The following is a 56954-nucleotide window of genomic DNA, read 5'->3' as shown; positions in this document are numbered from 1 at the left end:
GAGGATGTAGAAGGAGATGCCGCCAAACAGCAAGCTGGGCGCGATAGCCGCCAGAATCGGCGGTACCGCATAGACCAGACTGATGGGGCCAAACACCCGATCACTCACGTAGACGGCGAAGCCGGTCATGATCCCCATCAGCATCCGCGCCCCCATGCTCACCGAGCGTAGCGGGCCAAAGATGAAGGAGGAGGCCAGCAGGATCATCGCCACCACCGAGAGTGGTGACAGCAATTTGCGCCACATCTCCAGCTTGTAGCGACCGGCATCCTGCTTGTTGGCATCGAGATAGCCGATGTAGTCGAGCAGACCGGAGACCGAGAGGTTCTCGGGGTCGATACTCACCACCCCCAGCTGCTTGGGCGTCAGCTCCGAGCTCCACTCCATCTTGTCATGCTGCTCGCTGCGGATCTGCGCGGGATCGTCGAAGCGGGTAACCTGGGTCTGCTTGAGCAGCCAGTGGTGACGCTCAAACACCCCCTCCTGCGCCTGCACCACGTCGATCAGCTTGCGCTCGGGGGTGAAGCGATAGAGGGTGATGCCGGTGAGGGCGCCATCGTTACGCACCCCGTTGATATTGACGAAGTTGTTGCCATCGCGAGCCCACACCCCGTAGGCGGAAACCGTCAGACGACCTTCGGAGAGCGCGCCCGCCTTGATGTCATCTGCCATCCGCTTGGCGATGGGGGCCACATATTCCCCCATCAACCCCACCATGATCATCAGCGGGATCGCCGTCTTGAGCGCAGCCATCACGATACTGATCTTGGAGCGACCCGCCGCCTGCATCACCACCAGCTCGGAGCTGGTCGCCAGCTGACCCAGACCAATCAGGCCACCCAGCAACGCGGCCAGCGGGAAGAAGAGCACCGCCTCCTTGGGCATGGAGAGCAGCACATAGTAGAGGGCATTGATCATGTCGTAGTTGCCGTCACCGACCGACTTGAGCTGCTCCACATATTTGATGAGCGCCGCAAGGCCAACCAGCGTGATTTCACACAGCAGGATCGACATAAAGATGACCCTACCGATATATCTATCGAGAATGCCAAACATCAGCAGAAGTTCCTATGTTGCAGCATCATGCTGATTTTCTGTTGAAATAGCGCCCTTTCACCCCGTTCCACCAGCTGGTGCCCTGCAGATTGAGGGGCAGGCCGATAAACAGCAGGTAACCGAGCGGCACCAGGAACATCCCCGGCCAGTAGGGCAGCCGACCGCTGTCGATGGCCGAACGGGCGGCGCTGAGCAGCAGGAAGTAGGAGAGATAGAGCATGATGGCCGGTAACAGCTTGGCGTAGCGCCCCTGACGGGGATTGACCCGCGCCAGCGGAACTACCAACAGGGTGAGCACCGGAATGGAGAGGGGCAGCGAGATACGCCACTGCAATTCCGCCATCATGGCGTTGTCCTGGGTACCAAACAGTTCCATGGTCGGCTTGGCCGCCGCCTTGCGGTTGGAACGCTCCATCTCCTGCTGACGGATCACCAGACCATATTCGCGAAAATCGGAGATCTGGAACTGCTTGCCGGAGAAGTTCCCTTCGTAGCGGGAGCCATCCATCAGGGTCAGCCACTGCAGGCCGTTCTCATCGACCGTCACCACCCCTTCGGTCGCCACCACCACCGAGGGAGGATTGTTCCCCTCCGCCCGCTGCAGCACGAAGATCTTTTGCAGTTTTGAGCCGTTGTCGTTCAAATCCTGGATATAGGCAACCAGACGCCCTTTGTCGAGCTCCATAAAGCGGCCCGCCTGCAGGAAGGAGATACCTGGGTCCGACTTGAACTCGTCGATCACCTGATACTCGCGCTCCTTGGCTTGCGGGGCGATCCAGCCGGTGTTGAACGCCGCGACCACCGCCGTCAGCAAGGCCAGCAACATGGCGCTGCGCATCACGAAACGGTGGCTGAAGCCGACCGCATGCATCACCGTCATCTCGCTTTCGGCGTAGAGGCGACCATGGGCAAACAAAATGGCTAAAAAGAGACTGATAGGCAGCATCAACAGCGCCATATTGGGCAAGTTGAGCAGCAGCAGGGTGGAGACCAGACGTGTCGGCACCTCGCCATCGGCGGCGTCACCGATGATCTTGATAAATTGTTGGCTGACAAAGATAAGCAGCAATACGAATAACACTGCCAGCTGGGTTTTCAGGGTTTCCCTGAACAAATATCGGAAAACGATCACAGTCATTCCCAAGTAAACTTGTGTTTTTAGTCGAATGCCTGAAAAATAGGGCCGTATATTGGATTTTTACCAGTTTGAACTGCGGAGCCTGTGGCTGTTCGCTCCGCCTCTGATACCCCAACAAGCACCGCATTATTCAATAAAAGGTGCCTTTTGTCTTTAGGATGTAGGAGATTCCATGGAGTTCAGTGTAAAGAGTGGCAGTCCAGAGAAGCAACGGAGCGCCTGCGTCGTAGTCGGCGTATTTGAGCCTCGTCGCCTCTCTCCGGTTGCCGAACAACTGGACAAGATCAGCGATGGCTATATCAGTTCGCTGCTGCGCCGTGGCGACCTGGAAGGGAAACCAGGCCAGATGCTGCTGCTGCATCAAGTACCGGGCGTGCTCAGCGAGCGCGTACTGCTGGTCGGATGCGGCAAGGAGCGGGAACTCGACGAACGCCAGTACAAGCAGATCATCAACAAGACCATCACCACCCTGAACGAAACCGGCTCCATGGAAGCGGTCTGCTTCCTGACCGAGCTGCACGTCAAGGGTCGGGATACCTATTGGAAAGTGCGCCAGGCGGTAGAAACCACCAAGGCGGGCCTCTACAGCTTCGATCAGTTCAAGACCAACAAGGCCGAGCCACGTCGCCCGCTGCGCAAGCTGGTATTCAACGTGCCGACGCGTCGGGAACTGACCATTGGTGAAAAAGCCATCGCTCACGGTCTGGCCGTGGCCAAGGGTGTGCGGGTCTGCCGCGACGTGGCGAACATGCCGCCCAACGTCTGCAACCCGGCCTATCTGGCCTCCCAGGCCCGTCGTCTGGCAGATGCCTACGACAACATCACCACCAAGGTGGTGGGCGAGCAGGAGATGGCCGAACTCGGCATGAACTCCTATCTGGCGGTGGCTCGCGGCTCCGACAACGAAGCCATGATGGCTATCATCGAATACAAGGGTCATCCGGATGCCAAGCCCATCGTGCTGGTCGGCAAGGGTCTGACCTTTGACTCCGGCGGCATCTCCATCAAACCGGCCGACGGCATGGACGAGATGAAGTACGACATGGGTGGCGCCGCCTCCGTGCTCGGTACCATGCATGCGCTGGCCCAGCTGCAACTGCCGATCAACGTCATCGGCGTGCTGGCAGGCTGCGAGAACATGCCAGGTGGCAACGCCTATCGTCCGGGTGACATCCTCACCTCCATGTCCGGCCAGACCATCGAAGTGCTCAACACCGATGCGGAAGGTCGTCTGGTGCTGTGTGATGCGCTGACCTATGTGGACCGCTTCGATCCGGAAACCGTGATCGACGTGGCGACTCTGACCGGTGCCTGCGTCATCGCACTGGGCCACCACACCTCGGGTCTGCTGGCCAACCACAACCCGCTGGCCCACGAGCTGCTAAACGCCTCCGAGCAGGCGGGAGATCGCGCCTGGCGTCTGCCGTTGTTCGACGAGTATCAGGAGCAGATTGACAGCCCGTTCGCCGACATGGCCAACATCGGTGGTCGTCCGGCCGGCACAATCACCGCGGCCGCCTTCCTGTCACGCTTCACCAAGAAGTACAACTGGGCCCACCTGGATATCGCCGGGACCGCCTGGAAAAGTGGCAAGGACAAAGGCTCTACCGGTCGTCCGGTACCCCTGCTGACCCAGTTCCTGCTGAACCGGGCTGGCGTGGATATCGAAGAGAAAGAGTAACTCTCCGGCCCCTGCCGATGGCTGCATCGGAAGGGTTGGCGTTACCCTGAACCACAAGGAAGAGGCCCGCCTCTTCCTTGTTTCATTCTTGAATCAGTGAGCTGCGGACGGGAAACGCCCCGTCAGCCTCATGAGGCGGTCAACAGTCCGTCACCGCAAAACGGGATCAACCTGATGAGCCAAGTGACCTTTTATCTGATGAGCGAACAGGATGACGCGCAGGCCTCTGCGGTCGAGCGACTGGCCTGCACTCTTGCGGCCGAGTCGTGGGGCGCGGGCCATATCTACCTGTTCTGCAACGATGAGGCCCAGGCTCTGCGTCTGGACGAGCTGTTGTGGCAACTGCCGCCGGAGCGCTTCGTGCCGCACCAGTTGCAGGGCGAAAGCGGCATGGCCCCGGTGGAGATCGGCTATCAGCCACCGAAACGGCGCTACGCCCGCCTCATCAATCTGGCCACTGCGACACCTTTGTTTGCAGGACACTTCGCTCAAGTGGTAGATTTTGTCCCCACTGACGAAACACAAAAGCAGCAAGCCCGCGAGCGCTACAAGCACTATCGCCAGGCAGGCCATACCCTCGAAATGAGGGATCAGCCCGTCCTTGCCGCACCGGATCCGGCGCAGCCCTGACTGCAACCAATTGATCCATAAAGAATCAACACCAGACTCCATCCATCCAGATTACGGCGAGACCATGGAAAAGACTTTTAATCACAACGCCATCGAACAGGCGCTCTATCAGCACTGGGAAGCCCAGGGTTACTTCAAGCCCCACGGCGACACCAGCAAAGACTCCTTCTGCATCATGATCCCGCCGCCGAACGTCACCGGCAGCCTGCATATGGGTCACGCCTTCCAGCAAACCCTGATGGATACCCTGATCCGCTACAACCGCATGCAGGGCAAGAACACCCTGTGGCAGGCAGGTACCGACCACGCCGGTATCGCCACCCAGATGGTGGTTGAGCGCAAGATCGCTGCAGAAGAGGGCAAGACTCGCCACGATTACGGCCGTGATGCCTTCATCGACAAGATTTGGCAGTGGAAGGAAGAGTCCGGTGGCACCATCACCCGCCAGATGCGCCGTCTGGGCGACTCCGTGGATTGGGAGCGCGAGCGCTTCACCATGGATGAGGGTCTCTCCGCCGCCGTGCAGGAAGTATTTGTCCGTCTTTACGAAGATGGCCTGATGTACCGCGGCAAGCGTCTGGTGAACTGGGACCCGAAACTCAACACCGCCATCTCCGACCTGGAAGTGGAGAACCGCGAGATCAAGGGCCACATGTGGCACCTGCGCTACCCGCTGGCCAACGGCGCCAAGACCGCCGAAGGCAAGGATTACCTGATCGTCGCCACCACCCGTCCGGAGACCATGCTGGGCGATACCGCCGTGGCTGTGAACCCGGAAGACCCGCGCTACAAGGCGCTGATCGGCCAGCACATCCTGCTGCCGTTGGTGAACCGCCTGATCCCCATCGTCGCCGATGAACACGCCGACATGGAGAAGGGCACAGGTTGCGTGAAGATCACCCCGGCCCACGACTTCAACGATAACGAAGTGGGCAAGCGCCACAGCCTGCCGATGATCAACGTCTTCACTCTGGACGCTCATGTGCGTGCCGAGGCCGAAGTGGTCGACACCAACGGCAACCCGAGCACTGCCTATGACGCAGCCCTGCCGGCCGAGTTCGCCGGTCTGGAGCGCTTCGCCGCCCGTAAAGCGATTCTGGCCAAGCTGGAAGAGCTGGGTCTGCTGGACGAGATCAAGGATCACGTGCTGCAACAGCCTTACGGCGATCGCGGTGGCGTGCCCATCGAGCCAATGCTGACCGACCAGTGGTACGTGCGCGTCGCACCGATGGCCAAGACCGCCATCGAGGCGGTGGAAGATGGCCGCATCCAGTTCGTGCCGAAGCAGTACGAAAACATGTACTTCTCCTGGATGCGCGACATTCAGGACTGGTGCGTCTCCCGTCAGCTGTGGTGGGGTCACCGCATCCCGGCATGGTATGACGACGCCGGCAATGTCTACGTTGGCCGCAGCGAAGATGAAGTGCGCGCCAAACACAGCATCCCGGCCGTAACCGTACTGCGTCAGGACGAAGACGTGCTCGACACCTGGTTCAGCTCCGCCCTGTGGACCTTCTCCACTCTGGGCTGGCCGAACAACACCGAGGCACTCAAGACCTTCCACCCGACCGACGTACTGATGAGCGGCTTCGACATCATCTTCTTCTGGATTGCCCGGATGATCATGATGACCATGCACTTCATCAAGGACGAAAACGGCCAGCCGCAAGTCCCGTTCAAGACCGTCTACATCACCGGCCTCATCCGTGACGAAGAGGGCCAGAAGATGTCCAAGTCCAAGGGCAACGTGCTGGACCCGCTCGACATGATCGATGGCATCTCGCTGGAAGACCTGCTGGAGAAGCGCACAGGCAACATGATGCAGCCGCAGATGGCCGAGAAGATCGCCAAGCGTACTGCCAAGCAGTTCCCGGAAGGGATCGATGCCCACGGCACCGACGCCCTGCGCTTCACGCTGGCGGCGCTGGCCTCTACCGGTCGTGACATCAACTGGGACATGAAGCGCCTGGACGGCTACAACAACTTCTGCAACAAGCTGTGGAACGCCTCCCGCTATGTGCTGATGAACACCGAAGATCAGGACTGCGGTTTTGCCGGTGGCGAGATGCAGTTCAGTCTGGCGGATCGCTGGATCCAGTCCCAGCTGCAAGTGGCCATCCGTGACTTCCGTACCGCCCTCGATACCTACCGCTTCGACATCGCGGCTGGCGTGCTGTACGAATTTATCTGGAACCAGTTCTGTGACTGGTATCTGGAGCTGACCAAGCCGGTACTGACCAAGGGTTCCGAGGCCGAGCAGCGCGCTGCCCGCCACACCCTGGTGACAGTGCTGGAAACCCTGCTGCGTCTGGCACACCCGATCATCCCGTTCATCACCGAGACCATCTGGAAATCGGTCGCCCCGCTGGCTGGCGTACACGCCGACACCATCATGATTCAAGCCTTCCCGGAGTTCGACGCCGCCAAGGTGGACGAAGCCGCGATGGCGGATCAGGAGTGGGTGAAGGAGTTCATCGTCAGCATCCGCAACATCCGCGCCGAGATGAACGTGGCACCGAGCGTGCCCCTCAACGTGCTGCTCCAGTGCGATGCCAAGGATGCCCAGCGCGCCGCTGACAACGAGGCCTTCCTCAAGTCGCTGGCCCGTCTGGAATCCATCCACGTACTGGCGGACGGTGAAACCGCCCCACTGTCAGTGAAGAAGCTGATCGGTGCCACCGAGCTGATGATCCCGATGGCCGGTCTCATCGACAAGGATGCCGAACTGGCCCGTCTGGCCAAAGAGGTTGCCCGTCTGGTGGGCGAGTGCGGCCGTATCGAAGGCAAACTCGGCAACGAAGCCTTCGTCGCCAAGGCACCGGAAGCGGTCATCGCCAAAGAGCGCGAGAAGCTGGAAGATTACCGTCTCCAGCTGACCAAGCTGGAAGCCCAGCAGGCCGAGATCGCCGCCCTGTAAGCGCACCGTCCAACCGCTACAACAAAGCCCCCTGCCAAGGGGGCTTTTTCATATCCGCGCTTCCCGCTTCAGCTCACCAGCAACCAGCCGCAAAAACCGAGATAGAGCAGGCCGACCAGTGCCAACCGCCCGGCGGTCATGGTTCCCTTTCTGAACCCCCACCAGAGCAAGCCCACTGCCAGCAGCGTCACCAGCGAGGAGGCCATCATGGCACCATCCAGCAACCAGGGGGTGAAGATCAAGCAGAATGCCTTGGGGATAGTGCCCTGGATCATCATGGCCCCGGAGATATTGGCCAGCGCCAGCCGGTTCTTTCCCTGCCGCACCCAGATCAGCACGTTCATCAGCTCCGGCATCTCGGTCGCCACCGGACTCAGCAGCAGGGCCGCCAGCACCGGAGAGAGGCCAAACAGCTCGCCCATGCTCTCCAGCTGATGGACAAACAGCTGGGCCGCCAGCGCTACCACCACCAGCGCAGCCAACGTCTGCAGCAACACCTTGCCAAGGGGCGGGATCCCGGCATCGGGTGCCAATTTGAGGGGCTCCGGCAATTCGACTTCGTGGCTGTCACTCTGTTTCAGCTCGCGCCTTACATAGACGAGGTAGACCAGCAGGAAGAGCGGGGCCAACCAGCTCTTGCCGGTGAAGGCGACCAGCCCCAGTGCGGTCGCCACCAGAAAGATGCCGATAAACCAGCGCTGATCCCGGCCAATCTCGCGCTGCACCTCGCCATCGATGGCCCGTTCGGTACGCCCCATGCAAAGCAGCAGGGTGAGGCCGACTGCCGCATAGCCGATGGTCGCCAACACCAGCGGCCCGCCAAGGGCGGCGCCAATGCCGATCTCCTGCTGGGCGGTTGTGTTGCCCATCAGCAGAGCGGTCAGGGTCACGATACACTCGGGTAGCGCCGTACCCAGTGCCGCCAGCAGCGAACCGGTGGCGCTTTGGGAGAGTTTAAAGTGGTGGCCGGTCCACTCGATGCCGTTGACGAAGTATTCGCAGGCAAGGTAGATGGTGACCGCAGAGACGAGAAATAACAGCAGGGTAATCAACATAATAGATACCGCCAGGCGAGCAGAATAACCGATGGACCCGACATGGCTCGCCCGGCTGGCGTGCATATCGAGGCCAAAGGTCTTGCAGAGCGATAGTGCCTATCGCCGCCCATGCCATGGATGCGAGGATCCAAGAGTGTTGACATGGGCCCGGCCCGGAATGCGGGCGGGTTGCTACTCCCCAATGACTGAGGAGACGTTTTAGCAACTCGACCACCGCCTCACAAGGCAAATTAATGACAACTCATTCAATAAGTTGTAAGGGAATGTAACCTCGCCAGTCCCTCCTCCCCACCGCTATTGCGCTGTTGGCACACCGATTGCTGTAGGTAGTTCACTATCCACAACAGTTTGGGAAGGATGAACAATGAAACGGTGGATCCAACATTTCTATCAACTGAACCGCCTCAATTGGCTGATGGTCTGGTTGTTGCTCTGCTGCAGCATCATTCTGCTGTTTCCGGCCGGGCTGATGAAAGGGGCCGTCAGCCAGTGGGCTGCGGATCATGCGGCCTGGCTGGGGGTCGGCATGCTGATCGCCATCTCCTACTTCTGCAGTCAGGGCTTCCTGATCGCCTGGGAGTGGGCATGCGAAGAGTGGCAGGCGCGCCGTCAGCAGGACCAGCTGGCCCAGATGATCGGCTTCCTCGACTTCAACGAGAAGGCGGTGCTGCGCGAGTTCGTGCTGCAGCGTAAAAGCGTCATAAACTTGCCGATCACCGAGCCCGCCGTCAAAAACCTGATGGATGCCGGCGTCCTCACTTACGCCTACGGCAAACCGACGCGCGAGAAAGAGGACGAGAACCAGATCCGCGCCCTGATGATCGCCCTGCCCGCCCGACCGCTGCTCACCTACAAGGTGCTGGGACTGTCGCGCGGCAAGATGAGCGACGAGCAGGTGGAGCAGATCATGAACGCCCGTCCCAAGTTCGCCCAGAAGGGGTTCCAGCGCTAACCGCCGCCCAGCAGCCAGATGCACAAGAGCCGGACACTGTCCGGCTCTCTCGTTTCTGCGCAACATGATGTACCGCTCAGCTTTCCCTTCTGCGCCCTACCCCTTGAGGCTGGAGCAAAAGCTGACATCGTCCTGCACCGGATCATCGCTCATGCTGTGATAGAGCTCGAAGCAGGGACCATTGCCAAACTCCAGCCCGGCAGCAACGATGTCGCCGATATGTTCCTGCCAACGCGGGCCATACTGACTGCGGTCGGTAATAAGATAACGGGACTGGGCATAACGACCGGCGGGAATAATCTGGATCTCGACCGCACCCATCCCCACCGTCCCCGCAGGCACCGTCACCCCGATGTCAGTGCGACACTGGGCTGGCGGAGTCACCTCGGGGTTATCGTGATAGATGAAGATCCACTCCCCACCTTCCAGACCGCGGGCGCTGGCCCACTGATGCAGCTGACTACAAACGGGACCATACCCCTCGCCATAGGGGCCGGTGACACGCATATAGGCCAGAGTGCGGGCGTCCATCTCGATGGTTTTCATGGTATTGCTCCTTGCTGATGAGTGACCCTCAGCATAAGGATTCGGCTGCACAAGTGCGTGTCCATCCTTGCTCATCAAGTGTCCATTCTTGCTCTTGTCGCGGCGAAACTCTCCCGGCGTGCAACCATAGTAACGGCGAAATACCTTGGCAAACGCCTGGGAGCTGGCGAGCCCTGCCCCCAACGCAATGGCCGTGACACTGGCATCGGTATAGCAGAGCTGCCAAGCAGCCCGCTGGATGCGCAGACGACGACACATCTCCCCGGGCGTCTCCCCCGCCACAGCCGTAAACACCCGGTGAAAATGGTAGAAAGACAAGCAGGCACTGCTTGCCAGCGTTTCGATGGAGAGATCGGGATTCTGCTCCAGCGCCCGGATCACCGGGCGCAATCTGGCCTGATAATCGACCATACCGTTAGCGACTGGCGCCCCCCGCGACTCTGGCCATATAGAGCGCATCCACATAGCGCCCCTGGCGGAAGGCATAGTCACGGGCTCGCCCCTCCTCGGTAAAACTGAACTTGCGATAAAGCGCCTGTGCGGCCTCATTGTCGGTATAGACGGTCAGCTCAATCCGGTGCAGGTTGAGCCAGTTATCGGCCAGATCCAGCGCCGCGGCCATCAGGGCAGAGCCCACCCCTTTGCCAGCCCAGTCATCCCGTACCCCCATACCGATCCCGGCCACATGCTTGCGTCTGGGATTGGGTTCTACGTGCAAGGAGATCTGGCCCACCAGCAGCCCCTCTACCTCCGCCACCAAGGCGACCACATCACTGCTCTCCAACCGCTTCTGCCACTGGCTAAGGGGAGGTGTGGGCAGGTGCATAGTGCCCGCCTGAGCATTGGGCATGGAATAGAGATCCCGCAAGGCGGGGGCATCAGCGGGTTCGGCATGACGGATAGTAATCTGCATATGAGGCTCCTTCTCGAAGCCACCATCATGCAATATCCGGCGCAGTTACACACCCCCTACCCGCACCCATTTGTCTTGCCTATCAAAGGGCGAGGAAAGGCCCATTGGCCGAGCACGGTGCAGATCCGTAGGCTGACCCCATATCAACAAGGAGAGAAGCCATGACTGACAAGACCCTGCACAGCGCCAACGGCGCCCCCGTCGTCGACAACAACAACAGCCTCACCGCCGGCCCGCGCGGCCCCGTATTGATGCAAGACATCTGGTTGATGGAGAAACTCGCCCACTTCGACCGCGAGCGCATTCCCGAGCGGGTGGTTCACGCTAAGGGCTCGGGCGCCTACGGCACCTTTACCGTGACCCACGACATCAGCCAGTTCAGCAAGGCCGATCTGTTCAGCGCCATCGGCAAGCAAACACCGGTGTTCCTGCGTTTCTCCACCGTAGCTGGTGAGAAGGGCGCCGCCGATGCCGAACGCGATGTGCGCGGCTTCGCTCTCAAGTTCTATACCGAGCAGGGCAACTGGGATCTGGTGGGTAACAACACCCCGGTCTTTTTCATCCGCGATCCGCTGAAATTCCCTGACTTCATCCACACCCAGAAGCGGGATCCGCGCACCAACCTGCGCAGCGCCACCGCCGCCTGGGACTTCTGGTCACGCCATCCGGAATCCCTGCATCAGGTCACCATACTGTTCAGCGATCGCGGCATCCCCAAGAGCCTGCGGGAGATGAACGGCTACGGCAGCCACACCTTCAGCTTTATCAACGACGCCAACGAGCGCTTCTGGGTCAAGTTCCACTTCAAGACCGAGCAGGGCCACAGCTTCTACACCGATGAAGAGGCCGCCACCGCCGTCGGGCAGGATCGGGAGACCAGTCAGGCGGATCTGTTCAATGCCATCGAGCGGGGCGACTTCCCGCGCTGGAAGGTCTATGTGCAGGTGATGCCGGAGGCCGAAGCCCAGACTTACAACATCCACCCGTTCGACCTCACCAAGGTGTGGCCGCACAGCGACTACCCGCTGATCCCGGTGGGCGTGCTGGAGCTCAACCAGAACCCGGACAACTACTTCGCCCATGTGGAGCAGGCCGCCTTTACCCCGGCCAACGTGGTGCCCGGTATCGGCTTCTCGCCGGATCGCATGTTGCAAGGGCGGCTCTTCTCCTACGGCGACACCCAGCGCTATCGCCTTGGCGTCAACCACGGTCTGCTGCCGGTCAATGCCCCGCTCTGCCCGTTCCATCACGGTGCCCATCGTGACGGTGCCATGCGGGCAGACAGCAATGGCGGCGCCAGCCCCAACTACCAGCCGAACCGTTTCGGTACCCAGCAGCCGAGCGAACAGCACGAACCGGCGCTGAGCCTGGAAGGGGCCGCCCTGCACTACGACTTCCGTGACTACGACAGCGACTACTACAGCCAGCCGGGCAACCTGTTCCGCATCATGGACGAGGGACAGCGTTCGCGGCTCGCCGCCAACCTGGCCCGCTCCCTCATCAATGTGGAGGATGACGCCATCGTCGCAGCCCAGCTCAAACACTTCGAGCAGGCCGACCCCGAGTACGCCAAACGAGTCGAACTGGCACTGGCCGCCTTGCAGCGCTAAGCCGCAAGCAGGCAAGATCTGCAAAAACAAAACGGGGGCCTGATGGCCCCCGTTTTCTATGGCGAGCAAGCTCGCTCAGAGAGCAGGCACCTGCCCGGCCAGCCACCGCAACGCGTTCGCCTCATGCTCTTTGACAAAGGCATTCTTGCCCGCACAGTAGCGCTCGATATCGTGCTGACAGCTCGCGGCTACCGCCTGCTTTAACTCGGCGTATTCCCGGCATACCGCAGGATGGGCCCTTAGATAGTCACGAAAGGCCAGATGGCGATGCACATGGTCATCCCCTTGCAAGAAGGCGTGGATCTGGTGGGTTCTCTCATCACCCCCCTTGCGAAAATAGCGGCGGCGCGCAATCCCGCACTCACCCATCGCCTCATAGCCCAGCGCCTCCAGCTGACCGTTCTGCTCATCGAGTCGCTCCAGCGATGATACCTCCAGCATGATGTCGATGATGGGCTTGGCGGCCAAACCGACGACAGAGGTACTGCCGATATGGTGGACAGCTAGCAAGCAGTTATCCAGCGCACTGCGTAATTGAACATCTTCAGCTACAAAGCTGGCTGGCCATTGGGGGTTGTAGGAGACAACGTCGACTCTCACAGTTTCAGCTCTCTGGATAGTTGCCGATGGCATAGGGCAACAAGGTATGCGATGGGTGGACAAGATAACCAGACGGCAAATTACCAGCAACAAAAACGGAGCCCGAGGCTCCGTTTTTCAATGCAGTATCAATCCCGGACGGAACGCGCTTCGCGCTCTTCCCGCTCCCTTGCCAACAAGCGTTTGTACCACCAGCTACTGCGACGACGTTGTGCATTGGAAGAGCGACGAGCCATTTCTTAGGTTCCAGCCAAGAGAAGAAAGGAGCTGCATTATGCGACAGGGATCACGTCCATGTCTTTAGCTGGATCAAGAAAAGCCTCACTGACCCACGGAAATCGTCTTCTGATCTTTCGCACCACGGGTGGCAGGCAACACCACCGCAGGAGAGCGCCAGGCCAGCGGGCCATTGCTCTCGAGGTCGTTCTGCGGGCCGCACTCCAGCCAGATATCTCCCTGCAGAATGCGGGCCCCTTCGGAATATTTCTGATCCGCAAACCAGCAGACCCGCTCGGGCAATGAGCCCAGCGGCAACACCAGCTCGGGACTGGCAGACTCGCTCACCACAGTGGTTTTGGACGCGGCCAGAGCGGGGGCGAGCCAGAGGGAGGCCAGCAGGCAGAGCAGTACATTTTTCATGAGAGGGATCCTGTTTCGATAGGGGGCACTCTCGAAGAGTCGACCAGTCCCGGGGTTTACTTGACTGACAATCATACTGCCTGCTGGCATTGTGGAACCAATATGGTAGCCTGCCAGCGCCTGCGGGCAGTCTCTCGCTGCCACGCGCAAACTTCCGGTGAATTTGTCACATCCTGACAAAATATAACCTTATTTATCAAATCGTTATTTGGATATTATCCCAATGCGTATCATGCCGTTGCTTCAGGCGGCCTGCCTGAGCCTGATGTTGTCCGCCTGCGTTGCCCCATTGCTGATGATGAGCCCCACCAGCCAGCTGATGTGGGCCCTGCTCAAGCCGCTGGTCGGCTTTGACCCGAACGAGGTCAATCTGTTCGAACAACCCCTGATCAAGGATCGGATGACCGCCATCCTTGGCCCCAACTACGACAGCACCATGCAGTTGCTCAAGACTGCCGACAAGTTACAGCAGGAGGGGCCGCTTTTCTATGTGGTCTCCGAGTATGCGCCCGTGCCGGATATCGCCAAGCAGGCGGGGATGGTGTGGAACTCGCAAACCAACCAGATGTCGGTATTGCTGCAAAAAGGGGATGGCACCACCCTGACCTTCGGCGAAAATCTGGCGGGCACGGCACCGACCTGGCCAACCGCTATGCAGGGCTGGCAGACCCCCGCCAGCCAGCTCACCCCGGCGGCCAATGCCCTGACCGGTGCGGCAACCAGTCAGAGTGGCACCTCCCCCTTCTCCCTTGGCAGCGCGCTGGGCACAGTGACTCGCGGCGTCACCGGCTCGCTGACCAACAGCGCAAGTCAGGCTATCAGCGGCGCAGCCGCCAACGCCACAGGGCAGGCTACCCAAGCTGTGAGCCAAAGCGCGACCGATCTGACCCGTAGTGCAACCACCGCTGTCACTGCGCCAGCCAAGCAGGCGCTGAGCAGTGCCGCTGCGACTGCAACGCAAGAAGCGACCAAGGCTGTTGCCACTCCTGCCAAGCAAGCCGTCAGCAGCGCCGCAGCGACCGCGACGCAAGAAGCCACCAAAGCCGTTGCCACTCCGGCCAAACAGGCTGTCAGTAGTGCCGCCGCGACAGCGACCCAAGAAGCCACCAAGGCCGTTGCCGCTCCAGCCAAGCAAGCCGTCAGCAGCGCAGCTGCGACCGCGACGCAAGAGGCCACCAAGGCTGTGGCCGCTCCCGCCAAACAGGCCGTCAGCAGCACTGCCGCCACCGTGACGCAAGAAGCGACCAAGGCCGTAGCCGCTCCAGCCAAGCAAGTCGTCAGTAGCGCCGCTGCGACCGCGACGCAAGAGGCAACCAAGGCCGTTGCCGAACCAGCCCGGCAGGCCGTCAGTGCCGCATCCCATACGGCCGGAGAGAGCGTCGCCGATGCCGCCAGAGCGGCGGAGGCCAAGGCGCGCGCCAAGGCAGAGGCGGAGATGGAAGCCCTGCTCAAATAAACCGACAGGCCACCGCAAGGTGGCCTGTTTTTTATCCCGCTACCGGATCATGACGTTATGGAAAAGGCCACATAGACTCTTAGGTAACTACCCGCACAAGGAGTGCATCATGCGTCGTCTGCTCCCTGCTCTCGCTTCTCTCGCCCTGTTTATCGCGCTCCCGGCTCCGGCACTTATCTACTATTCGGAGCAGAACATGCCACTCAATGGCCAGGATAAAAATGGTCAGCCTGTGGGGTTGGCGGTCGAGTTGCTGCGCCTGATGTGGCGCGAAATGGGGGAGCCGGAGCAACCCATCCACTTTCTGCCCTGGGCCCGCGGCTGGTATCTGCTGACCCAACAGCAAGAGGCCGTGCTCTTTACCACGGCGCACACCAAGGAGCGGGATCCCCACTTCCTCTGGGTCTGCCCCATCAGCCACTCCAGGGTCGCGCTGGTCGGCCGCAAGCAGGATGCCCCCAAAGTGGCCAGCAAAGCGGATCTCGCCAAGCTGCAGATCGGTGTGATGCAGGCAGATGTCGGGGAGCAGTTGCTGCTCAACCGCGGGATCAGCCCGGGCAATATGATGTCGGTGGAGCGCATGGATCAGGTGGTGCGCCAGCTCATCATGGCGCGCACCGATCTGGTGGCGGGCAACGAGGTGATGTTGCGCCATCAGGCCAAGGAGCTGGGTTTTCCCAGCGAGGATTTTGTCACCGTCGCGATTATTGAAGAGCAGGATAACTGCTTCGCCTTCAACCTGAGGGCAGACAAGCAACAGGTTGCCCGCCTGCAACAGGCGCTGGACAAGGTCAAACAGGGGGATGAATACAAGCAGCTGATGAAGCGCTACCAGTTGCTCAGTATCCTGCCCGAAACCACTCCCACCATCCCGCGCCTAGAGTAACCCCGGCCCGCCCTATGGCGGGCTCTCTCTATCTCCCGCCGATGACGCCTGTGATGCCTCCACCGGCGCCGTAATGAGGTGGTTCAGAAAGAGATTGAACAGCTCGGCCCGCGAGCCGAGCCGCAGCTTGCCATAGAGATGCTTGCGGTGATTCTTCACCGTACCGCTGCCAATGCCGAGCTCGGCGGCGATCGCCTCGGTATCCAGCCCCTGCAGCAGCAACTCCGCCACCTGCCGCTCGCGCCGGGTGAGCAAATCCCCCCCGACACTCGCCATCGCCTGCTCCACCGCTCTCCGGAGGCTGGCGCTGTCTGGCAGCGCAGTGCTCTGGGCCAGAAGTGGCTGGCTCTGCCGCCACTGCTGACGACAGAACGAATGTACCAGCGGGAACAGCTGCTCCAGCCTTACCAGCTCGTCACGGCTGAGGGTGCTGCGCTTGTCGAGCCGCCCCAGAAACAGCATCAGCGTCAGTCCATCCCGCACCGGCAGGATCAGCCCCACCTCCTCCTGCCAGCCGGTGGCCTGATAGAAGTGGTGGCGATATTCGGGATCGAGCCGCCCTTGGGAGACCTGCGCCAGGGTCCAGACGCCGGCAGGCAAGCCCTGTTCCAGCGCCTGCATAAACGGATCCTGACTGAAGTGGCTGGTGAGGTAGCGGTCAAACAGCAGAGCCCGCTGATGATTGAGGTTGTCGTAGAGGTAGACGGGGCGCTGCCCCACCCCGAGCAGCAGGGCGCAATCAAACGCCACCTGTTGCTGGATCAGCCGCACCAGCGCCGCCGGAAAGGCGCTGCTGTGCAGGGCATCGACCACCTCGGTCATGCTGCGGGTCAAGGCATCTGTGGTGAATGGCTGGGTCATGGTGGCACGTTTCCGGTGACGGGGAGCGATTCCCCGCTATGGCTGAATGCTAGCACGAGAGTGGCAAAACCGTCCCTTAGGGGACATATCCACCACCAACCAGAACGGCGAGGATGACGGCTTTTCCCCCTGCTGTTGGAGAACCCATGATCAACCCCCACCTGCTCGATGAGCTGACCGAGCGCGGCCTTGTGGCCCAGAATTCCGACCCGGCGGCCCTGGCCGACCATCTTGCCACCCCGCGCACCGTCTATTGCGGGTTCGATCCCACCGCTGGCAGCCTGCATATCGGTCATCTGGTGCCGCTCTTGATGCTGCGCCGCTTCCAGCTGGCGGGCCACACCCCGGTGGCACTGGTGGGCGGGGCAACCGGCCTTATCGGCGATCCCAGCTTCAAGGCGACCGAGCGCAGCCTCAACAGTGCCGATACCGTGCAGGGTTGGGTCGCCAGCCTGTCGGCCCAAATCAGGGCGCTGCTGCCCGCCGATGATGGTCTGTCGGCCCCGCAACTGGTCAACAATGGCGACTGGATGGGGCAGATGTCCGCCCTCGATTTTCTGCGGGATATCGGCAAACACTTCTCGGTCAACGCCATGCTGGCGCGGGAATCGGTGCGTCAGCGGCTGGCTCGCCCGGATCAGGGCATCTCGTTCACCGAGTTCTCCTACGCTCTGCTGCAATCCTACGACTTTGCGGTGCTGCACCAGCGGCTCGGCTGCACCCTGCAGATTGGCGGCAACGACCAGTGGGGCAATATCACCAGCGGCATGGATCTGACCCGTCGCCTCCATCAGGCGCAGGTACACGGCATGACCCTGCCCCTTATCACCAAGGCAGACGGCACCAAGTTCGGCAAGACCGAGGGGGGGGCGGTCTGGCTCGATCCGGCGCTCACCTCCCCTTACGCCTTCTACCAGTTCTGGCTCGGCACGGCGGATGAGGATGTATACCGCTTCCTGCGCTACTACAGCTTTATGTCGCTGAGCGAGATTGATGCGCTGGAGGCGGAAGATGCGAAGCGGCAAGGGCGCAAACTGGCCCAGCAGGTACTGGCCGACGAGCTGACCGAGCTGGTGCACGGCAAGGGGGCGCTGGCAGCGGCGCAGCGCATCAGCGAATTGCTGTTCAGCGGCGAAGTGGCTCGCCTTGGCGAGAGCGATCTGGCCCAGCTGGCACAAGATGGCATGCCAAGCTGCCGTATCGAGCGGGAAACCGATCTGGTGACCCTGCTGGTAGAGAGCGGTCTGGCCAACTCGAAGCGGATCGCCCGCGAGCTGCTGGCGGCAGGCGCCATCAGCCTCAACGGCGAGATCCGCCGGGATGAGCTGCTCACCACCGACGATCGGCTGTTCGGCCGCTACCTGCTGCTGCGCCGGGGCAAGAAGCAGTACCGGCTGGTGACGTGGCACTGAGCCCCGTTTGGTTGGGGAGGCATCACAAGGGCACCTCCCCATCTCAACCGCTGGCCAGGGATGGCCACAACCTCTTTTGAATCCCAACTTGCGATCCCCCTCACAACCCGCTTCTCAAGCAGCCACCATACTGGCACCGGCGAACATGGAGTCCGCCCCACCTCACAACCCCTTACAAATCGACAAGGATGCTGATGATGAAGAGATGGCTTCTGGTGCTGCTCTGCACCCTGCCCATGCTGGCACACGCCAGCGGATACACCCAGACCCGCTACCCCATAGTGCTGGTGCACGGCCTGTTCGGCTTCGACAAGCTGCTCGGGGTCGATTACTTCTACGGCATTCCCCAGGCCCTGAGCCGGGATGGTGCCAAAGTCTACGTGGCCCAAGTGTCGGCCACCGCCAGTTCGGAACAACGGGGGGAGCAGCTGCTCGCCCAGGTTGAGCTGCTGCTGGCAGCTACCGGCGCCGAGAAGGTCAACCTGATCGGCCACTCCCACGGCGGCCCTACCATCCGCTATGTCGCCTCGGTCGCCCCCGAGCTGGTCGCCTCCGCCACCAGCGTCGGCGGGGTCAACTACGGCTCAGAGATTGCCGATCTGGTGCGGGCCAATGCCGCCCCCGGCAGCGCCGCCGAGAAACTGGCTGCCGCCGCGGCCCACGCCCTCTCCGGAATGATTTCACTGCTCTCGGGCGGGAGCCAGCTGCCGCAAGATCCGGTCGCCGCCCTCGATGCCCTCACCAGCAAGGGAGCCAGCCAGTTCAACCAGCGCTACCCGGAGGGGCTGCCCAGCCGCTATTGTGGCGAGGGGCCGATGCAGGCGACCAACGGCGTCTACTACTTCTCCTGGAGCGGGCGCGGCAACCTGACCAATCTGCTGGATCCGGTGGATCCGGCGCTGGCGCTGACCGGCGCCTTCTTCAAGGAGCCCAATGACGGACTGGTCGGGGTCTGCAGCAGCCACCTCGGCAAGGTGATCGGCACCGACTACCGGATGAACCATCTGGACGAAGTGAACCAGTCCTTCGGCATCCACCATCTGTTCGAGACCGATCCGGTCACCCTCTATCGCCAGCATGCCAACCGTCTCAAGGAGCTGGGACTATGAAGATAGCCACCCTGCTCGTCGTGCCCTGCGCCATCACCCTGCTGCTTGGCGGGGTGTTGCTCTGGCCCACTGCACCGACGGCAGACTCATCCCCCGCTCAAGCCAGCCAGCATGCACAGAGCCACCCGCACGATCCCGAGCAGGAGGCCGCCGATGCCCTGCAGGCGCGCTATCGCACCTTTGTCTCCGCCCAGAGCAGCCTGACGGTGCCCACCGAGATCTCCCTCGCCAGCCTGCAGATCCTGTTTGACGAGCGGGAGCAGCTGCGCCAGCAGAGCTTTACCCCGGCGGAGCAGGCCCAGCTGTTTGCCGAGGATCGACTGATGGAGCAGCTGACCCTGCGCCGCAGGGCGCTGGCGGAAGAAAGAGACAGCGACAAGTCGCAGCTGGCCAGCGAGCTGGATCTCTGGCTGGCAGAGCAACCGGACTGGTTTCGCGAGGCGGAGGCCAACAGCCGTCTGCTTGAGGAGTTGCAAGAGCTGGCACAGATGGACCCGGCCAAACGGGAGGCTCTGCTGCTGGAGACGGGGGGACCGGAAGCGGTGGATCGGATGCGCCAGCTGGAGCAGAACCGGCAAGGGTTCGAGGAGCAGCTCAGCGGCTTTCTGGCCGAGCTCAGACAACTGCCGAACGAGGCCCGGGCCGAACAGCAACAGGAGCTGCTGGCCCGCTGGTTCGAGCCCGGACAGTGGCGCCGGGTCGAGGCACTCACCCGGCTCAAGCTGGGGGAGCCACACACCGAATGAGAAGGGGGCCCGTGATGGGCCCCCTTGCTATTGCGCTTATTGCGGCTTGTTGGCCCCCGGCAGCGGCTGCCAGGTGAGGCGGGTTACCTGAGTGCCCTGCACCTCGCACTTGAGGCTCAGCTCCTGCCACCCCTTCTCCTGACGCAGGGAGACCTCCCCTTCGATCCCCTGCTCGCCAATCTTCAGCTTATCCTGCTCGAAGATCACCTTGTCGCCATGGGCGAGATCCATCAGTTTGCCGTTGCAGAGCCAGTGAGCGAGATCTGCCCCCTTCAGCTTGACGCCCCCCTTGGCCGCCTTCTGCTCGGCCGCGCTCACCACAAACAGCTTGCTCAGCTCGGCGGCCCGCTTGGTGAGCCACTCCTGACGCTGCTGCATGCTCATCTTGCTGACGAACTCGGCGGGCTGACCCTTCTCGTCCAGCCATTGGGTCAGCTTGCCGCTGGCGTCAAAGGCGAACTGGGCTGCGGGCTCTTTGACCCCGAACAGCTTGCCGCCCTTGAAGTAGTAGCGGCTCTCCCCTTCCAGCTTGCCCAGCTCGTTCATGATGGGCACGGCGATGATGACGGGGGCGCCATCGATCCAGGCCTTGATATCGACGCCGTCATGGCTGAATTGACGGGTATCGAGGGCGCTCTCGGCCCCCTTATCCATCAGGGTAAACTGCTCGGCGAGAGAAGCGGCCAGAGAAGGGAGGGAGCAGAATCCCAGGGTCAGCGCGATCGCTGTGTTGCGCATTGAGTTGTACATAACACTCCTGTGATGGGCCATCCGGCCCGTGGTTAACTCTCTGTCAGCCAGGCCCGCAGCCCTTCCCGGTGAGCATCGCTCAGGGGCAGGGATTGGCGGGCCCGGTAGTCAAAATGGATCAGGGTCGTTTCGGCAGTGACGGCCAGTTCGCCGCCCTGCCAGGCCTCCTGCCAGACCGTAAAGGAACTGGTGCCGATGCGGCGCACGCCGGTCTTGATGGTGACCGGCTGGCCGTAAAACAGCTCCCGTTTGAACTGCACCGTATAGCCTGCGATGATCAGATGCCAGTTATGCACATCCAGATCGGGGGAGAAGATCCGGAACAGGGGATCCCGCGCCGATTCGAACCAGACCGCCGGCACCGTATTGTTGATATGGCCGAGGGCATCCGTCTCCTGAAAGCGGGGTTGGATCTGCATTTCCAGCATGGGTTGACTCCTTGTCTCTTTGTTTCTGTCCTTGTCCGTTCATGGGACATCAGTGGCCAATGGGTGGCCGCCGGGCATCACCAGCGGATCAGCATGTTACATGATACTGCTGGCCCAAGCACAGGGATGCCAGCGCCCCTGCGCGACCGGCCTGCGGGTGTCGCAGCGCGGCGGATTGTGGTGCTCTGCAAAAAAGCAGACAGTAAAAAGCCCCGCACACCTTGGGTGTGCGGGGCTGATGCAGATAACCAAACGGCTCGAGGACTAGCCGAGCAGATCGAAGCGATCCGCATTCATCACCTTGTTCCAGGCGGTGATGAAGTCACAGACAAACTTCTCCTTGTTGTCATCCTGGGCATAGACCTCGGCATAAGCGCGCAGCACCGAGTTGGAGCCGAATACCAGATCCACCCGGGTGGCCGTCCACTTCAGGGCGCCGCTGCGGCGATCGCGGATCTCGTAGAGATTGCTCGCTTTCGGCAGCCACTGGTAGTCCATGTCGGTCAGGTTGACGAAGAAGTCGTTGCTGAGTACCCCGACCCGATCGGTAAAGACCCCGTGCCCGGTAGCGCCGTGGTTGGTGCCGAGCACCCGCATCCCGCCGACCAGCGCCGTCATCTCGCAGGCGGTGAGCCCCATCAGCTGGGCGCGATCCAGCAGCAGCTCCTCCGCCGTCACCACATAGTCCTGCTTCAGCCAGTTGCGGAAGCCATCGGCCAACGGCTCCAGCACCTCGAACGAGGCCACATCGGTCTGGGCCTGAGTGGCGTCCCCCCGGCCAGGCGCAAACGGCACGCTCACCGTCACCCCGGCGGCCTGGGCTGCCTGCTCGATGGCGAGGTTGCCCCCCAGCACGATGAGATCCGCGACGCTGACGCCACACTCGGCCGCCAGCTTGTCATAGACCGCCAGCACCTTCGCCAACTTCGCCGGTTCGTTGCCCGGCCAATCCTTCTGCGGCGCCAGCCGGATGCGGGCGCCGTTGGCTCCGCCCCGCTTGTCGGAGCCACGGAAGGTACGGGCGCTATCCCAGGCGGTAGTGGCCCGCTCGCTGATGGAGAGGCCGCTGGCGGCGATCCTGGCCTTGACCGCCGCCACGTCATAATCGGCGCGTCCGGCTGGCACCGGATCCTGCCAGATCAGATCTTCTGTCGGCACATAGGGGCCGACATAGCGGCTCTTCGGCCCCATATCCCTGTGGGTCAGCTTGAACCAGGCGCGGGCGAAGGCGTCGGAGAAGGCCGCCGGATCATCGCGGAAGCGCTCGGCAATCTTGCGATACTCGGGGTCGAATTTGAGCGCCATGTCGGCATCCGTCATCATGGGTTTGCAGCGGATCGACGGATCCTCCACATCCACCGGCATATCCTCTTCGGCGATATTGATCGGTTCCCACTGATGGGCCCCCGCCGGTGATTTTTGCAACCACCAGTCGTACTTGAACAGCAGCTCGAAGTAGCCGTTGTCCCATTGGGTCGGGTGGGTGGTCCAGGCACCTTCGATGCCGCTGGTCACAGTGTTGCGGCCGATGCCGCGGCTGTGGTGATTGATCCAGCCGAGCCCCTGCTCCTCGAGGCTGGCCCCTTCCGGCTCGGGCCCGAGCTGTTTGGCATCGCCGTTGCCGTGAGCCTTGCCGACAGTGTGGCCACCGGCGGTCAGCGCCACCGTCTCTTCATCATCCATCGCCATGCGGGCGAAGGTGACCCGCATATCCTGCGCGGTTTTCAGGGGATCGGGCTTGCCATCCACCCCTTCCGGGTTGACGTAGATAAGCCCCATCATCACCGCCGCCAGCGGGTTTTCCAGATCCCGTTCGCCGGAGTAACGACTACCCGGCTTGCCGCTGGGCGCCAGCCATTCCTTCTCCGATCCCCAGTAGATATCCTTCTCCGGATGCCAGATATCCTCGCGGCCAAAGGCGAAGCCGAAGGTCTTGAGCCCCATGGACTCATAGGCCACAGTGCCCGCCAGAATGATCAGGTCGGCCCAGCTGATCTTGTTGCCGTACTTCTTCTTGATGGGCCACAGCAGGCGACGGGCCTTGTCGAGGTTGGCGTTATCCGGCCAGGAGTTGAGGGGGGCGAAACGCTGGTTGCCACTGCCGCCACCGCCGCGACCATCGGCGATGCGGTAAGTCCCGGCCGAGTGCCAGGCCATGCGGATCATCAGGCCGCCGTAGTGGCCCCAGTCGGCGGGCCACCACTCCTGACTGTCGGTCATCAGGGCGGTCACATCCTGCTTGAGGGCCGCCATATCGAGCCCCTTCAAGGCTTCCCGATAGTTGAAACCGGCCCCCAGCGGATTGGTCTTGGTATCGTGTTGGTGAAGAATGTCGAGGTTGAGGCTCTTCGGCCACCACTCCATTCTGGACGTCTCGACGGAGGTGGTTCCCCCGTGCATGACCGGGCATTTTCCTGCGGAACTGTCTGAATTGTTGCTCATCGTTTTCCTCATTTGCTCTGCTGTCCATAACCTGAAACAGCATGGCACAGAGGCGTGACACAAACTGTGCAGCAGCGGCCGATTTACGGATCTTTCACGCAAGCGGCCACGGAACGCCCGTCAGCCGCGACAGAAATTGGACGAACTATGGCGCCTCTGCGGGTTGATGGGGCGGCTCGGGCCGCAGCCAGGCGCTGCGAAAATCGAACCAGCCGAGCGCCGTCATCCGCACCCCGTGCACGCCGACCCGGCTCTCCAGCTCCAGCCAGTGGTGAAACAGCGGCACAAACCAGCTCTGCTGCTGCACCCTTGCCAGTAGGGCGCGGGGGCTAGGCTCCTCACCGCTGGCGCGCCACTGCATCAAGCCCTGCCACAACTCATGCTGACTGCCCCACACCTTGCGCAGCAACGGGGTGCCCTGCAACCAGGCGTAGGGGGCAAAGGGACCGGCATGTTCGAGGTTGAGGGTGCCGAGCCAGAGATCCACGTCTTCATCCTCACCACTCACCCAGCGGCCGTAATCGAGGGTGCGCACCTCGAGCCGGATCCCCTGTTCGGCCAGCAGGCTGCCCATGGCGTTGGCGCACTCGTTGAACTCCAGATGCTGGTTGAAGCAGGCGAGCACCAAGGTCGTCGGCAACTGCGCCGGTGTGGGCAAGGGCGCGGGCAGTGCTTCGCGCCAGTGGGGCAGCAGGCCGAGGGCGCTGGTCCAGCCCCGTTGCAACTCGGGGGCGACCCGCCCCATCAGAGCCACCGGATTGAGCAGTTGGCCGAGCCATTGCCGCAGGGAGGGATCTTGCAAGGATCCGGAACGATCGTCCTGCAGCAGGAAGTAGCAGCCCGACTCCAGCTCCGATTCGCCGCGCATGGTACCGAGCTCGGGGCTGTCGCGCCCCAGCTGCAGGTGGGTCTCCAGTCGATCCGCCAGCTCCGGCAGCATCCAGATATCGATCTGGTCGAGCAGGGCGCGCAGGCCGAAGTAGTCGTCAAACGCCGCAAGGCAAAGATGCAGGGGATCGTTGGCAGCCACCCGGTAAGGGCCGGTGCCCACCGGTTGCAGGGCAAAGCCCGCCTCCCCCTTGAGCTCCCGCGGCAAAATGGTCGCCACAGGCTCCGCCAGCAGGTGGGGCAGCCAGGGATCCGGACTGTCGAGATAGAGATCCAGCGTGCGCGGCCAGGGGCTCTCCAGCCGATCCAGATGGGAAAACAGCGGGCGATCCCGCAAAGCCAGCAGACTCTCCATCACATCTTCCACCACCAGCTCGCGACCGTGGTGAAAGCGCACCGCCGGGCGCAGATAGAAGCGCCAGTGGCAGGGGCCCAGACACTCCCAGTGGTGGGCGAGATCCCCTTCGATTTCCCCATTTTCCTCATTTCGCCGGGTGAGGCCGTTGAAGATCTGGCGGCTCAGGTGAATTTCGGAGCGGCGCATCGGGCCGGTGGGCAGCAACTGCGGCAACGGGCGATAGTAGGGCACCCGCAGGATCTGGCGCCCCTCGCGGGTGGCCTGACCGAGCTGTTCGATCAGCAGCGGAGTGAGCAGATCGAGGCGATCCTCGGCCAGCCGCACCGCCTGCGCCAGCTGGCCCTGACTGAGCAGATCCCGCAAGCGGCGCCGGGTCAGGCTCTCCTGACTGTCGAGCAGGGAGAGCCGGGAGCGCCGCCCCCGCCCTGCTTCCGCCGACCAGCTGAGCCAGCCCTGATCCTGCATCCGCCGCAGCAGCAGGCGGGCGTTGCGCGGGGTGCAGCAGAGCAGATCCGCCACCTCGGCGAGGCTGATCTCCCGCTCGTCGCTGCCAAGCAGCTGGGCGAGTCGTTGAAATTGCTGGTAAAGGCGACCAGTCGGCATAAAAGAGGAAATCCTGTTGCTGTAAGTCATCAGTTTTTACTTCCGCATTTTAGCTCAATACTGCTGATGAACGTGAGAACCACAGTAGAGGAGCACCATCATGAGCCACGCCAACCCCCTCAAACCGAACCGGATCCAGCAGACCTTGCGCCGTTACTTCAAGCGGATCCTGCCACGCCCCTTGCCGCTCATCGAGGATCCCATGCAGCAGCTCAACCGCCTGATGCAGTGGGATATGAACCAGATCGATGACAAGGAGTATCGCCGTCGCCTCTGAGTGCGGGCCATGCCAGCCACTCGGGACACGCGTCCCCTGCGGGCGACACTGCTTTGCCGGATCTTGCTGTTTACATCGGCCACGGGCCTGATAGATTGGACGTCTATCCATCTATAAATGCCATAAGCAACATCCAACAAGGAGTGTGTGATGAAAGATGCGACCCTGGCCCTGCACCACGGCTTTTCCAACGACCCCACCACCAAGGCGGTCGCCGTGCCCATCTACCAGACGGTGGCCTACGAGTTCGAGAGCGCCCAGCACGGGGCGGATCTGTTCAATCTGGCGGTGCCGGGCAATATCTACACCCGCATCATGAACCCCACCAACGATGTGCTGGAGCAGCGGATGGCCGCGCTGGAAGGGGGGATTGCCGCGCTGGTGGTCTCGGCAGGTTCCGCCGCCATCACCTACGCCATTCAGGCGCTGACCGCCGCCGGTGACAACATTGTCTCCACACCCCAGCTCTATGGCGGCACCTATACCTTGTTCGCCCACATGCTGCCGAGCTTCGGGGTCGAGGTGCGCTTCGCCAAGGATGACAGCGCCGAAGCCATCGCCGCCCTTATCGACGACAAGACCAAGGCGGTCTACTGCGAGAGCATCGGCAACCCGGCGGGCAATATCGTCGATCTGGCCGCGCTGGCCAAGGCCGCCCACGCCCGCGGCGTGCCGCTTATCGTCGACAACACGGTCGCCACGCCGGTCTTGTGCAAGCCCATCGAACATGGCGCAGACATTGTCGTACACAGCCTGACCAAATATGTCGGCGGCCACGGCAACTCGCTGGGCGGCGTGGTGGTCGACTCGGGCAAGTTCCCCTGGGCGGATCACGCCGAGCGCTTCCCGCAGCTGACCAAACCCGAACCCTCCTACCACGGAGTAGTCTATACCGAGGCCTTTGGCCCGGCCGCCTTTATCGGGCGGGTACGCACCGTGCCGCTGCGCAATACCGGCGCGGCGCTGGCGCCGATGAACGCCTTCCTGCTGCTGCAAGGGCTGGAGACCCTGAGCCTGCGCATGGAGCGCCACGTCGACAACGCCCTGCGGGTCGCCAACCACCTCAAGCATCACCCCAAGGTGGCCTGGGTCAGCTACGCCGGTCTGCCGGGCCACCCGCACTATCTGCTGGCGGAGAAGTACATGGCCGGTCGCCCCTCGGCCATCCTCTCGTTCGGTCTGAAGGATGGTTATGAAGCGGGCGTGCGCTTTTACGATGCGCTCAAGATCTTCAAGCGGCTGGTCAACATCGGCGACGCCAAGTCGCTGGCCTGCCACCCGGCCTCCACCACCCATCGCCAGTTGAGCGAGGAGGAGCAGGCCAAAGCTGGCGTGAAACCGGAGATGATCCGGCTCTCGGTAGGGATCGAGGCGATCGAGGACATACTGGCGGATCTGGATCAGGCGCTGGAGGCCTGAGTCAGTCAGCAAGGGAGCGGGCATCAGCCCGCTCTTTTTTACTGCCGGTGAACCGTCCCCCTCGCCCGCTCGTACACCCGATCCTGCCACCGAATCGAGGTCGTTATGATAGTCCTGCATCACCTGAACAAATCCCGCTCCCAACGCATCATCTGGCTGCTCGAAGAGCTGGGCCAGCCCTATGAGATAAAGGCGTATCAGCGCGATGCCGCCACCTTTCTGGCGCCGCCCGAGCTCAAGGCCATCCACCCTCTCGGCAAGTCGCCAGTCATCGAGTTCGACGGCCGGGTGCTGGCGGAATCGGGCGCCATCACCGAGTACCTGATCGCCCGCTACGCCGCCGATCGGCTGGCACCGGCACCAGATAGCCCCGACTATCCCGAATATCTGCAGTGGCTCCACTTTGCCGAGAGCTCGGGCATTCTGCCGCTGCTGCTCGACATGTTCGTGCGCAAGGATGGCAGCCCGATGCGCTTCCTGCCGGACTACGCCAAGGCGGAGTCTGCCAAGGTGCTGGGCTACCTCAATGAGGTACTGGCGAATCGCCACTATCTGGTGGGGGATCGCCTCTCCGGCGCCGACATCATGAACTCCTTCCTGGTGGATCTGCTGGCGCAAAATGGTCAGCTGGCCCACTTCCCGCACCTGCAAGCCTACTGGCAGCGCCTCAATACCCATCCGGCCCGTCAGAAAGCCATGGAGCTGGAGCGCGAGCTGGATCAGCGCCCCTGATCCAAATCGCCATCATGCAAAACGCCCCGACTGTCGGGGCGTTTTGTTATGCAGCGAGCGCGGTTTACTTGGTCGCGGGCACCTTGTCCCGGCGCGACTTCCACCACCAGCGCAGCCGGATCTGGGAGATGAGCATCCCCGCCAGCATCAGGGCACAACCGGCAATGGCGCGCTCGTCCAGCGTTTCATCCAGCAACAATACGCCACCCACGGCGGCAAAGACAGTCTCCAGACTGAGGATGATGGCGGCGTGGGCCGGATGAGCACCCCGCTGCCCTACCACCTGCAGGGTATAACCCACCCCGACCGACACCAGCCCTGCATAGAGCAGCGCCTGCCAACCGGCCACTGCGCCGCTTAACGTCGGGGTTTCGATAACAAAGGCGGTGGCGAGGCTGAGCAGGCCGCAGACCACGAACTGCACTCCGGCGAGCTTGATGGGAGCAACCCGGTTGGAGTAGTGATCCACCAGCAGCAGGTGAACGGCCCAGAACAGGGCGCCGACCACCTGCAGCAGATCGCCAAAGCCGATGGTGAACTCGTCGGTAACGCTCAACACATAGAGACCGGCCAGCGCGATGATGGCGCCGATCCAGGTATTGAGCCCGCTCTTGTGGCGCAGCAGCAGCCCCAGTACCGGCACCAGAATGATGTAGAGCCCGGTGATGAAACCGGCCTTGGCGGCGGTGGTATAGAGCAGCCCCACCTGCTGCAGGGAGGCGGCGCAGAACAGCACCAGCCCGGCCAGCACACCACCGATCAGCAGTTGGCGATGGTCGCCCGCGACGGCAACAGGTTGTCGGGATTTGAGCCACCAGAGCAGCGGCAGCAGGGAGAGGGCGCCGAGCAGAAAGCGCAGGCCATTGAAGGTATAGGGCCCCATGTGATCCATCCCGAGGCGCTGGGCGACAAAGCCCATACCCCAGATGGTGGCAGCCATCAGCAACATCAGATTGGAGCGCATGGCGATTCTTCCTTAAATCGGCGCGTGACGGGTTATCCGATCCAAGATACCCGCCTCCCTATCCTCTTGTCTCCACTCTTTGTCTTCGCTCTTGCTCTCAACGCGCTGCATCACACTGCTTTTAAGCACCGCGAGTGCTAAAGCAGCGAAGGCTTGGTGAACACGGCCAACAGGGCAATCAGTAGCAGATTGCCCCGCAGGATCCACACCACCCGGAAGTGCTGCTGGATGGAGATCATCGGCGCCTTGCCCAGACGCAGGGCGCGACGCCAGCGGTAGAAGAGGCGGCTGGGATAAACGAGGGAGCCAACAATCAGCAGAAACAGCCCCATCTTGAGGCCGTGGGCAGGATGGGCAAAGATCTCTGCCACCGAGCTGGCATGCTCAAGGGCCAGCAGACACCCGGTGGCAAAGATGGAGAAGAGCGCCAGCGCTGCCACCCCATCTGCCAGCAGCAGGCGGCGCACTCGCAGCATGTTCAGGCCGCGCCGAAAGATCAGATACTCGACACAGAGGGCAAGGATTAGCACCGCTATGCTGCCATAATGAATCATTGAGAGCAGAGTGTGGTTCAGCATCGGAAACATCTCATTTGCTGCCTTTAGACGAGCCGCACCGCATCATATATGCTGGTGCCACCCGAGACGAAAAGGATCTGTTCATGTCCCCCGCCAAGCCCAAGAACACTTGGTCTTTGATCACCCGCATGCGGCTGGGCCTCCTCTTGCTCTTTATCCCTGTGTTGCTGCTCGGCAGCATCTACTACCTGCATATGGAGCGCACCCTGCGCCACGAGCAGCAACAGAACCTGATTGCTCGCAACACCCAGTATTTCCATACCCTGATCGAACCCTATCTGGCGACCCTCAAACGCCAGTTTACGCTCATTTATCAGCAGGTAAATTATCGGGATTTCAGCGGCCCGGAGATCCGCAACGGCGAGCGCTACCTGCAACAGTGGCAGGCCTATCACAAGGTGATGGAGCTCGATTACGTCTATGTAGGCACCGAGCATCGCAAGATGCTGATCCACCCATCCTGGCAGGCCGACGAGAAGTTCGATCCCAGAACCCGCCCCTGGTATCTGCTGGCATCCAGCCATCCCGGACAGATTGTCTGGACTGATCCTTATTACGACTACACCTTGGGCACTCTCACCATGGCGCTGGCCCGGGTGATTGAAGATCCTGACGGCAAGCGGGTTGGCGTACTCTCGTTGGATACCCAGCTCACCCCCCTCGCCAGCTGGCTAAACAGTCGGCATGATCAGAGTCACCATCTGGGCAATGGCTATCAGATCCTGCTCAACCATGACGGACTGGTGCTAGCCCATCCGGATCGTGAACGGGTATTCAAACCCCTCGCTCACCCCGACTGGCTGGCCCGGATGCAACAGCCGCAGGGCTTTTTCCTCGATGATGCCAGCGGCCTGATGGTCTCCTACTACCGCATCCCCGAGCAGCGCTGGATCCTGCTCAGCGTCGAGCCGACTGCCAGCATGCAGCAGGTGATCGACAGCGTCTCCATCAACGTGCAGTTGATGATTGCCGTCGCCTGCATTCTCTATCTGCTGCTGGCCCTGCTCTGGTCCCGTTACTTCCGCCGGATGCTGGGGGAGATCACCCTGCTGATCCGCGCCAGCCGCTCCGGCGGTATCGCCTACAATGGCCGCCGCATGCTGGAGCTGGCCAAGGTCTATGAAGAGATGGATGCCGCCAGCCAGGACTTTGCCCAGATCCGCCTGCAAGCCCATCAGGACAAGCTCACCGGGCTCTACAATCGTCGCTTCTTCGACGAGTGCCTGCAGAAGCAGCTCAACAGTGGCGCTCCCTTCGGGGTGGTGATGTTCGATCTGGATGATTTCAAGCGAGTCAACGATACCCACGGCCATCAGGCAGGGGATGTGGTGCTCAAGCGGGTGAGCAAGCTGGGCATGAATCTGTTCCACGAGTGGGGCTGGTTCTGCCGCTACGGCGGCGAGGAGCTGGTGCTCATCTTCCGTTACGGCGAAGAGCAGCCGATGCTCCCCTCCCTGCTGGAAGCGTTCCGGCTCGGGGTGGAGCAGCTGGAGTGGCGCGAACCCAATCTCACTATCACCATCAGCGGCGGGGTGGCTTTCAGCCGCTCCGGGCTCTCGGCCAAAGAGCTGGTGGAGCTGGCCGACAAGGGGGTCTATCAGGCCAAGCGGGAAGGGAAAAACCGTATCTGCTTCCCGCTGCGCCACCCCCCTCACCAGAGTACCGAGGAGGACATTCCCACCTTTGGCGAGCCCCGACAACAAACCAACGAAGGGTAGCCACAGCGGCCAACATCAACCACAACGCTGTCCGCAAAAACAAAGAGAGAGGCTCCAGCCCCTCTCTTTGTTTTTCGTGCTTCTGTCACACGTTAAGCCTGTGTGGCACGCGACTCAGCGCTGCCACTCCCACAGCGGCCAGCCCAGCTCCTCGGCCTGCTGGCGCAGCGCGGGGGCCGGATTGACCGCATGGGGATGGCTCACCGCCCGCAGCATCGGCAGATCGTTGTGGGAATCGCTGTAGCCAAAGCTACCCTGCCAGAGGTGGTCCCTGCCGGCAAACAGCTGGTTGATGCGGGCCACCTTGCCCTCGCGAAAGCTGAGGGTGCCGCGGGTCTGGCCGCTCAGCATCCCCTCCTCCTCATCGAGCAGGATGGCGACGCAGTGATCCATCCCCAGCATCTTCGCCATGGGGGCCACCAGATGCTCGCCGGAGGCGGAGATCAGCACCAGATCGTCGCCCCGCTCCCGATGCCATTCGATGCGCGCCAACCCCTCGGGGTAGAGGCGCTCGCGCAGCACCTGCTCGGCAAAGCGGGTAGAGAGCGAGTCGAGCCACTGGCGCGTCTTGCCCGCCAGCGGTTGCAGGGTGAAGGCCATGTACTGGTGCATATCCATCTTGCCCTGATGGTAAAGGGACATCATGGCCTGCTCCTCCGCGATCATGCTGGCAGGAGCCAGCTCCTCGGCCACCATGTACTCCAGCCAGAGGCTGGCGGAATCCCCCGCAATCAGGGTCTCGTCCAGATCAAACAGTGCCAGTGCCATGAGGGTTCCTTGCGGTAAGAACGAAAATGAAACGAGGCGTCATGCTACCTCACAGAGTTGATCCCGGGCCACCGCCAGGGTCACGGCACTGCCGGTGGCCAGCAGATCGCCAGCCGAGCGGTTGAGGCAGTCCACCGTCAACAGCCCTGCCTCGCACTCCACCTGATAACGGATCACGTTGCCAAGCAGCTGTTGCTGACGAATGATGCCGGGCAGGCTGGGTTCGCAGCTGGTCACCCCGGCGGGCAGCAGGGTAATGGACTCCGGCCGCAGCGCCAGCTTCCCCTGAAAACGGGGACCGAACAGCGACTTGCCCTGCTCTGCACCAAGCAGGTTGTAGTTGCCGATAAAGCCCGCCACAAACTCGCTGGCGGGACGGGTATAGATCTCCTCCGGCGTGCCGCTCTGGACGATGGATCCCTTGTTCATCAGGAAGATCCGATCCGACATGGTGAGCGCCTCCTCCTGATCGTGGGTCACGAAGATGGTGGTGAGCTCAAGGCGCTGCTGGATCTCGCGGATCTGCTGGCGCAGGCTGCGGCGGATGCGGGCATCCAGCGCCGAGAGCGGCTCGTCCAGCAGCAGGATCCGCGGCTGCACCACCAACGCCCGGGCCAGCGCCACCCGCTGGCGCTGACCGCCGGAGAGCTCGGCCGGATAGCGGCGCTCGAAACCGATCAGCTCCACCAGCTCAAGCGCCTCCTGCACGCTGGCGGCGAGATCCCGCCCCGGCTGGGGTTTCATTTTGAGGCCGAAGGCAACGTTGTCCCACACCGTCATGTTGGGGAAGAGCGCATAGCTCTGGAACACCATGCCGATGCCGCGCTTCTGGGGCTCCTGCCAGGTGATCTCCTCACCGGCCACCCGCACCTGACCGCCATCCACCGGGGTGAGCCCGGCCAGCGCCCGTAGCAGGGTCGATTTGCCGCAGCCGGAGGGGCCGAGCAGGGTAACCAGCTCCCCCTTGCGAATGCCGAATTCGATCCCCTCGAACACCGGCGTATCGCCGTAGGATTTGTGCAGTTGATTCACTTCTAAATGAAACATCTTGGATCACCGATGAAATCTGTTGGCCGCCCAGGTGAGCAGCAGGGTCAGCAGGAAGTAGCTCATCACCAGCGCACTGGTGAAGTGGCCAGAAGTGGCGCGCATGTTGTAGAGGTAGACCTGCAGGGTCTCGTAACGGGTGCCCACCAGCATGTTGGCAAACACGAACTCGCCGAGCAGGAAAGATAGAGAGAGAAACAGCGCCGCCAGCAATCCCTTGCGCAGGCAGGGGATCACCACCAGCAGGAAGGCGCGCCGACTACTTGCCCCCAGCAGGTGGGCGGCATCCATCAAATCCCTGAGCGGTACCCCTTGCAGGCTGTTGGCCAGCGCCCGGTACATAAAGGGGAGCACCACGGTGAACCAGGTGCCGATCAGGATCCACGGCGTGCCAATAATTGGCAGCGGGCCGTCGGCGTAGATCTGCAGCAGCCCGACTGAGGAGACCACAGGTGGCACCGCGAAGGGGAGCAGGATCAACAGGTTCATCCAGGGATCCAACTTTGGGAAGTAGTAGGCCACCACCAGCACGGTCGGCACCAGCACCAGCGTCCCCAGCAGCAGAGTGGCGAAGCAGACCAGCAGACTGCGTCCAAACGCCGCCAGAAAGCGCGGATCGCCCCACAGCTTGAGATACCAGTCGAGGGTGAAGCCATCCGGCAGCAGGGTCGCCCCCCAGCGGGTGGAGATGGAGTAGAGAAACGTGGCCAACAGCGGCAGCAGCAGGGTGGCGACCAGTCCACCCAGCACCCACTTTGGCCAGCGCGGCGTCAAATCATGCATGGGATTGCCCCTTGTTCACATAGCTCTTTTTCAGCAGCCACTGGTTGGCGGCCGTCACCACTCCCAGCAGCACCATCAGGATCACCGCCAGCGCCGCCGCCATATTGGGCTCGAGGAAGATGTCGCCGGAGACCAGACTGGCCACCCGGATGGTCACCAGATTGAAGTTGCCGGTGGTGAGGGCGTAGGCAGAGGCATAGGCCCCCACCGCGTTGGCAAACAGGATGATCAGGGTGCCGAGCAGCGCAGGCGTCAGCACCGGTAGTGCCACGTGCCACACATACTGCCCCTTGCTCGCCCCCAGCAGCGCGGCCGCTTGCGGCCACTCATCCTGCAGTGCATCGAAGGCCGGGTAGAGCAACAGCAGGGCGAGCGGGATCTGGAAGTAGGTGTAGATGAGAATAAGGCCCGACCCCGAGTAGAGGTTGAAGCCGTCGATCAATCCCCAGGATTTCAGCAGCAGGGTCACTGCACCGTTGATGCCGAGAATGATGATGAAGGCGAATGCCAGCGGCACACCGCTGAAGTTGCCGGTCATGGTGACAAAGGCCAGCAGCACCCGCTTGACCCGCTCGCCGCTGTGGCGCAGCGCCGCAGCCCCGAGGGTGCCGATGGCAAGCCCCGCCAGACTGGCGATACCGGCGATGCGCAATGAGTTGCCGAACGATTGCAGGTAGAAGGGGGAGCTCAAAATCTCCCGGTAGTAGTCGAGGCCCCAGCCATCCGGGGTCTGAAAGCTGCCCACCAGCACCCACACCATGGGGGCGAGCTGGAACAGGATCATCAAGAGGATAAAGGGCAGCAATACCAGTGCAGGCAGCCAGTGGCGGCGCACCTTGTGCTTGGTGGCCACGGGTTGATCCGCGAGGATCTCGGTGGTGGCAGGCATCATCAGTGCACCTCGCGCATAAAGGCGGCCTTGAGCAGCGGTGGCGCTGCCGGCTTGTCGTGGGGAATGCCCAACAGATCGGCCATCAGGGCGCAGAGCTGGGTCTGGGCGATCACTACCCCATCCGGCCAGCGTTCGATAAAGGCATCGCCAAACAGCCAGAGCGGCACGGTGCGCTCTTCGGGCAGGGTGCCGCCGTGGCTCAGATCGTTGTTCATGCCGTGATCCGAGGTGATCACCACCTGATACCCCTCCGCCAGCCACTGGGGCAGCAGGTCGGCCAGCAGGCTGTCCATCCGGCGCGCCTGATTGCGGTACTGGCGGGAGTCGAGGCCAAACTTGTGGCCTGCATCGTCCACCCCCATCGGGTGGATCAGCAGAAAATCGGGATCGTACTGGCTGCGCAGCCATTCCCCATCCATCAGCAGATGGCTGTCAGGATAGTTGTCATCCCAGTAGAAGCTGCCGTGCTGAATGGGCAACTGCTCGTCGTGAGTAAAGCGATCGCGGGCCGCCAGCCAGGGGCTGCTGTTGTAGAGTTCGCTCACCCAATGGTAGGCCGCCGCTGCGGTGCGTTTACCCGCAGCGCGGGCCAGATGGAAGATGGAGTCATGCAGACTGAGACGACTCACCCCGTTGTGGGTGATGCCGCTCACCACCGGCGGCACACCGGTCAGGATGCACTCGTAGAGAGGCCGGGAGAGAGACGGCAGAGCAGCATTCAGGGTCGTATGCAGGCCCCGCCCCGCCTCCACCATGCCACCGAGGTAGCCCATGGAGTGGGCTACCTCGGCTGCCAGACCATCCACAAGTACCACTATCACCTTGTGTTGCACTGGATTCCCTTACTGCATGTTGATCATGACGGTTTCTTGCCACTGGCGCGGCAGGGCTTTGGAGCTCTGCTCCCAGGCGGCGTGATCCTGCACCGGCTTGGCATTGGCGTACTGCTCGGCCGGCAGCAGCTTGGCCTTCACGTCATCCGGCAGAGTCACGTTGCTGCGGATCGGGCGGGCATAGCCGCGGGCCAGGTTGATTTGACCGGCATCGGAGAGGATGTATTCACGGGCCAGTTTGGCGGCGTTGGGGTTCTTGGCCCACTTGTTGATGATGGTGGTGTAACCGGCGATGACGGAGCCGTCGCTCGGGATCACCACATCAAACTTCTTGGGGTCGATCTGGTCGCGGTAGTTGAGGGCGTTGAAATCCCACAGCACACCCACTTCCACCTCACCCTTCTCGATGTTGGCGATGGTGGGATCGTTCAGGGAGAGACGACCCTGCTTGGCCAGCTTGCCGAACAGCTCCAGCGCGGGCTTGAGATTCTTCTCGCTGCCACCGGTGGCATAGGCCGCCGCCAGCACGCCGTTGTTGGCCTGAGAGGCAACGCCCACGTCACCCAAGGTCACCTTGTAGTCGCCACCCAGCAGGGATTGCCAGCTGGTGGGGGCTGCCTTGACCAGATCCTTGTTGATCAGGAAGGCGATGGTGCCGGTATAGGCCAGCATCCAGTGACCGTCGGCGTCCTTGGCCCAGTTGGGAATATCGGCCCAGGTGGAGGGCTTGTAGGGCTGGGTAACACCCTGCTTGACCGCAACCGGACCGAAGGCGCCGCCCACGTCACCGATATCGGCAGTGGCATTGGCCTTCTCGGCGGCGAACTTGGCGATCTCCTGCGCCGAGCTCATGTCGGTATCCTGATGCTTGATGCCGTAGATGCTGCCCAGCTGCTGCCAGGTATCCTTCCAGTTGGCCCAGCTGTCGGGCATACCGATGCTGTGGAGCTGGCCTTCGCCACGGGCGGCCTTTTCGAGATCCGCGATATTTTCGGCTGCATAGCTATTTGTGGCAAACAGCGGTTGGCTGATGGCCACCATGGCCAGTGCACTTGCGATCACGCTTTTCATCATCCCATCCCTCTGGACTAGGTCAGTTAAGGTTCGAGAGGGATGCTAGAGGGGAATTGTGACGGTGGCGGGGCGCTTTAATGGCAGTTTGATGACAATCACCCTGTCATGGCGCTGTCATCCACAGCGGTTACAACTCTGAACCCGAGTGAGGCTGGACTATTCCAGTAAGGGATTGGCCAGCCACCCGCCTTCTGAATAAGCAACAGGGACAAGAGTGTGACCGAGCCGAGATTGAGCGAGCAGAGAGTAAACGAACAGAGCATGGCCGATGGCCGCTTCTCCTCCAAGTGCGAACAGATTTGCCAGACCCTGCGCCGCTATATCGGCAGCGGCCAATTGGGGGCCGGGCAGCAGCTACCCGCCGAACGGGCCCTGAGCGAACGTTTCGCCACCACCCGCATCACCATCAAGGAGGCGCTCTCCAACCTCGAAGCAGACGGCCTTATCTACCGGGCCGAGCGGCGCGGCTGGTTCGTGGCGCCACCCCGCCTCACCTACGATCCCGCCATCCACACCCACTTTCACCAGTGGATCGGCGAGCAGCAGCGCACCGCCGAAACCCGGGTGCTGGCCCACGGCAGCGAGCTAGCCAGCAGTGAGCTGTGCCGCTGGATGGGGCTGGAACCCTTTACTCCACTTTATGAGATCCGCCGCCAGCGGCTGATCGATGGCCGCCCCGTGCTCCACGTCAGCCACCATCTGCTGGCGAGTCGCTTTCCCGATATCGCCAGCGCACCGCTGGCCAGCTCCCTCACCGAGCTCTATCAGCAGCGCTATGGCATAGGCCAGGGGGGCGCGAGTCTCGAGATCACCCCCTCGGCGGCGCGCGGCGCCATCGCCCGCGCCCTCAATCTGGCAGAGGGGAGCGCGGTGCTACGGCTGGTGCGGGTCAACTACGACGAGCGAGGCGGTCTGGTGGATTGTGATATCGAACACTGGCGGCCGGATGCGATCCGTATTTGTTTGGATACGCGAGCATTGCAGCCGATCGCAGGCAAGCTGCAACAAACCCGGGTCGCAGATTAGACTCCAGCCAACAGAGCGGATCCCGCAGGATCCGCCGGGATCAGTTGTCGATATTGGGGATCATGTCGTCGAAGCTCTGGTAGCCGCAGTCGGCCAGTTGCAGCGACATGGTGTAGGTCTTGGCGTGCTCCTGCTGGCCGATGGCGGGGCGGTTGAGCTTGATCTCCTGATGCCAATACTCCTTCATCCGGTCGATCAGCGCCATCGCCTCCCCTTCGTTGAGGTGCAGCTGGCAGAGCGCCATATAGTTGTTCGACTTGTGCATGTTCTCCACCAGATACTCCCCCAGCATCGACATCGCTTGGCGCGCTTGCTGGCGGGCGAAGCGGCTGTGCTGCTCGAAGCTGATCCGCTCGCTGATGAGGAAGTGGTAGCTGTTGTCGATGCCAAGCTGCAGGATGCCGAGCTTCTCCAGCTTGCGCAGATAGAGGTAGCAGGAGGCATCGGTCAGGCCGTACTCCCGCTTGAGATCGATCAACGTCTTGTCGCGCCAGAAGATATTGGCGAGAAAAGCGTAGAGCCCCGGCTCATTGTGAAACGCCTCGTCCTGCTCCTGGGTAAAGACGGCGCGGCGGCTCTGGGCGTCCTGAGTGCGATCCAGCAACTCCTCGAACGAGAGACCCACCAGATGGCAGATCTCCAGCAGAGTATCAAACGGCAGCGAGGGCTTGTTCATCATCCGTTTCACGGTCGCGATGGAGACACCCATGGCTTCTGCCAGGGTCTGATAGCGGATCCCCTTGTCGGTCAGGGTCTTCTTCAGGGTGTCGAGAATATTGTTGGCCAGGGTCTGGCTGTAGGTCATGCCACTCTTCCTTGTTATCGCACTTTCATTGCATGGTTATGCCGAGTCAGCTTCTGACCTGTTTTTACCTTCAAGGCTCAGATATTGACACCGAAAAAACAGCCTAGAGAAAAAATCGCCTACAACACCCATCAGGACAGACCAGTTGAACGATGAGGTCGCAAAATCTGACACCAGACAGTGCATATCTTTCAACCCGCAAACATTTTGCTAGTGCTGCATAGAACATCGCGCATAATCGAAACGTATCGAATTCAAGACCCTTCCTGGTTGAGAAATCGATTGTTTGCTTCCAAATTTTTATCTTTTAAACCGTAAGGTTTTTTCTCTTTCCTGGCATTGGGCGGCGCTGATAGCACCGCCCTTTTCTTTTCCCTGAATTCGCAAGTCAGGTCAAGGGCCCCGGTAAGGGGAAGTGTCACCGGCCACCCGCCGCCCACTGATGCGCCAGTCACCACGACCGTTCTGGCAAGGTATCCTAAACGGCCACCAATACCGTCTCATTGCCATTCAATATATTTAAATGGCCTGCTTGGAAAGCTTCGTAAAATATAGGAGCGAATATAATCAAGTTATTTAAAACGCCAAAAACCTATCTTTTAAATGGCTTGTATATATAAGCAAACAAAATTAATCAGACCGCACACCCCATATCTGCTTATCACACCTCATGCCCACCCCAACGAGTGCTGCCGGGAGAAATGAAAAGCCACCCACAAACGCCCATTCGCGTATCTGATGGGCAACATAGCCCACGCAAAAGCAGCCTCAAAAGACCACCAAAAGTCGCGATGGGAACAATCCCAAACCTCAAAAAGAGCAAAAAACAGGCAAAAAGATAGATTTTTTTCTCACGGTTTAACCTTGTGACGGGGTCAAAAAATCATCAAAAAGAACCTGATGCCAATCAGTGACATCTGAGATGCCAATTTTTAGACAACTCATCACGGCTACGCTCGAATGAAAATTTAATACCGATACCAATCAATCACATAGAATCAAAACCGAACTCGCAGCCTGTCATTTGCCTCACCAGTTAATTATTTAAACCTCAATAAAGCTAAAACTCTAATAACACCATTTATTAAACAAAATGACCCTGCTTGCAGCCAGTCATATTTAGAAGAATGGGGAAATCACTCTCTTGTTATTCAGAAGTGCGCTGACTATACTGCGGCCCCTCTGTGAAAGCAGAGCAATGACGGAAATATAAAAAGCTTCATGGATTGAGCAATATAAATCACACGCAGTTCACGCAACACAAGGTTATTTATCCATGAACAAGTTTAATAAAATTGCCGCTTTCTCCCTGCTTGCTCTGGCCATGAATGGCGGCGCCCATGCCGAAGGCTGGTATGCAGGTCTGGATCTGACCACCTCCAAGATGGATCTCGATGGTGCTGCCAAAGACGCCTATGACGCCAAAGTGATCGACGACCAGCTCGACGGCGGCAGCCTGATCGTAGGTTACAGCTTCAAACCCTGGCTGGCGGTTGAAGGTGGCCTGCACGCCCAACAGATGGATCAGCTGATTTGGGTGACCTCCCCGATTGCAAGCGGCTTTGCCGACACCACCATCGAAACCCGCAGCATCAGCCTGGCCGCCAAGCTGAGCCAGCCGCTGGCCTGGGGCTTCAGCGCCTATGCCAAACCGGGCATCGCCTACACCCGCACCGAAGTGGAAGTTGTCGGCAACGCCACCATCCTCGGTTTCAGCGGTCAGGGAAGCAAGAGCGCAACCAAGAGCAAGGTACACCCCAATCTGGAAGTAGGTCTGGACTACGCCTTCAACGACCACTTATCTGCCGGTATCGGTTACGAGCGCCAGTTCGACGCCCTGAGCCTGGGTGAAGAGCACTACTCTCTGGATACCTTCAAGCTGGGTCTGCGCTACCACTTCTAAGTCGCGCCGCGTCAGTAACAATGCAAAAGGGCCGCAGGTTTCAAACCTGCGGCCCTTTTTACTGCTCTCTTTCCATACCTTGCGCGTTAGCAGATCTGGTCTTTACCCAGCTGCTTGGCCTGATAGAGCGCCCGATCGGCGCGCACCATCAGGCTCTCCTTCTGCTCATCCTGCTGATACTCCGCCAGCCCGAAGCTCATGGTAGCGGGCGCATGGGGGCAGATGGGCTCGCTCGCCATCAATGCCTGAAACTTGCTCGCCACCACCAGCGCATCCTCGCGGCCGGTGTTGGGTAGCAGCACCATAAACTCGTCACCGCCCCAGCGGGCCAGCAGATCGATCTCGCGGATATGACGGCGTACCAGCGCCACTATGTTGATCAGGGTCTGATCCCCGGCGTTGTGGCCATAGCTATCGTTGATCTGCTTGAAGTTGTCCACATCCATGGCGATCACCGTAAACGGCTGATGGAAGCGGCGCGCCCGCTCGCACTCCAGCTGCAACGCCCGCTCCAGCCGATAGCGGCTGGCGGCGCCAGTCAGGGCATCGGTCTCTGCCAGCAGACGGTTCTCCTCGGCTTTCTGTTGCAGCGCCTCGTTGAGTCGCACCAGCTCGGCGGTGCGCTCGGCAACCTGCTGCTCCAGCGAGTGATTGCGCCGCTCCAGCTGTTCCAGCAACAACTTGCTGGCGTGGATATCGCGATGGGCACCGATCATCCGCGCCACAGACCCATCGGGATTGCGCTCAATGATGCGGCCGCAATCCTCAATCCAGAGGTAACTGCCATCCCGGCAGCGGCAACGGTACTCGGCGCGATATTCGTGGGCACTGCCGCTCAGACAGAGATCGAACTTCGCCATCACAGCCGCCAGATCGTCGGGGTGGATCACGTTCTCCCAGGTGAAGACGGTATTGCCGAGGGAGTGAGGCTCGTAACCCAGCATCCGGTACCAGCCCGGGTTGCGATAGACAAAACCGGTATTGGCATGCCAATCCCAAATGCCATCGCTGGTCACCTCCAGAATGCCATGCACCACGGCCTCGCTGACATCCGAGATCCTGATCGTGTCACTGTCCTGCACCATAGCAGTTATCCTTGTTCTTCCGCCCCGCGCCACCACGGGGAATCGCACTGTTGTCGTGAGGCGCTACCTTGGCATATTGCAACAGATCTGTCAGCCAGAACCCTACCGCACCACCGTTTCCCCGGTTATCGGCCACTCACGGCGCAGGCTGAGTCAGGGTGGCCATAAGTGTGGCTCAAGCGCGCCCCATTTACCGGATTTAACTCACGATTCAGTCATTTGGGGGATGGAATAATCGGGCGGCGCAAGAGGGGTGACCAAGTGCAGCATATTGTGCCAACCCGCTCCCCTCACCCTGACCCTCTCCCAGAGGGAGAGGGGATAAAGCGGCACCGGAAATATGATCGCCAGCCACACAGGTTCGATTAGCGAAGCGTAATCGGACAGCGGTAACGGCATTACTCCCTTCTCCCGTTTATTAGAAAAGGAGGAGAAGGGTCGGTGATGAGGGGAAGGAAAAAGAGATTTCGCGGTAAACGTTGGGCTTCACTACGCTCAGCACCAACCTACACAATCGGTAGGTTGGTGCTGAGCCTGCGAAGCCCAACATACGTAATATTGTTGATTTCACCTATTTATAAAGAGATGTAAGTTTTACAGAGTTACTTAATCCCATACCTTTCACTAACTTATCAATAACATTTACTCTTTCATCTGATAATGGTTGTAGTGTTTGGTCTATGTCTCTGATTAAATTCCTTGATTTTGACAACAACACTATTGGCGTTGCATAAATTGAACTATCTGCATCAAAGCAAAAAGCTAAATACTCATCTCCCAGATATGTATCTATAAGCTCATCAAAAAAAACAGGATCTTTTTTTAATTGAGGAATGACATCATATCCATAATCTGGCTCAATAAATGAGCTAACCCGATAGTTAACGAGCTCTCGATATTCCATTATCCACTCAAAAACATTTTTTCCATCTATATTATTTGTATTTAAGATATCTTTATCTTGATAGATTGTTTTATATGCTTTTATCGTACACTTATGATCACCTCGGACATTTCCAGAATTTACTTTCTTGGGGATAGAGCCCTCTTTAAGCTCCAACGTATAAATATTGCCCATCCCATCCTTGAAAAATATATGGTCAGAAAGAAATAAAACTGCTCGAAGAGAATAAAAAACTGAATAGTATAACTTGACAATTGACCATGATGAATGATTATTCAAAATAGCATATGTTGCCTCCATAAAGCTTAGTAAGGCCTTATAGAATAAGGAGCTAGCATCATATACTGATAGCTCCTTCAGTTTTTCTAAATGAGCCTGAGGCAGCTGGTATGACTTAATAGCCGCTTTAAGTTCAGCTGGGTCTGCATGCTCTATAGAGCTTTCGATAAACTCTTGGCACTTATACTTATCAAAATTCATATTCATCCTGAGATGGCAATGATGATAAGACGTTTTCCTCCAGTAGTTCTTTCACTTTTTTCCTAGCGGTTTTACCATCATGGTTTTTCAATTCATCCCATGTAATTAAACTGGATTCTTCAAGAGCGATTATATTTTTAATCGTATCTGGCGTAAAAGATTTTCTTTCAACGCACTTGGAAATTAAATGCTCGGTTAGAAAGTCTATCGCACCACCAAATCCAGCAGCTTTTACAAATGGATTTTTTGTTTTGCTGATCCATATGTTTTGTTCATCATAGTAATATTTAATACTATTAAAGTAATTATTAAGGAGGTTCTTTTGATTGTCGTACGTTTTAATTTTAAACTTTGAGAATGTACCACTAGGCTTAATATGCTCTTTCAGAGCTTGAATGAACGTTGATAACTCAATACTTCCTACACCTCTCGGATTACCAGGAAATTTTATTTGCTTATAGAATGGAGAGTTAGGATCATCATTCATATCACGAGCTATATCAGCGATACGATTAATTGCATGTGTATCATCATCTTCTATTTCACCAAAGAGGTCATACATCAAGCTTTTAGGAACCGGCTTTTGCTCCGTATTTATATTTAAGAAAATTTTAGCTGCGGACTTTGTTGTTAATCTAGAGCACAGAGTAACCAAAATCTCTTGCTCACCAACAGTTTCATCTTCTTCTAGTGCAGCTTCAAAACCGGCGAGACGATGCTGACCATCAATGACTTGGATTGAGTTTGCAATTACAGGTAACTTTATCTTTCCATTATGCTCTACTGGCTCATGATCTTGATTAGTCCAGTTCAATATGAATGAACTAAAAAATGTATTTCCATCGAGAATGTAAGTTTTAATACTTGAAATCCTGCGGCTATTAAGAACGCGCTGCACTGCACCTTCTTCTTGGTCTTTACCCCTTACTGCAACATAATACATTGGAATCAAGTCCTTTACCTTCATTGAAAAAGTAAAGGCTGGTATTTCACCAAATTCTGTTTTCAAACATTTATAACCTAATTCCTTCATATTCACTCCATTATCCTTTTCTTTATTTCTAATTTTTTGATTTTATTACTTTGTCAGGATTATTTCTACAAAGAAAAATCACCAATAAATCTCCCCCCCCAACCTCTCCGCCAGACCGGAATAACGCTCGGTCTTTTTCCGCACCGCCTGGGCCAGCAGGGCGCGATCGCCGTAGAGATCGAGCCGGGCCTTGGCGCGGGTGATGCCGGTATAGACCAGCTCGCGGGTCAGCAGCGGGCTGGGGCTGTCGGGCAGCACCAGCACGGTATGGGTAAATTCCGAGCCCTGGGATTTGTGGATGGTCATGGCGTAGACCGTCTCGTGGGGTGGCAAGCGGCTTGGCAAAAGCGCCCGCAGGGTGCCATCTGGTTGCTCAAACCAGACTTTAAGCCGCCCGGTTTCATCGGGCAGGCAGAGCCCCATATCACCGTTGTAGAGGCCAACACCGTGGTCGTTGCGCACCACCATCACCGGGCGGCCGGCATACCAGTCGCCATCGCGGGCGATCAGGCCAGCCCGTGACAGAGCCAGTTCGAGCCGCTCGTTAAGTCCCAGCACCCCGAACGGGCCATCGCGCAGGGCGCAGAGGATCTGGAAGCTGTTGAATGCCTTGAACACGGCGGCGGGCGCTTCCCCCGCGCGGGCCGCCTTCAGATAGCTGCCGTAACCGGCGACCCCCTGGGCAATCAGGGCGTCGTAGGCCTCCCCAGCCCAGGGGTGCAGGCTGATATCGCTAAAGCCCATACCCCAGACCGATTCCACCGCCGTGGCATCGCCGCTGTTGCAGGCGCGCGCCAGCTGGCCGATGCCAGAGTGCTGATCAAAGCGCCAGCTCTTGGCCAGCAAACAGAGGCTGTCGCGCACCGGCGCCCCTGCGGGCGCGCCCTGCAGGCGGTAGCCAGTCTGGCGGGAGAGCCAATCCGCCTGCGCTGGGCTGATGCCCTGTTCGATAAAGCTGCAGATATCGCCGAGCACGGCCCCCGCCTCCACCGAGGCGAGCTGATCCTTGTCGCCGAGCAGGATCAGGCGGGCGTGGCTTGGCAACGCATCGAGCAGGCGCGCCATCATCGGCAGGTCAACCATGGAGGCCTCATCCACCACCAGCAAGTCGAGGTGCAGCGGGTTGCCCGCATGGTGGCGGAACTGGCTGCGCCCCGGAATGACCCCGAGCAGCCGGTGCAGGGTGCCCGCTTCGGTGGGGATGGCTTCGACCCACTCGGGGGGCAGATCGAGGGCCTGCAGGGCAGAGCCGATACTCTCGGTCAGGCGCGCCGCCGCCTTGCCGGTGGGGGCCACCAGCCGGATCGCCGGGGCCTTGCCCGCTTGCAGGCCGGTCTCCACCAGAATGGCGAGCAGTTTGGCGACCGTGGTGGTCTTGCCGGTGCCGGGGCCGCCGGAGATCACCGCAAAGGGGCGCGCCGCCGCGGTGGCCGCCGCCAGCTTCTGGCCGTTGCAGCAGAGCGCCTCGGGCACCAGCGCATCCAGCTTGCTCAAGTCGCTCGCCGCCTGGGCGCTGGCCAGCAGCCCTTCGATGGCGGGCCAATCCACTTCATTGGGGAACACCAGATCGAGATACTTTTCGATAAAGTGGCGGGCCGAGAAGTCGGGGACAAGGCGGGCTTTGAGCAGCGCCCCGAACACCAGCCCGTAGTCGCGGGCAAACAGCCGCGACAGGGCCGGGGCAATCTCCGGCCGCTTATGCCCCTCTTCTGGCGCTCGCTCGCTCAAAGCGCGCAGATGGCGGGCCACCCCCAGTTCAAAATCGTGGTAGCGGGTGAGATAGAGCCGCCCGTGCCACAGCCGCAGCGGCCAGCGTGGGGCGTTGCCCTCATCCTGTTCGGTGCCAACCAGGGGACTCTCTGCAAACAGGGCGGGCCAGCGGGCAGGATCTGCCAGCTCCCCCAGCAGATCCCGGCTCTGCTGGGGATCCAGCCCGAACGGACGCAGGGATCCGGCGATAAGCATCTCAAGGGGCAGGCAGACATGGCCGCGCCCCAGCTCGAAGCAGGTGAGCGCCGCGCCCAGCACCAGCTCGGGGCTGCCACCCAGATCGGCTACCAGCCTGGCAAATTGCAGATCCAGCTGGCGGATGCGGCCAGCCAGCGCCAGTGTTTTGAGCCGTTCAACCATCATTGCGCTGGTCACGGTGCTGATCATGGTGCCGCTCATGCTTCTACCTCGTTCAATGCTTGAGATCCCGCAGCTGGCAGCTCACTGCCTTCGCTAAACAACTTATCCAGCCCCAGCACCAGTTCACGGCTCGGGCGGGTATGGAAAATGCCCCCCTGCGGCATGCCGCGCAGGAACAGATAGAAAACGCCGCCAAAGTGCTGCTCGAAGTCGTAGCCCGGCAGGCGCAGGGTGAGCAGCCGGTGCAGCGCCAGCGAGTAGAGCTGGTATTGCAGGTCGTAGCGATGCTCGACCATCGCCCGCTCCAGCGCCGGACGGCTGTAATCGGCGGGGCTCATGCCGAGGTGGTTCGATTTGTAGTCGAGCAGATACCAGCGCCCCTGCCACTCGAACACCAAGTCGATAAAGCCCTTGAGCATCCCCTGCACGGTGGCAAAGCTGAGCGGCTTGTTGCCCCGCGACAGCGGGTCATGCTGCTGGCAGAGGGCCGTCAGCGCTGGTGCCGTCACCCGCCCCATGGGCAGGAAGAACTCCAGCTCCACCTGTTTGCGCTCGGGCGCCAGATCCCGCAGCCGCACCGGCTCACCAAAGCCGGTATCGAGCGGGGTATCCAGCACAGCTTCGACCTGCTGTTGCAGCACAGGGGCCCAGCTCTCGTCAAAGCCATCCTGCGCCAGCAGGGTGGCGATATGCTCTACCAGCGAGTCGCCAGCTGCACTCTGAAAGTCGATGGTCTCGAACAGGCTGTGCAGCAAGGTGCCGGGGCGCGCCCCTTTCGGGAAGGTGAAGATGGAGGGCTGGGGCGCCTCCTCCGGTTGCTCAGCCGCCAACGCAGCCGCCTCGGTGACGACCTCGTCATCGAAGCCGGGGTTGGCGAGCACGCCCTTGCTGTGACCGTGACCCTGCGCCGCCAGCCCGGAGTAGGAGCTGATCCACCAGTCCCGCTCAAGGGAACCGCTAAAGTGGCGCACCTGCGGCTCGCCCAGCAGCTCCTCCTCTGGCGGCAGCGGGGCTGGACGGGTGAGCGAGGGCTCACCGACGGCCACCCCGGGCAGCGCCTGTGACAGCTCGGTCAGCGCGGTCGCCAGCGTCTGCGCATCCCCCTCCTCGCCCTTTTGCAGCAGGTAGCCGATGGCGGTGTGGTGCAGGTCGGTCTTCTCCGACTTGCCCGCCCCCGCCCGCACCGGCGCCAACCCCAGCCAGGTGGCGTAAACGCCCCGGGTCAGCGCCACGTAGAGCAGCCGCAAATCTTCGGCAAGGCGCTCCCTGTCCGCTTCGGCGAGCGACGAGTCGGCGCCGGTCAGATCGAGAATGGTGCGATTGCCCGCCTCATCCGCCTCGTGATAGAGCGGGGTCTCGGCGGTTCTGTGGCTGCAGATAAAGGGCAGGAATACCAGCGGGTACTCCAGCCCCTTGGATTTGTGGATGGTGACGATCTGCACCAATTTCCGCTCGGATTCGAGGCGCAGTACCTGCTCAGCATCCTGGCCGTTGGGGCGGCTCACCGCCTCCCCCAGCCAGCGCAACAGGGCATATTCGCCATCCAGCTCGCTGCTCACCTGTTGCAGCAGCTCGCCGAGATGGAGGAAGTTGGTCAGCCGCCGCTCGCCATAGGGGCTCGCCAGCAGGGAGGAAGCGAGATTGCGCCGGTGCAGCAGGGCCCGCAGCATGGCCAGCACGCCGCGGCGATGCCAGATCTTGCGGTACTCCATAAACTCCTGCACCGCGCTCTCCCACGCCCGCTCGTCGCTGGCCAGCCCATCGAGCGCTTTGGCATCCAGATCAAACAGCCCGGTGGCGAGCGCCGCCCGCAGGCTGCGCTCTTCGCTCGGGTTCTGGCAGGCGTGCAAAATCAGCAAAATCTCCCGCGCCTCCGTCTGTTCCAGCACGCTCTCGCGGTTCGACAGATAGACGGAGGCGATGGCGAGGCGCGCCAGCTCCTGCTGTACCAGCTTGCCCTCGGCGCCGGTGCGCACCAGCACGGCGATATCCCCGGCCTTCACCGCCTTGTCACCGATCTGCGCCTTGCCCTCGCGGGCCAGCGTCAACAGGCGGTGGATCTCGGCGGCGGTGGCGCGGGCCATCTTGCTCTGGTAATCCCCCCGATTGAAGGTGGGCTGGCCGGTCAGCTGCCAGCAGTGGAGCACGGGCGCGGTAACTCCATCGAGCAGCAGCGCCTTGCTCTTGCCCTGCGCCTCCACCGGCAGGAAGGGGATATCCGCCTCGTAGATAAAGGGATCCTTGGCCCGCTCGAACAGGCCGTTGACCGCCCCCACCAGCGCACTGCTGGAGCGCCAGTTGCGCCCGAGGGTGTAGTGGGCGCTCACATTTCGCCGCGCCTGAATGTAGGTAAAGATGTCGGCGCCGCGAAAGCCGTAGATGGCCTGCTTGGGGTCGCCGATCATCAGCAGCGCCGTGTCTGTGTGGCCGCCGTAAAGGCGATGGAAGATGCGGTACTGCTGGGGATCGGTATCCTGAAATTCGTCGATCATCGCCACCCGGTAGGTGGCGCGAATGCGCTCGCAGAGCCGCTCGCCAAGGCTGGAGCCGAGCGCCCCGTCGAGATCTTTGAGCAGGTCATCGAACGAGAGCTGATGGGCCTGCCGCTTGCTCGCCTGCATCCGGCTGCGCACTACTTTGGCTGCCCGTTGCAGGATCAGATCCCGGATGCCGGGGCGGCTGGCCAGAAGCTCGTCTATCTGGCTGAACAGCGGCAGGGTAGGCACGGCGCCCCCCTTCTTGAGGTTCTCCTCCAGCACTGTCTGGCCGAAGCGCTCCAGCTCCTTGGGAATGGCGTAGCCACTGCTCTCGTCCTGCGCCCAGTCGGCTATCTTGGCGAGCCACCCTTCGTAGTTCTTGCCGGTGTAGCGGCTTACTTGCCCGTCGGTCTGGCGGCGGATCTCGTCCGTCTGCACCAGCCACTCGCGCTTCACCGCCTCAATGCGGGCCATAGCCGCCTGATGACGGGCTGCGAGGGTCTCGTCCCCCAGCGCGGGGTGGATCTCCAGCTCGCTGTTGTCGAGCCAGCTGCCCATCTCCCGCAGCAGGGCGGCGGGGCTCGGCCAGAGCGCGCGCACCGCGCTGGCGAGGGTTTTATCCACCGGATAGAACTCGGCGCGCCAGTAGTCGCTCACCGCCTGCAGCCTGAGCTGGCTATCGTCGGTAAGAAATTCGGTTTCAAAGAGGGCGCCAGACTCGAAGGCGTTCTGCTTGAGCATCCGCTGGCAGAAGCCGTGGATGGTAAAGACCGCCGCCTCGTCCATCTGCCGCTCGGCGGCCAGCAGGCGGCGGGCCGCCAACTCGTGATCCACCACCTCGGCCAACAGTTGGGCCAGCAGGGTGTCACTGCTCTGGCCGCGCATAAAGGCGAGGCGCGCCTCGTGGATGCGACCGCGGATCCGCCCGCGCAGCTCGGCGGTGGCCACTTCGGTAAAGGTCACCACCAGAATTTCGGTCACTGACAACGGCCGTTCATGGGCGCTCGGCTGACCGGCATCGGCACCCTCTTCGATGAGCGGACCGTGGCCCAGCAGCAGGCGCAGGTAGAGACCGGCGATGGTATAGGTCTTGCCGGTACCGGCAGAGGCTTCGATCAGTCGTTCACCATGGAGGGGAAAACGCAGGGTATTGAGCGGGTTAGCCATTATTTCAGCTCCTCCAGGGTCTTGAGCAGCGGGGTCAGGTGTTCGCGGGCCAGCGCCTGCAACTGCCCCAGCACCTCGTCATCGAGTTCGGGGAAGCAGCGGGCGACGTAAACGTCTTGCCCCTCCCCATTGATCATCCAGCCGCCGTTGAAACGGGTGAGAGCCGCCTTGTCGGCCGCCTCCGGTTTGTCCGGATCCTTCTCGATCGCCTTGAGCCAATCCCAGGCGGTGTTGGGGAAGAACGGCAGCGGCCGCTTCATCCCCTGCGCCCAGCACGCCACCAGCGCCGCCAGCTTGGGGCGCGCCTCGTCGGCAGCAAGAGCAGGCAGACGCAGACTCTGTTTGGCGTCGAACAACAGGGTGTCGCCGGGGGCGCCGCTCAATGAGAGGCAGAGGTGCTGGATCCAGCCCAGCAGCAGATCCTTGCCGTTGAAGCTGCCGGGTTTGACCACCAGCAAACGCCCCTTCTGGGTGTCGATCCACCCTTGCAGCTGGCCCTGAGTCAGGGAAATATCGATCTCCACCGCCTGTTTTTCTGACTCATTGGCCGCAACCCATGGCCGCAGCCGATCCGCCAGCTTGCCCATCTCGGCGTCCAGATCGTCCAGCAGCAGGCTGCCGAACCACCCTTGCGGCAGCAGGCCGGTGAGCTGCAACCGCTCTCGCCGTATGCTCACGCTATCGCTCCGCTCTGGGCTATCCCCCTCTGCCAGATGGGCATCGAGCAGCAGATCTTTCAGCTGATAATGTTGCAGGCCATCCAGCTCGAACGGCTCGCTGTCCTCGATGTTGGCTTCGTTCAACTCAAACCACACCTTGAGGCGGCGGTTGAGGAAATATTTGGTGGGCTGGCGATAGAAGCGCAGCAGCTCCGCCAGCTCCAGCCCCTGCTCCTTGCCCCATTCGGGAGGTAAAGGCAGCTCGCCGCTTTGGAAGTTGGCCGCACCGCGCACCGGATTGAGGGCGGGCAACCAGTCGGCGGCATAGGTAAAGAGGCGTGAACCCGGCTCCGGATAGAAGTAGTTGCGGCTGTAGGGGGTGAGCGGGTGCGCCACCATCAGGTGGTTGAGCAGCCGCTTGCCGGAGGTTTCATCATCGAGATCCTCATCCCCCGCCAGCACAAAGCCCTGCCGCACATAGTCGAGCAGCTCCGCCAGCAGCACCGAGGGCACCTTGTCGCTGTTGTCCTGCGCGCTGAAACCCTGATAACTGATATAGAGCCCCTGCTGGGCGCTGAGCAGCGCCTCGAGGAAAAGGTAGCGGTCATCATCACGACGGGAGCGATCCCCGCGCCGCGACGCCACCGCCATCAAGTCGAACCCCATGGGGGCCAGGGTACGCGGGTAGACGCCGTCGTTCATGCCGAGCAGGCAGACCTGCTTGAAGGGGATGGAGCGCATCGGCATCAGGGTGCAGAAGTTGACCTGACCGGCAAGGAAGCGCTGGCTGGAGCGGGACTCCCCCAGCACGCTGCCGAGATAATCCTGCAACAGATCGGCGGTGATGGACTGCTCGAAGCGGGCTTCGCCAAGCCGGGTCTGCCACTCGGCCAGCTGGCTGCGAATGAGCTGGAGCTGACGCTCTTCATCCTCGTCGGCCAGATAGAAGCGCTCCAGCAGCGCCAGCAGGCAGGCGTTCCAATCGGCCAGCGGCTGCGCCTGTTGCAGGCGGGGCAAAAACTCGGCCAGCGAGTCGACAAACCAGGCAAGCTTGCCAAGTGCCAGCCCCTGCTGACCCTCGATATCGGCGTAGGGCAGGATGCCCGCCACCGGTTCACCGTCGCCCATGGCAAAACCGAGCAGCATGCGGCGCAGGCCGAACAGCCAGCTGTTGCCGGACATGGGCGGCAGATCGAAGCGGACGGGGTAGCCGTCATCCAGCCCCCAGCGGATGCCGGTCTCCTGCACCCAGACCCGCAGCTGGTTGAACTCGTCGTCATCCAGCTCGAAGCGGCGCAGCACGGCGGGCACCTCGAGAATGGCGAGCAGCTCCCCCGCCCCGAAGCGAGCGTTGGGCAGCCTGAGCAGGGCGAGGAAGCTTTGCAGCAGCGGGCTCTCCTGACTCGCCGCCCGATCCGAGACCGCAAACGGGATCTGGCCCCGAGCACCAAACACCGCCTGAATATAGGGGCCGTAGCTGTTCACATCCGGCATCATCACCACCACATCTTTCGGGGTGAGGGTCGGGTCCTGCTCGAACAGCGCCAGCAGCCGGTCGTGCAGCACTTCAAGTTCCCGCATCGGGCCGTGGCAGGCGTGGATCTGCAAGGATCCATCCGCCGGATCGATGGGGCTCTTGTGATGGCTGCTGTCGAGATCGAACTGACCGGCGCCTCGCTCGGCCAGCTCCAGCACATCCTTCTGGATGGCGCGCAGCAGGCTGACATTGCCCTTGCCATCCACTTCGTCGATATCGACGAAAGCCTCGATTTGCGGCACCTCCAGCTCCATCAGCTGGTGCAGGTAGTCGCGCCCCAGCTTGCCCATGGAGGCGAGCAGCGGGTTGGCGGGGCCCTGCAACGTCTCGATATCGGTACCGGGTTTGAGCTTGTTTTCGAGGCGCGCCAACGTCTTGCGATCCAGCAGATCCCCCCAGTAGTAGCGGCAGGGGTTGGTAACGAACAGGTGCACCTCTACCTCCGGCCGGCTGCCGAGGGCCAACAGCGCCTCCACATAGCGCGGCGGCAGCGCCGAGATGCCGAACACAAAGACCCGCTGCGGCAGCTTGCCCGACAGATCGGCGGTACGCTCCAGCTCGTGGATAAACTCCTCGTAGAGGTTGGCGCGGTGGTAACCGCTCGGAGAGAGCGCCAACGTGCGGGCCACCAGCTCGCGCCACAGCTCCGGCTGCCAATCCTGACCGCTCACCCCGGCCAGCTCCTGACTCAATCCTTCCCCCTCTTCCCAACAGGCGATCCAGTCCGGCCGGTAGACCAGATACTGGTCAAAGAGATCCGCCACCTTCTGGCAGAGCTGCCACAACCGCACCTGCTCGGGATCCCTGGCAGGATCCTCCTCATCTCCCCCGCCCAGATAGGCGGCGAGCGGGGTAAAAACAGGACGATCCAGCAAGGCAGGCAGAATGGTCATCAGCTGCCAGCTCATGGATCCCTTGTTGTAGGGGCTCTGACGCGGCACATCTGCCAGCACCCGGGTGAACATCTCCCAGATAAAGCTGGCGGGCAGCGGAAAGTCGATATTGGCGGCGATGCCGAAGGCCTTGGCCAGCTCCAGCTTGAGCCACTGGGCCATGCCCGGGCTCTGCACCAGGATCTGCTCCCGATCGAAGGGGTGAGAGAGAGGGGCCTGCCGGATGCGGCTCACCAGCAGCTCTTTGAGCAGATCCAGCTGATTGGAGTGGTAGAGGGTAAACATGAGCAATTCCCGCCTGTGGATGAGAGAGGGCGAGGGAAAAGGCGAGCCATTTCCGTCACTTCACAAGAGAGGGAATTGTCGGGGATCGAGGGGGAAGATGCAAAAGGCTCTTGTGGCCAGCAGACGGGCAAACCGCTGAACCATGAGGGGGGCCGCAGATTTGTGCAGTACTATCTCACAGACAGAAAAAAGCCGGTGCAGTTGCACCGGCCAAAAGGCTTGGAAAACTCAAACTGAGTGGCTGTTACCAGTTTTTGCCGAGACGGGCATCCAGACTGAAAGCCCCTGCTCCGGCCGCCGCCAGCGCCAGGAAACCACCGGCCACTGAGACGTTCTTCATAAACATCAGCATCTGCATCTGTTCGGCAGGCTGATAGTGGAAAATAAAGGCAGCCATCAGGGTGAAACCGGCCAGCAGCACGGAGAGGCTGCGGGTAAAGAGACCCAGCACGACGGCAAGGCCACCACCCAGCTCAAGCAGGATTACCAGCGGCAACATAAAACCCGGTACGCCCATCGCTTCCATATAGCCCTGAGTACCGGCATACCCGCCGATCTTGCTCCAGCCCGCCATAACGAACATCAGCGCCAGCAGTACACGACCCGCCAGCAGCGCTACATCTTTCATCTTGTCCATTTCATATTCCTCGTTTGTGTCACATCACCGCTGACTGCTTCAGGGTAGGTCAAATAACAGAGCTTGGCTGGCACTGGTCGCAACCAGCTCCCACCGGTATTCATCACGACTGAGTACCCCGTCGCCGGGTCGGGCAGCCAGACCGTTGGCGGTCAACTCCCCTGAAATCATCTGCAGGTAACCGTGTCGGCCAGCCAGTGCCCATTCGAGCGTCTCGCCCGGGGCCAGTTCCAGCCGCCATACGCGGGCCTGTTGGCGGATCCGCAGCGATCCATCCTCGCCATCCGGTGACGCCACCAGCGTCATGCCCGGTCTAGACTCGATCTTCTTCTGCTGATACCCGGGTGGCGTGCCGAACTCGTTCGGCTCGATCCAGATCTGCAACAGGGAGAGAGGATCCGTCTGCGAGGGGTTGTACTCGCTGTGGCGGATCCCGCTGCCTGCGCTCATCAGCTGGAAATCCCCTGCCGGGATCTGCTCGGCATGGCCGAGGCTGTCCTTGTGCTCTATGGTGCCTTGCAGCACGCAAGTGAGGATCTCCATATTGGCGTGAGGGTGGGTGGCGAATCCGCCACCCGGCGCAACCAGATCCTGATTGATCACCCGCAGCACCGAGTGTCCCATCCACTCCGGGTCATAGTAGTGACCGAAGGAGAAACTGTGGCGCGCGTCCAGCCAGCCAAAGTTGGCCTTGCCCCGCGCTTCTGCGGCTCTCAATTGCATCATGGTCTGCTCCTCATCTATCCGGGGTTCGACTTAGCGGGGGTTGCCACCACCGATGCCGAACGGAATACGGTATTCGCTGCTCTGGTCAGCCAGGCTGACGGTCAGGTTGCCCTGGGTACGGCTCGGGATCCGCACCTGCTGGGTGCCTGTCAGATTGGCGTGGACTGATGCCAGCAGATCGCCAGACTCGTCACGCACTTCCAGCATCGGATTGGCTTTGCCATCCATTGCGGCAGTGGCGTTCCAGTTCACAAACAGCACGCCGGGCATGGCATTGAAGTCAGCCGGTACGGAAGCTTGGGCGAAACCAGTGGTCATCAGGCCTGCAACGGCCAGCATCTTGATTACGTTTTTCATGTTCATTCACTCTCTTGTTTTATATGTCATTGCCAAGGCCTTTTCGGCCAGAATCAATGCATCCATGCAAGAGGTTATTCAAATAGTGTGTTGTTCTTTCACCGACATCAGACAGACCGATTTGGTGTGTCACAGTGCGGAACTACCCGCATATTTGGCCGCTCGACGTTCCTGCCTAAGCGTTGATTGAATATTAAAGTGACATGACCTAACTTGTTAGCGAGATAAACTGGCAAACATATTCAAAAAAATTGAAGGTGAGGAATGGCCAAGGAATCGAACAAGGAACGGGCGCTGACCCTGGAGGCAATCCGGGTGCTGGACGCCATCGACCGCCGCGGCAGCTTTGCGGCGGCGGCCGACGAGCTGGGCAAGGTGCCATCGGCATTGAGCTACACGGTGCAGAAGCTGGAAGACGAACTGGATGCCATGCTGTTTGACCGCAGTGGCCACCGCACCAAGTTCACCCCGGCGGGGCGCATGCTGCTGGAGCGCGGCCGGGTGCTGCTGGAGGCAGCCGAGCATCTGGTAGGCGAGACCCGGGCATTGGCCCGTGGCTGGGAGACCGACATCACAGTCGCCGTCGATGCACTGGTCCCGGTGCAGGCCCTCTACCCCTTGGTGGAGAAGCTGGCCGAGCAGACCAATACCCGACTGCGGCTGCGGGCCGAGGTGCTGGCGGGTAGCTGGGAGTGTCTGGAAGATGGCCGCGCCGACCTGCTGATCTCCTCCATCAACCCGGACATCATGATGACCGGCATCAAGCATCAGGTGCTGAAAGAGGAGGTGATGCTCTACGTCGCCCATCCCGATCATCCGCTGCATCAGGAGCCCGAACCCTTGGCCGACGAGACCCTGCGCCGCTACCGCGCCATCGCGGTGGCCGACACAGCCCTACGCAAACCGGTACTCACCTACCGCCTGCTGGACAAGCAGCCGCGCCTCACCGTCAGCACCATGACGGAGAAACGTGATGCCCTGCTGGCAGGGATCGGCGTCGGCACCATGCCACAGAGCTGGATTGAGGAGGACATCCGGGCCGGACGGCTCAAGGTGATCAGCCCCGAATATCGCCATCAGCTGCAGGTGGTGCTGGCCTGGCGGCGAGACACCATGGGCAAGGCCAAAAGCTGGCTGGTGCGGGAGATACCAAAACTATTTGCAACTGGTGAGAAATGAGATCCAGTTAACAGAAATGTTAATTGCATGCCTCACTTGACGCCCAATATCTTTGCTGATTTCATAGCCGCCTCATTGAACCCATGGAAGCTGTAGAAAATGAAAAAGAGTTTGCTGGTTGCCCTCACCACCCTGCCCCTGTTTGCCAATGCCGGCCTGATGGATTCGCTGACCGACAGCGTCACCAGCAGCGTCAAGGATGCGGCCAGCACTGCCGTATCCGGTGCCATGGACAGCGCATCCAACGAAGCCATCAAGAAGGCACTGGATATCAAGGAAGGCGGCTCCAACAAGCAGGCAGTCAAAGAGAAGCTGGGCGCTCCTGCCACCACCAAGACTGAATCCGGTCTGGAAGTGTGGACCTATGATCTGGATGCCCTGAAGAAGGCTTCTCCGCTGCTGGCAGAGACAACCACAACCCTGCTGAAAGATACCGACGCCGCCAAGAAAAACGTGGTCATCAAGTTCGAAGGCGAAACCGTCAAGAAAGTAGAGCTGACCGACAAGGCTCAGGGCTAAGTTCGCTCGTCCGGTGGAGTGGGCTGAACACCCGCATCGGCACAGATAGCAAGAGGGGGAGCATCAGGCTCCCCCTCTTTTATTGGCAATCACCAGCGTTCAGCCAATCTGCTGCTCAACGCAGTATGTCTAGTCCTGAAATAGGTTTACACATTTTCAACTAGCATTTCTCTTCTCAGAACCCCCGATGTACCACATCGGGGGTTCTGTATTTCAACGCATGATGCGGCCGCTCCTCGTTGTAAATATCTACTGCTTCACGCACCATCTCCCGCGCTTTCGTCAAATCCTGCGGGTTTTGCAACAATAACTCTCCTTTCAAAATCCCGTTCACCCGCTCCGCCAACGCATTCTGATAACAGTCATACCCATCCGTCATCGAGCATTT

General features: G+C 60.7%; 49 protein-coding genes and 1 riboswitch (1 of these 50 running past the window's edge). Of the genes, 18 read left to right on the top strand and 31 right to left on the bottom strand.

Annotated elements, in window-relative coordinates; genetic code table 11:
* Positions 1-1056, bottom strand: the 5' portion of a protein-coding gene (lptG, locus tag ACW5XC_RS08050) for an LPS export ABC transporter permease LptG (RefSeq protein ID WP_021231808.1). 15 nt of this gene lie to the left of the window's left edge; 1056 of the gene's 1071 nt are visible here — the first part of the coding sequence; its start codon is at positions 1054-1056; its stop codon lies beyond the left edge, outside the window.
* A gap of 25 nt (positions 1057-1081) precedes the next feature.
* Entirely contained in the window at positions 1082-2194 is a 1113-nt protein-coding gene (lptF, locus tag ACW5XC_RS08045; protein ID WP_005356742.1) for an LPS export ABC transporter permease LptF, read from the bottom strand.
* A gap of 172 nt (positions 2195-2366) precedes the next feature.
* Between lptF and pepA the strand changes: the two genes are divergently transcribed.
* The 3 genes from pepA to ACW5XC_RS08030 all read left to right on the top strand — a co-directional run bounded on the left by pepA (position 2367) and on the right by ACW5XC_RS08030 (position 7422).
* Positions 2367-3875 carry a leucyl aminopeptidase gene (gene pepA, locus ACW5XC_RS08040; protein ID WP_005336423.1) on the top strand — a complete coding sequence of 503 codons (1509 nt, stop codon included), beginning with the start codon at positions 2367-2369 and terminating at the stop codon, positions 3873-3875.
* A gap of 174 nt (positions 3876-4049) precedes the next feature.
* A complete protein-coding gene (locus ACW5XC_RS08035; RefSeq protein ID WP_040068777.1) occupies positions 4050-4505 on the top strand; it encodes a DNA polymerase III subunit chi in 456 nt (151 codons plus the stop codon).
* 64 nt (positions 4506-4569) lie between these two features.
* On the top strand, positions 4570-7422 hold the full coding sequence (locus tag ACW5XC_RS08030; protein ID WP_042053458.1) for a valine--tRNA ligase: 2853 nt from the start codon (positions 4570-4572) through the stop codon (positions 7420-7422).
* Positions 7423-7490: 68 nt separating this feature from the next.
* Here ACW5XC_RS08030 and ACW5XC_RS08025 read toward each other — a convergent pair whose 3' ends face one another.
* The gene (locus tag ACW5XC_RS08025) at positions 7491-8477 is read right to left on the bottom strand and encodes a sodium:calcium antiporter (protein WP_042053581.1); all 987 of its coding nucleotides are present in this window, start codon (positions 8475-8477) and stop codon (positions 7491-7493) included.
* 87 nt (positions 8478-8564) lie between these two features.
* Positions 8565-8672, bottom strand: a riboswitch (yybP-ykoY riboswitch).
* Between the two features lie 172 nt (positions 8673-8844).
* On the opposite strand from ACW5XC_RS08025, the gene ACW5XC_RS08020 reads away from it, so the two are divergent.
* Positions 8845-9432: a superinfection exclusion B family protein gene (locus tag ACW5XC_RS08020; RefSeq protein ID WP_042053457.1), complete on the top strand. Its 588-nt coding sequence runs from the start codon at positions 8845-8847 to the stop codon at positions 9430-9432.
* Positions 9433-9528: 96 nt separating this feature from the next.
* Here the strand turns inward: ACW5XC_RS08020 and ACW5XC_RS08015 are convergent, their stop codons facing one another.
* Entirely contained in the window at positions 9529-10389 is an 861-nt protein-coding gene (locus ACW5XC_RS08015; protein ID WP_042053455.1) for an AraC family transcriptional regulator, read from the bottom strand.
* Positions 10390-10393: 4 nt separating this feature from the next.
* Entirely contained in the window at positions 10394-10891 is a 498-nt protein-coding gene (locus tag ACW5XC_RS08010; protein ID WP_042053454.1) for a GNAT family N-acetyltransferase, read from the bottom strand.
* 161 nt (positions 10892-11052) lie between these two features.
* Here ACW5XC_RS08010 and ACW5XC_RS08005 point away from each other — a divergent pair, with 161 nt between their 5' ends.
* Positions 11053-12501, top strand: a complete 1449-nt coding sequence (locus ACW5XC_RS08005) for a catalase (RefSeq protein WP_042053453.1) — start codon at positions 11053-11055, stop codon at positions 12499-12501.
* A 75-nt stretch (positions 12502-12576) separates the two neighbouring features.
* Here ACW5XC_RS08005 and ACW5XC_RS08000 read toward each other — a convergent pair whose 3' ends face one another.
* Positions 12577-13101: a GrpB family protein gene (locus ACW5XC_RS08000; protein WP_074042654.1), complete on the bottom strand. Its 525-nt coding sequence runs from the start codon at positions 13099-13101 to the stop codon at positions 12577-12579.
* Between the two features lie 321 nt (positions 13102-13422).
* Complete coding sequence (locus tag ACW5XC_RS07995) at positions 13423-13740, bottom strand: YnjH family protein (RefSeq protein WP_042053450.1); 318 nt, start codon at positions 13738-13740, stop codon at positions 13423-13425.
* 223 nt (positions 13741-13963) lie between these two features.
* On the opposite strand from ACW5XC_RS07995, the gene ACW5XC_RS07990 reads away from it, so the two are divergent.
* Complete coding sequence (locus ACW5XC_RS07990) at positions 13964-15196, top strand: hypothetical protein (protein WP_042053449.1); 1233 nt, start codon at positions 13964-13966, stop codon at positions 15194-15196.
* 109 nt (positions 15197-15305) lie between these two features.
* Positions 15306-16082, top strand: coding sequence for a substrate-binding periplasmic protein (locus ACW5XC_RS07985; RefSeq protein ID WP_042053448.1), 777 nt, complete (start codon positions 15306-15308; stop codon positions 16080-16082).
* 12 nt (positions 16083-16094) lie between these two features.
* Here ACW5XC_RS07985 and ACW5XC_RS07980 read toward each other — a convergent pair whose 3' ends face one another.
* Positions 16095-16943, bottom strand: a complete 849-nt coding sequence (locus ACW5XC_RS07980; RefSeq protein WP_042053447.1) for a helix-turn-helix transcriptional regulator — start codon at positions 16941-16943, stop codon at positions 16095-16097.
* 146 nt (positions 16944-17089) lie between these two features.
* Between ACW5XC_RS07980 and tyrS the strand changes: the two genes are divergently transcribed.
* The 3 genes from tyrS (at position 17090) to ACW5XC_RS07965 (ending at position 20210) form a co-directional block, all read left to right on the top strand.
* Positions 17090-18355 carry a tyrosine--tRNA ligase gene (gene tyrS, locus ACW5XC_RS07975; protein WP_042053446.1) on the top strand — a complete coding sequence of 422 codons (1266 nt, stop codon included), beginning with the start codon at positions 17090-17092 and terminating at the stop codon, positions 18353-18355.
* A 197-nt stretch (positions 18356-18552) separates the two neighbouring features.
* A complete protein-coding gene (locus ACW5XC_RS07970) occupies positions 18553-19464 on the top strand; it encodes a lipase family alpha/beta hydrolase (RefSeq protein WP_005355232.1) in 912 nt (303 codons plus the stop codon).
* Positions 19461-20210, top strand: a complete 750-nt coding sequence (locus tag ACW5XC_RS07965; RefSeq protein ID WP_042053445.1) for a lipase secretion chaperone — start codon at positions 19461-19463, stop codon at positions 20208-20210. The genes ACW5XC_RS07970 and ACW5XC_RS07965 overlap by 4 nt, the downstream gene beginning before the upstream one ends.
* Positions 20211-20246: 36 nt before the next feature.
* Here the strand turns inward: ACW5XC_RS07965 and ACW5XC_RS07960 are convergent, their stop codons facing one another.
* From ACW5XC_RS07960 to sgrR, 4 genes are all read right to left on the bottom strand, one after another.
* The gene (locus tag ACW5XC_RS07960; RefSeq protein ID WP_042053580.1) at positions 20247-20948 is read right to left on the bottom strand and encodes a hypothetical protein; all 702 of its coding nucleotides are present in this window, start codon (positions 20946-20948) and stop codon (positions 20247-20249) included.
* 44 nt (positions 20949-20992) lie between these two features.
* Entirely contained in the window at positions 20993-21388 is a 396-nt protein-coding gene (locus ACW5XC_RS07955; protein WP_005336457.1) for an acyl-CoA thioesterase, read from the bottom strand.
* Positions 21389-21652: 264 nt separating this feature from the next.
* On the bottom strand, positions 21653-23830 hold the full coding sequence (gene katG, locus ACW5XC_RS07950; protein ID WP_042053443.1) for a catalase/peroxidase HPI: 2178 nt from the start codon (positions 23828-23830) through the stop codon (positions 21653-21655).
* A gap of 145 nt (positions 23831-23975) precedes the next feature.
* Positions 23976-25679 carry an HTH-type transcriptional regulator SgrR gene (sgrR, locus tag ACW5XC_RS07945; protein WP_042053442.1) on the bottom strand — a complete coding sequence of 568 codons (1704 nt, stop codon included), beginning with the start codon at positions 25677-25679 and terminating at the stop codon, positions 23976-23978.
* A gap of 100 nt (positions 25680-25779) precedes the next feature.
* Here sgrR and ACW5XC_RS07940 point away from each other — a divergent pair, with 100 nt between their 5' ends.
* The 3 genes from ACW5XC_RS07940 (at position 25780) to ACW5XC_RS07930 (ending at position 28107) form a co-directional block, all read left to right on the top strand.
* On the top strand, positions 25780-25956 hold the full coding sequence (locus ACW5XC_RS07940) for a hypothetical protein (RefSeq protein WP_005336463.1): 177 nt from the start codon (positions 25780-25782) through the stop codon (positions 25954-25956).
* Between the two features lie 150 nt (positions 25957-26106).
* The gene (locus ACW5XC_RS07935) at positions 26107-27375 is read left to right on the top strand and encodes an O-acetylhomoserine aminocarboxypropyltransferase/cysteine synthase family protein (RefSeq protein WP_042053440.1); all 1269 of its coding nucleotides are present in this window, start codon (positions 26107-26109) and stop codon (positions 27373-27375) included.
* A 105-nt stretch (positions 27376-27480) separates the two neighbouring features.
* A complete protein-coding gene (locus ACW5XC_RS07930; protein WP_042053439.1) occupies positions 27481-28107 on the top strand; it encodes a glutathione S-transferase family protein in 627 nt (208 codons plus the stop codon).
* Positions 28108-28171: 64 nt separating this feature from the next.
* Here the strand turns inward: ACW5XC_RS07930 and ACW5XC_RS07925 are convergent, their stop codons facing one another.
* Entirely contained in the window at positions 28172-29071 is a 900-nt protein-coding gene (locus ACW5XC_RS07925; RefSeq protein ID WP_042053438.1) for a DMT family transporter, read from the bottom strand.
* A gap of 137 nt (positions 29072-29208) precedes the next feature.
* Positions 29209-29649, bottom strand: coding sequence for a DUF2214 family protein (locus tag ACW5XC_RS07920; protein ID WP_005355246.1), 441 nt, complete (start codon positions 29647-29649; stop codon positions 29209-29211).
* Positions 29650-29732: 83 nt separating this feature from the next.
* On the opposite strand from ACW5XC_RS07920, the gene ACW5XC_RS07915 reads away from it, so the two are divergent.
* Positions 29733-31367, top strand: coding sequence for a sensor domain-containing diguanylate cyclase (locus ACW5XC_RS07915; RefSeq protein ID WP_042053436.1), 1635 nt, complete (start codon positions 29733-29735; stop codon positions 31365-31367).
* Between the two features lie 114 nt (positions 31368-31481).
* Here ACW5XC_RS07915 and ACW5XC_RS07910 read toward each other — a convergent pair whose 3' ends face one another.
* Genes ACW5XC_RS07910 through ACW5XC_RS07885 form a run of 6 tightly spaced genes read right to left on the bottom strand, consistent with a single transcriptional unit; the run spans position 31482 to position 36761 of the window.
* On the bottom strand, positions 31482-32135 hold the full coding sequence (locus tag ACW5XC_RS07910; RefSeq protein ID WP_042053435.1) for an HAD family hydrolase: 654 nt from the start codon (positions 32133-32135) through the stop codon (positions 31482-31484).
* A gap of 39 nt (positions 32136-32174) precedes the next feature.
* Complete coding sequence (locus ACW5XC_RS07905) at positions 32175-33182, bottom strand: ABC transporter ATP-binding protein (protein ID WP_042053434.1); 1008 nt, start codon at positions 33180-33182, stop codon at positions 32175-32177.
* 6 nt (positions 33183-33188) lie between these two features.
* Positions 33189-33965, bottom strand: coding sequence for an ABC transporter permease (locus tag ACW5XC_RS07900; RefSeq protein ID WP_042053433.1), 777 nt, complete (start codon positions 33963-33965; stop codon positions 33189-33191).
* Complete coding sequence (locus ACW5XC_RS07895; RefSeq protein WP_042053432.1) at positions 33958-34857, bottom strand: ABC transporter permease; 900 nt, start codon at positions 34855-34857, stop codon at positions 33958-33960. Before ACW5XC_RS07895 ends, ACW5XC_RS07900 begins: the two co-directional genes overlap by 8 nt.
* On the bottom strand, positions 34857-35690 hold the full coding sequence (locus tag ACW5XC_RS07890; RefSeq protein ID WP_042053431.1) for an alkaline phosphatase family protein: 834 nt from the start codon (positions 35688-35690) through the stop codon (positions 34857-34859). Before ACW5XC_RS07890 ends, ACW5XC_RS07895 begins: the two co-directional genes overlap by 1 nt.
* A 9-nt stretch (positions 35691-35699) precedes the next feature.
* Positions 35700-36761: an ABC transporter substrate-binding protein gene (locus tag ACW5XC_RS07885; protein WP_042053429.1), complete on the bottom strand. Its 1062-nt coding sequence runs from the start codon at positions 36759-36761 to the stop codon at positions 35700-35702.
* Between the two features lie 264 nt (positions 36762-37025).
* On the opposite strand from ACW5XC_RS07885, the gene ACW5XC_RS07880 reads away from it, so the two are divergent.
* Positions 37026-37790 (top strand): UTRA domain-containing protein, encoded by a 765-nt coding sequence (locus tag ACW5XC_RS07880; protein ID WP_042053428.1) that lies wholly within the window; start codon positions 37026-37028, stop codon positions 37788-37790.
* Between the two features lie 40 nt (positions 37791-37830).
* On the opposite strand, the gene ACW5XC_RS07875 is transcribed toward ACW5XC_RS07880, so the two are convergent.
* A complete protein-coding gene (locus ACW5XC_RS07875) occupies positions 37831-38595 on the bottom strand; it encodes a helix-turn-helix domain-containing protein (protein ID WP_042053427.1) in 765 nt (254 codons plus the stop codon).
* A 1276-nt stretch (positions 38596-39871) separates the two neighbouring features.
* Here ACW5XC_RS07875 and ACW5XC_RS07870 point away from each other — a divergent pair.
* Positions 39872-40498, top strand: coding sequence for a porin family protein (locus ACW5XC_RS07870; RefSeq protein WP_042053425.1), 627 nt, complete (start codon positions 39872-39874; stop codon positions 40496-40498).
* Between the two features lie 86 nt (positions 40499-40584).
* Here ACW5XC_RS07870 and ACW5XC_RS07865 read toward each other — a convergent pair whose 3' ends face one another.
* The 9 genes from ACW5XC_RS07865 to ACW5XC_RS07825 form a co-directional block, all read right to left on the bottom strand.
* A complete protein-coding gene (locus ACW5XC_RS07865; protein WP_042053424.1) occupies positions 40585-41583 on the bottom strand; it encodes a sensor domain-containing diguanylate cyclase in 999 nt (332 codons plus the stop codon).
* A gap of 571 nt (positions 41584-42154) precedes the next feature.
* Positions 42155-42967, bottom strand: a complete 813-nt coding sequence (locus ACW5XC_RS07860) for a hypothetical protein (RefSeq protein ID WP_042053422.1) — start codon at positions 42965-42967, stop codon at positions 42155-42157.
* Positions 42957-44000, bottom strand: coding sequence for a DGQHR domain-containing protein (locus ACW5XC_RS07855; protein ID WP_042053419.1), 1044 nt, complete (start codon positions 43998-44000; stop codon positions 42957-42959). Before ACW5XC_RS07855 ends, ACW5XC_RS07860 begins: the two co-directional genes overlap by 11 nt.
* Positions 44001-44078: 78 nt before the next feature.
* Entirely contained in the window at positions 44079-46169 is a 2091-nt protein-coding gene (recD, locus tag ACW5XC_RS07850; protein WP_042053416.1) for an exodeoxyribonuclease V subunit alpha, read from the bottom strand.
* On the bottom strand, positions 46166-49774 hold the full coding sequence (recB, locus tag ACW5XC_RS07845; RefSeq protein ID WP_042053414.1) for an exodeoxyribonuclease V subunit beta: 3609 nt from the start codon (positions 49772-49774) through the stop codon (positions 46166-46168). Before recB ends, recD begins: the two co-directional genes overlap by 4 nt.
* Positions 49774-53148: an exodeoxyribonuclease V subunit gamma gene (gene recC / locus ACW5XC_RS07840; protein ID WP_042053413.1), complete on the bottom strand. Its 3375-nt coding sequence runs from the start codon at positions 53146-53148 to the stop codon at positions 49774-49776. The genes recB and recC overlap by 1 nt, the downstream gene beginning before the upstream one ends.
* Positions 53149-53392: 244 nt before the next feature.
* Entirely contained in the window at positions 53393-53785 is a 393-nt protein-coding gene (locus ACW5XC_RS07835) for a DoxX family protein (RefSeq protein WP_005342720.1), read from the bottom strand.
* A gap of 39 nt (positions 53786-53824) precedes the next feature.
* Positions 53825-54511, bottom strand: a complete 687-nt coding sequence (locus tag ACW5XC_RS07830; RefSeq protein ID WP_005355292.1) for a pirin family protein — start codon at positions 54509-54511, stop codon at positions 53825-53827.
* 30 nt (positions 54512-54541) lie between these two features.
* Positions 54542-54874 (bottom strand): hypothetical protein, encoded by a 333-nt coding sequence (locus ACW5XC_RS07825; protein WP_042053412.1) that lies wholly within the window; start codon positions 54872-54874, stop codon positions 54542-54544.
* A 258-nt stretch (positions 54875-55132) separates the two neighbouring features.
* On the opposite strand from ACW5XC_RS07825, the gene ACW5XC_RS07820 reads away from it, so the two are divergent.
* The gene (locus ACW5XC_RS07820) at positions 55133-56047 is read left to right on the top strand and encodes a LysR family transcriptional regulator (RefSeq protein WP_042053411.1); all 915 of its coding nucleotides are present in this window, start codon (positions 55133-55135) and stop codon (positions 56045-56047) included.
* A gap of 99 nt (positions 56048-56146) precedes the next feature.
* The gene (locus ACW5XC_RS07815; RefSeq protein WP_019446736.1) at positions 56147-56566 is read left to right on the top strand and encodes a hypothetical protein; all 420 of its coding nucleotides are present in this window, start codon (positions 56147-56149) and stop codon (positions 56564-56566) included.
* A 175-nt stretch (positions 56567-56741) separates the two neighbouring features.
* On the opposite strand, the gene ACW5XC_RS07810 is transcribed toward ACW5XC_RS07815, so the two are convergent.
* On the bottom strand, positions 56742-56954 hold a 213-nt coding region (locus ACW5XC_RS07810), incomplete at its 5' end, for an integrase core domain-containing protein (protein ID WP_456516096.1).

It is taken from the genome of Aeromonas sp. 25-AL00135 (genome assembly GCF_054052385.1).
Note: the sequence above shows the minus strand (reverse complement) of the source record. Positions and strands in the feature narration are given on the sequence as shown.

Excerpts from the sequence above, each read along its gene's own strand:
- ACW5XC_RS07980 (WP_042053447.1), bottom strand. The coding sequence starts at position 16,943 with ATGACCCAGCCATTCACCACAGATGCCTTGACCCGCAGCATGACCGAG.
- ACW5XC_RS07910 (WP_042053435.1), bottom strand. The coding sequence starts at position 32,135 with ATGGCACTGGCACTGTTTGATCTGGACGAGACCCTGATTGCGGGGGAT.
- ACW5XC_RS07985 (WP_042053448.1), top strand. The coding sequence starts at position 15,306 with ATGCGTCGTCTGCTCCCTGCTCTCGCTTCTCTCGCCCTGTTTATCGCG.
- ACW5XC_RS07905 (WP_042053434.1), bottom strand. The coding sequence starts at position 33,182 with ATGTTTCATTTAGAAGTGAATCAACTGCACAAATCCTACGGCGATACG.
- pepA (WP_005336423.1), top strand. The coding sequence starts at position 2,367 with ATGGAGTTCAGTGTAAAGAGTGGCAGTCCAGAGAAGCAACGGAGCGCC.
- ACW5XC_RS07895 (WP_042053432.1), bottom strand. The coding sequence starts at position 34,857 with ATGATGCCTGCCACCACCGAGATCCTCGCGGATCAACCCGTGGCCACC.
- recC (WP_042053413.1), bottom strand. The coding sequence starts at position 53,148 with ATGTTTACCCTCTACCACTCCAATCAGCTGGATCTGCTCAAAGAGCTG.
- ACW5XC_RS07860 (WP_042053422.1), bottom strand. The coding sequence starts at position 42,967 with ATGAATTTTGATAAGTATAAGTGCCAAGAGTTTATCGAAAGCTCTATA.
- ACW5XC_RS07855 (WP_042053419.1), bottom strand. The coding sequence starts at position 44,000 with ATGAAGGAATTAGGTTATAAATGTTTGAAAACAGAATTTGGTGAAATA.
- recD (WP_042053416.1), bottom strand. The coding sequence starts at position 46,169 with ATGAGCGGCACCATGATCAGCACCGTGACCAGCGCAATGATGGTTGAA.
- ACW5XC_RS07925 (WP_042053438.1), bottom strand. The coding sequence starts at position 29,071 with ATGCGCTCCAATCTGATGTTGCTGATGGCTGCCACCATCTGGGGTATG.
- ACW5XC_RS07825 (WP_042053412.1), bottom strand. The coding sequence starts at position 54,874 with ATGAACATGAAAAACGTAATCAAGATGCTGGCCGTTGCAGGCCTGATG.
- sgrR (WP_042053442.1), bottom strand. The coding sequence starts at position 25,679 with ATGCCGACTGGTCGCCTTTACCAGCAATTTCAACGACTCGCCCAGCTG.
- ACW5XC_RS08010 (WP_042053454.1), bottom strand. The coding sequence starts at position 10,891 with ATGCAGATTACTATCCGTCATGCCGAACCCGCTGATGCCCCCGCCTTG.
- ACW5XC_RS07965 (WP_042053445.1), top strand. The coding sequence starts at position 19,461 with ATGAAGATAGCCACCCTGCTCGTCGTGCCCTGCGCCATCACCCTGCTG.
- ACW5XC_RS07990 (WP_042053449.1), top strand. The coding sequence starts at position 13,964 with ATGCGTATCATGCCGTTGCTTCAGGCGGCCTGCCTGAGCCTGATGTTG.
- katG (WP_042053443.1), bottom strand. The coding sequence starts at position 23,830 with ATGAGCAACAATTCAGACAGTTCCGCAGGAAAATGCCCGGTCATGCAC.
- ACW5XC_RS07930 (WP_042053439.1), top strand. The coding sequence starts at position 27,481 with ATGATAGTCCTGCATCACCTGAACAAATCCCGCTCCCAACGCATCATC.
- ACW5XC_RS07995 (WP_042053450.1), bottom strand. The coding sequence starts at position 13,740 with ATGAAAAATGTACTGCTCTGCCTGCTGGCCTCCCTCTGGCTCGCCCCC.
- ACW5XC_RS07885 (WP_042053429.1), bottom strand. The coding sequence starts at position 36,761 with ATGAAAAGCGTGATCGCAAGTGCACTGGCCATGGTGGCCATCAGCCAA.
- ACW5XC_RS08015 (WP_042053455.1), bottom strand. The coding sequence starts at position 10,389 with ATGGTCGATTATCAGGCCAGATTGCGCCCGGTGATCCGGGCGCTGGAG.
- ACW5XC_RS07815 (WP_019446736.1), top strand. The coding sequence starts at position 56,147 with ATGAAAAAGAGTTTGCTGGTTGCCCTCACCACCCTGCCCCTGTTTGCC.
- ACW5XC_RS08020 (WP_042053457.1), top strand. The coding sequence starts at position 8,845 with ATGAAACGGTGGATCCAACATTTCTATCAACTGAACCGCCTCAATTGG.
- ACW5XC_RS07960 (WP_042053580.1), bottom strand. The coding sequence starts at position 20,948 with ATGCGCAACACAGCGATCGCGCTGACCCTGGGATTCTGCTCCCTCCCT.
- ACW5XC_RS07915 (WP_042053436.1), top strand. The coding sequence starts at position 29,733 with ATGTCCCCCGCCAAGCCCAAGAACACTTGGTCTTTGATCACCCGCATG.
- ACW5XC_RS07820 (WP_042053411.1), top strand. The coding sequence starts at position 55,133 with ATGGCCAAGGAATCGAACAAGGAACGGGCGCTGACCCTGGAGGCAATC.
- ACW5XC_RS07870 (WP_042053425.1), top strand. The coding sequence starts at position 39,872 with ATGAACAAGTTTAATAAAATTGCCGCTTTCTCCCTGCTTGCTCTGGCC.
- ACW5XC_RS07935 (WP_042053440.1), top strand. The coding sequence starts at position 26,107 with ATGAAAGATGCGACCCTGGCCCTGCACCACGGCTTTTCCAACGACCCC.
- ACW5XC_RS07940 (WP_005336463.1), top strand. The coding sequence starts at position 25,780 with ATGAGCCACGCCAACCCCCTCAAACCGAACCGGATCCAGCAGACCTTG.
- ACW5XC_RS07835 (WP_005342720.1), bottom strand. The coding sequence starts at position 53,785 with ATGGACAAGATGAAAGATGTAGCGCTGCTGGCGGGTCGTGTACTGCTG.
- ACW5XC_RS07920 (WP_005355246.1), bottom strand. The coding sequence starts at position 29,649 with ATGCTGAACCACACTCTGCTCTCAATGATTCATTATGGCAGCATAGCG.
- ACW5XC_RS08035 (WP_040068777.1), top strand. The coding sequence starts at position 4,050 with ATGAGCCAAGTGACCTTTTATCTGATGAGCGAACAGGATGACGCGCAG.
- ACW5XC_RS08025 (WP_042053581.1), bottom strand. The coding sequence starts at position 8,477 with ATGTTGATTACCCTGCTGTTATTTCTCGTCTCTGCGGTCACCATCTAC.
- ACW5XC_RS07880 (WP_042053428.1), top strand. The coding sequence starts at position 37,026 with ATGGCCGATGGCCGCTTCTCCTCCAAGTGCGAACAGATTTGCCAGACC.
- ACW5XC_RS07875 (WP_042053427.1), bottom strand. The coding sequence starts at position 38,595 with ATGACCTACAGCCAGACCCTGGCCAACAATATTCTCGACACCCTGAAG.
- ACW5XC_RS08030 (WP_042053458.1), top strand. The coding sequence starts at position 4,570 with ATGGAAAAGACTTTTAATCACAACGCCATCGAACAGGCGCTCTATCAG.
- ACW5XC_RS07900 (WP_042053433.1), bottom strand. The coding sequence starts at position 33,965 with ATGCATGATTTGACGCCGCGCTGGCCAAAGTGGGTGCTGGGTGGACTG.
- ACW5XC_RS08005 (WP_042053453.1), top strand. The coding sequence starts at position 11,053 with ATGACTGACAAGACCCTGCACAGCGCCAACGGCGCCCCCGTCGTCGAC.
- tyrS (WP_042053446.1), top strand. The coding sequence starts at position 17,090 with ATGATCAACCCCCACCTGCTCGATGAGCTGACCGAGCGCGGCCTTGTG.
- ACW5XC_RS07830 (WP_005355292.1), bottom strand. The coding sequence starts at position 54,511 with ATGATGCAATTGAGAGCCGCAGAAGCGCGGGGCAAGGCCAACTTTGGC.
- ACW5XC_RS07955 (WP_005336457.1), bottom strand. The coding sequence starts at position 21,388 with ATGCTGGAAATGCAGATCCAACCCCGCTTTCAGGAGACGGATGCCCTC.
- ACW5XC_RS07865 (WP_042053424.1), bottom strand. The coding sequence starts at position 41,583 with ATGGTGCAGGACAGTGACACGATCAGGATCTCGGATGTCAGCGAGGCC.
- lptF (WP_005356742.1), bottom strand. The coding sequence starts at position 2,194 with ATGACTGTGATCGTTTTCCGATATTTGTTCAGGGAAACCCTGAAAACC.
- recB (WP_042053414.1), bottom strand. The coding sequence starts at position 49,774 with ATGGCTAACCCGCTCAATACCCTGCGTTTTCCCCTCCATGGTGAACGA.
- ACW5XC_RS07970 (WP_005355232.1), top strand. The coding sequence starts at position 18,553 with ATGAAGAGATGGCTTCTGGTGCTGCTCTGCACCCTGCCCATGCTGGCA.